A 57,671-nucleotide genomic window follows, 5' to 3' on the forward strand; every position below is an offset into this window, starting at 1 on the left:
GAAAGTGTCGAGGTCCGCATCGGGACAGTTCGACGCGCAATCCGGATCGTCGCCGTCGATCAAACTGTCACAGTCATCGTCTATGTTGTTGTCGCAGATTTCCGTCGCGCCGGGATGCACGTTGGCATTGGTGTCGTCGCAATCTCCCGCGCACTCCGACGTGCCGTCGCCGTCGTCGTCCGTCTCGTCCGCCGGAACCGTCGGCCAGTTCGGGTCGTCGCAGTCGTTGTTCACCCCGTCGCACACCTGGGCCGCACCGGGGTACACCGTGCCGTCACCGTCGTCGCAGTCTCCCGCGCACTCGGCCGTACCGTCGCCGTCGTCGTCCGTCTCGTCCGCCGGCACTGTCGGCCAGTTCGGGTCGTCGCAGTCATTGTTCACCCCGTCGCACACCTGGGCCGCACCGGGGTACACCGTGCCGTCACCGTCGTCGCAGTCTCCCGCGCACTCGGCCGGACCGTCGCCGTCGTCGTCCGTCTCGTCCGCCGGAACCGCCGGCCAGTTCGGGTCGTCGCAGTCGTTGTTCTTCCCATCGCAGAGCTGGAACGCGCCGGGATAGATGTCGGCGTCGGCATCGTCGCAATCCTGGCAGGCGCTGACCCCGTCGTTGTCGCCGTCCTGGTCGCTACCCGGCAGATAGCCACTTCCCGATGAGAGGCTGCTCGCCCCTAGTCCGCCCCAGACGATCATCTTGCGACCGGTCCAGCAAGCTCCATGAAGATGTCGGGCCGCAGGCGCCCCCACCAGGGTCGTCGCCGCCCAGGAATCGCTGACCGGATCGTAGCGACCGCCGCTGCGGTAGCTACCATTGCCGATGCCGCCCCAGACGATCATCTCCGTGCCCGTCCACACCGCCGTATGAGAGTAGCGGGCAGCAGGCGCCCCGACCGCGGCCAGGGGCGTCCATCCGTCGGCGGCCGGATCGTAGCGACCGCCATCCCCCTTCTGCCCCGAGCCATACCCGCCCCAGACGATCATCTCCGTACCCGTCCACACCGCCGTGTGGTAGTAGCGGGCGGAGGGCGCGGCGCCGGAGGCCATCGAGCGCCAGCTGTCGGTCTGCGGATCGTAGCGCCGGCCGTCCTTGAGGGGGTCGGCGGTGTGACCGCCCCAGACGATCATTTCCGTACCCGTCCACACCGCCGTGTGATCGAGCCTGAAAACGGGGGCCCCGCTGACATCCGTAGGCTGCCACGTGTCGGCCACGGGATCGTAGCGGGCGCCGGTGTTGGTGCCGATCCCGGTATCCTGCCCGCCCCAGACGATCATCTCCGTACCCGTCCACACCGCTGTATGCCCCCAGCGCGCCGTGGGCGCTCCCAGGCCGGCAACCGGTTTCCAGGAATCGCTACCCGGGTCGTAACGTGCCCCATCCCCGATGTGATCGTTGTCGTTGAGACGACCGCCCCAGACGATCATCTCCGTGCCCGTCCACACCGCCGTGTGATCCTTGCGCGGGCTCGGCTGCCCCAGGCCGCTCAAACTCCGCCAGGAGTCGGTGGCCGGTTCATAGGCCTTGCCATCGCCCAGTTCCACATCGTCGATCCCCCCCCAGACGATGGTCTCCGCACCGGTCCACACCGTGGTATGCCGGTACCGCCGACCGGGCAGATCTCCCCGGGAGATCGGCTGCCATTGATCGGCGCCGGGATCATAGCGCCCCCCCGTATCTTCGTAACGAGTGCCGCTCTTGCCGCCCCAAACCAACAGCTCGGACCCCGACCAAACCGCGGCGTGACGCCGTCGGGGCGAAGGCGCATCGACCAGGCTCATCGGTGTCCACGCGTCGCCGACAGGATCGTAGGAAGCTCCCTCGTCGGTGCCAGCACCATTGGAGTTGATCTCGCCGCCCCAGATCAGCATCCGCGAACCGGTCCATACTGCGGTGTGATACCTCCTGGCCGTGGGGGCCCCGGAACCGACTCCCGCAGTGGGCTGCCAGGCATCGAGGAGGGGATCGTAGCGGCCGCCGGTGGCCAGGTAGCTGGCGCCGGAATGCCCTCCCCAGACCACCATTTCGCTGCCGGTCCACACCGCGCTGTGCCCGTTGCGGCCACTGGGCGCGCTGATTCCCGACAGGGGCCGCCAGGCACCCGCCTGGGGATCGTAGGCCGCTCCCGTATTCAGGTAGCTCCCCAGGTGGTAACCACCCCAGACGATCATCTCCGTGCCCGTCCACACCGCCGTATGGTCTTTCCGGGCCGAAGGCGCTCCGCCCAGCGCCACGGGAGACCAGGCATCGGCGACCGGGTCATAGCGTCCCCCGCTGCGCACGTCCTCGAAGCTGTCGTCCTCGCCACCCCAGACGATCATCTCCGTACCCGTCCATACCGCCGTATGGCGGAAGCGGGCCGTCGGTGCGTTGAGCCCGGAGATCGGCGACCACGTGTCCGCGGTAGGGTCGTAGGCCGCTCCATCTCCCAGGGGTTCGCCGGCGCTGCCGCCCCAGATCAGCATCCTGGTCCCGGTCCACACGGCCGCGTGCCAGGAACGGGGACTCGGCGCTCCGGAGGTCGCCAGGGCGCTCCACCCGTCGACCACCGGATCGTAGCGACCCCCGTCGCCGAAGGGGCCGCCGGCGCTGCCGCCCCAGACGATCATCTCGCTGCCGGTCCACACCGCGGTCGCCCCTTCCCGGGGGTCGGGCAGGTCATCCAGGCTGTCGGGTTCCCAGCTCTCGGTGCAGGGCGCATCGTTGCCCGCCGCTGCGGGAGAGGCCGGGCCGCCAAAGGTCGCCGAGGTGGCCAGCAAGTCGGCCGGGGCCGGCTGATAGCCGCCCTCCACCCGGGCCCACCAGTGCGCGAAACTCTCCCGGGCAACGGCGAAATGGGCGACGCGCATCTCCCCGCAGCCACCTTCCTGAAGGGGAATCTCGACGACGAAGGCGCTGCGTCCGGTGCTCAGTCGCGGCGCGGCGGCCCAGCGTCGCCTGAGCGCCCGCCACTCGGCCTCGCTTTCCACCGCGATGGAGAACGGCGCCGTCACCGGGTCCGGCGAGCAGGTCGGCGGAAAGTAGACCCGCTCCGAACGCAGGGGATGTTCCGCGGCGGGGTCGAGGGTCCCGGCCCGCAGGGCGGCAGCCAGGGCCTCGGCCCGGGCCCGCTCGGGCCCCTCCATCCGCGAGGCCTGGTCCCAGTAGCCGCGCAGCCGGCGTTCGACGACCAGGGGCCGCGCCAGGGCCTCGGCAATTGCCACCGGGTCGTTCCCCAGAACCTCCCGCAGGGCGGCAAGACGCCGGGGGGCCCGGGTGTGAGCCTCGATGCGGCGCATTTCCGCCGCGAGATCCGAGGCCCGCAGGGGGCGACCGCCGAGTTCCGCCAGCGCGCCTTCCATCCTGCGCAGGCGATCGAGACGCCGCGACAGATCCGCCGCCGAAGGGGGCGGCGCGCCGCGCCAGGCCGCACGCAGAGCCTCGACCTGCCCCATCCACTGGGCCCGAAGCGCAGCGGGATCGGCGGCCTGCCCCCAGGCCGCCGCCAGGCAGAACAAAACCAGCCCGCCGGCGAACAGGCGCCGCAAGCTAAGCCCCCCCCCATCGCCCCCAGTGAGGATGCGGTTCATAGGTGAAGAAACTCCCGGCCCAGGGCGACCCAAGGCAATCCCGATTCGCAGCGGAGGTAATATACGGTCTAAGCCGCTTCGGGCATTAAAGTTTCCCACCCTCTCCCGAGGCCCGGGCGAACGGCTTTCGTACTTGCCCGCAGGGGTCCGCCCCCTGCCCGGCCTCACCCTGCCCCCCCGGGGGCCACCCCTTGCGTGGGCGCCGATCCCTCGCAAGACTGTGAGCCCTCATCCCCTCGAAAGGAAGAGCCCATGATGGATTTCAAGCCCCCCAAGCGCCTGGCGACCCTGGCCGCCCTAGGCTTGCTCCTCGTGATGGAGGTCTGGACGATGCCCCCCACCCTCGCTGAAACCGAGACCGACCGCTGGAACCTCACCGACCTCTATCCCGACCAGGAAGCCTGGCAGCAGGCGCGAGAGGCCCTGGAAGGCAAGGTCGCGTCCCTTGCGCCGCTGCAGGGCACGCTCGGAGAGGACGCCTCGCAGCTCAAGCAGGCCCTCGACATCCTGTTCGACATCAACAAGGAAGGCGGGCGCCTGTGGTCCTACGCCAGCATGCTCAGCGACCAGGACACCCGGGAAAGCGGCCCCCAGGGCATGAAGCAGCAGCTTCAGACCCAGTTCGCGACCATCGCCGCCAAGACGGCGTGGATCGACCCGGAGATCCTCGAGATCCCGCGGGACAAGATCGCGGCGTTCCTCGCGGCAGAACCCGGACTGGGGATCTATCGCCGCTATCTCGAACGCCTCGAAAAGCGCCGGGCCCACACCCTGGACAAGAAGTCCGAGGAGCTGCTGGGGATGGCGTCGATGCTCACCGGAGACGGCAACACCATCGGCAGCATCCTGCGCAACGCTGAAATCCCCTGGAAAACGATCACCCTGGCCGATGGCAGCGAACTGAAGGTCGACGTCGCGGGCTACAGCCGGGGACGCGCTTCGACCAACCGGCTCGACCGCATCAAGACCTTCGATGCCTTCTTCTCCCAGCTCAAGGCCTTCGAACAGACGCTGGCCACGACCCTCGCCGCGACGGTCAAGGCCCACGTCTTCAACGCCCGGGTCAGGCACTATGACAGCACCCTCGACGCCGCCCTGCTGAGTGACGAGATCGACCCGGCGGTCTACGGCATGCTCGTCGAGGAGATCAACAACTCCCTGCCGGCCCTGCACCGCTACCTGCGCTTGCGCGCGCGCATGCTCGGCGTTTCGGACCTGGGTTACCACGACCTCTACCCCTCCCTGGTGGGAGAGCTGGACAAGGACTACTCCTGGGAAACGACCCAAAAGGCGGTTTTCGAAGCCTTCAAGCCCCTGGGCCGGGAATATCTCGAGGGCTTGCAGCGGGCGATCGACGGCCGATGGATCGATGTCTACCCCCGTACGGGCAAGCGCTCGGGGGCCTACGTCAACGGCTCGGCCTACGACGTGCACCCCTACATGCTGCTCAACCACCAGGACGATTACGAGAGCGCGTCGACCTTTGCCCACGAATCGGGCCACCTGATGCACTCGATGTTCTCCAATGCCGCCCAACCTTTCCCCGACGCGGATTACGAAACCTTCGTCGCGGAGGTCGCCTCGACGACCAACGAGTGGCTCTTCTTCCGCTACAACCTGGCCAATGCCAAGGATGACCACGAACGACTGGCGATCCTCGGCAAGTTCCTCGAGTCGATCCGCACGACGGTCTTCCGCCAGACCATGTTCGCCGAGTTCGAGCTGGAGATGCACCGCATGGGTGAGCAGGGCGAGCCGATCACCGCCGCCAGCCTCGACGAACTCTACCTCCGCCTCCTGCGCAAGTACCATGGCGATGCGGAAGGGGTCTGCCACATCGACCCGATCTACGCCGTCGAGTGGGCCTTCATCCCCCACTTCCACTACGACTACTACGTCTACACCTACGCCACCAGCTTCATCGCGGGGACGGCCTTCGTGGACCAGATCCTCAGCGGTGAGGAGGGGGCCAACCGCTACATGGACAAGCTGCTGCGGGCCGGCTCCTCCAAGCCGCCGGTGGAGATCCTCAAGGACGCCGGGGTCGACATGACGACACCCGCGCCGATCCGCACCACGATCCGCCGCATGAACGAGGTGATGGACCAGATGGAAGAAATCCTCGACCGGATGAACGACTAGTCCGCGTGATTCCAGGGCGGCGGGCTCCCTCGAAAGCGCTCGGACGGCCCTCCGGCTGCTTCTGAGCGGGGGCTCGCATGCCCATCTCCCCGTTTTGACCTGCCGGAAACCTCGAGAGGTGCTACGGTTCCTTTCAAAAATCTTACCGGAGAGACCATGAACCAGGGCAGCCCCCCTACTCACCAGGCGCAGGAAAAACTGACACTCGGGGAGGTCGTCCAGAGAGCCTTCCGGGAATTGGGGGAGACCTTCGTCGCCTTCGCCAAGGCACCCAAGGCGCTGTGGGGCGTCAATGTTCCCTACGTCCTCGAGGGCCTGGTCTACTTCGGTATCCTGACCATCCTGGGCAAGTACTGCTCGGAGAACGTCCAGCTCTCCGACATCCATGCCGGCTGGGTCTACACCGGGTTGACCGGCGGCATCACCCTGGCCATGCTCTTCCTCGGGGGGATGAGCGACAGGATCGGTGTCCGTCGCGCCCTGATCCTCGCCTTCATCGCTTTCACCGTGGGCCGCGGACTGCTGGCGATCTCGGGCACCTTCGATCTCGGGCACGGCGTATTCTCGCCGATGTTTTTCGTCATGAGCGCCGGCTTGCTCATCACGCTCCTGGCCTATGGCCTCTATCAGCCCGCGGCCTATGCCGGGGTCAAGCGCTACACGACGCCGAAGACCGCCGCGATGGGCTATTCGGTGATCTACGGCCTGATGAACCTCGGCGCCTTTTTCTCGGGCTTCGTTTCTCCGAAAGTGCGGCACCACTTCGAGGACGTCTTTCCCCCCAACGGCCTGACAGCCGTCTTGTGGACCTACACCCTGCTCTGCGCCGCGGCCCTGTTGATCACGCTGCTGATCCTGACCAGGAAGACCGACCGCCTGGCCGTCGAACGCCTGGCCCAGGAAGCCGCGGAAGCCGAAGCCGAAAAGGAGGGAGGCGAGACGCCTCCCCCGGTGGAGGATTCACCCCAGCCGCCCCCGATCAACCACTGGCCCCTGGTCGGCTGGCTCTCCCTCACCGGGGTCTTCGTGCTGCTCGCGCTGCTGACCCACGGCGGAGTGGTCGACGCCTGGCTCAGCCTGCCCCTCGGCTCCTGGACCATTCGCCTCCCCTGGCCGTGGCTGGCAAGTGTCGTTTTCGGGGTGGCGGCCGTGATCGAATTCCTCCGCGTGCGGCCGGACCACCCTTTCCGCGACGCCCGCTTCACGTTCTTCATCTTCATCCTGATCCCCGTCCAGACCCTCTTCGCCCACAACTGGCTGACCCTGCCCTACTACCTGGACCGGGCTTTCCGCGGCTCGATGGTCAGCGACTACTTCGAGTTCTTCTCGAACATCAACCCGATCTTGATCTTCGTCCTCGCCCCCATCGTCGCCGGACTGACCAGCCGCGCCAACGTCTACACCATGATGATCGCCGGTACCCTGGTGATGGCCGCCCCGACCTTCCTGCTGGCGCTGGGGCCGATGGTGTTCCCCTTTCTGCTCTATGTCCTGCTGATGTCCATCGGTGAGGCCATGTGGCAACCCCGCTTCCTGCAGTGGATCGCCGAGATCGCCCCCCCGGACAAAACCGGGCTCTACATGGGTATCGGTCAGTTCCCCTGGTTCCTCACCAAGTTCGGCACGGGGCTCTACTCGGGTTACTTCGTGGAAAAGTTCATTCCGCGCCCGGAAACCGGACTCCCGATGAACACGGGCCTGATGTGGTTGATCTACGCCGGCATCGCCATGATCAGCCCGGTGGCCCTGATCCTGGCCCGCAACTGGATGGCCAAGGGCATGCGGGAAAAGCACGGGGCCTGATGAGGCCCCGGAGTCCGGCTTTGCTCACGAATTTGGGGTGGGCGATGGGATTTGAACCCACGACATCCTGATCCACAGTCAGGGACTCTACCGCTGAGCTACGCCCACCATGTCGCACTACCCCGGGGAAACCGGCGGCCAGTGGCGCGCCTGAAGGGATTCGAACCCCTGACCCGCTGCTTAGAAGGCAGCTGCTCTATCCGACTGAGCTACAGGCGCGCAGCCAAAAGCTGCCCGAATCCCTTTCCGGCCGCAGCGCCGCGGCCGGGCCGGCAATCCCCTCGGCCCGCGTACCCTAGCCCGGAGCCCCGAACGGCGCAAGCTCCAAAGGCCCAAGTGGCGCGGCTGGCAGGAATCGAACCTGCGACACCCAGTTCCGGAGACTGGTGCTCTATCCCCTGAGCTACAGCCGCGCGAGCCGATGGGCAACAACCGGGCGATGATACCCACCCCCGATGATTAGGCAAGCAGGTCCTACCAGTGGCGCCTGCGGCCCCTTCCGGCCAACAGGCCGATGAGCACCCCCGCCAGGGCCACCCCGCCACCCCACAGCAGCCAGCGCAGGGCCGCCCCACGCCGCAGAATCAGCACCTCGCCGTGGAGCGCGTCGAGTTCCGTCTCGAGCGCCTCGGCATGCTGCTCGGCACCGGCGCCCTCGCTCTTCAAAGTTGCCAGCTCGTGGGCGAGTCGCTGGTTCTCCGCTTCGAGTTCGGCCACCCGGGACTCGAGGGCCGGCAGCCGCTCCCGGGCGGCGGGTTCCCGCATCAGGTAGCGGGAGAGCATCCAGCCTTCCTCGCCCCCCGCGGTGCGCACCCTGGTGTAGCCGGTCTCCGGGTCCCGCTCGAGAATCTGCACGGCGGCGCCGGAACCGAGCACCTTGACGATGGCGTACTGGGCTCCCTTGCCGGTACGCAGGGTGACCGAGAGCTGGTCGGTCACCCAGCCGGTGGCGGCGGCCCGAGCCGGCGGCGCCGTCAACAGGGCGGAAGCCAGCAGGAAGACTCCCAGGAGCAGGACGGAAGTTCCTTTCACGCTGCCTCCCGCCCCCCCAAACCGGAAACGTCCGGAGGGAAATTGTGGTCGGGGCGGCCCGATTTGAACGGGCGACCACCTGCTCCCAAAGCAGGCGCGCTACCAGGCTGCGCTACGCCCCGACGAGCGGGCGGAAACCCGGCAAGGCCCCGCCTCCAGAATTCCGGAATGCTAGCAGGGCCCCCACACCGCTGCCAGATCAGTGGTCGCGACGATTCCAGTCGAAGGGAATCTCGTTCACCTCCGGATCCCAGCGCTCTTCGTCGGGATCCCTGGGATCGAAGGCCTGGTCCGAGTAGACCACCACCAGGGCCTCCATCCCGCCGACGGCCTTGAGCCCGAACCAGACGCCGGGAGGCACGCGCACCCGCAGGGGCCCGTGGAGGCCCAGGAAGAACTCGTTGAGTTCACCGTTGGTGGGAGAGTCCTCGCGATCATCGCAAAGCCCCAGCCGCACCATGCCCGCCACGCAGGTGATCACGTCGGTGCTGCGCCGGTGCCGATGCCAGGCCTTGACCACCCCCGGGTAGAGCGTGGTCAGGTGCACTTGCCCGAAAGCCGGCAGTCCCTCGTCCCGCCGGAAGAGGGGCACCACACGCCCTCTCTCGTCAGGCTTGACTTCCAGGCGGTCGACTACCACACCCTCGATCATCGGGCCTCCCTCGCCGACCCACGCCCGGGCCGGGGGCTCACCCTAACCTCTCCTCCCACCGGCGATCAACACGCACGGGCGACGGGGTGTACACTCCGCGGGCCTTTTTCGCGCGCGGCAGGTAGTGGCCGCGCCGCGCCGGCCATCGGAGACGGGAAGAACATGGATATCGGTTTGTGTGGCCTGCCGCGCAGCGGCAAGACGACGCTCTGGAAGATTCTCACCGGCCAGGAGGTCCCCCCCGGCGCCCGCCCGGAGACCCGGCGCGGAGTGACCCGGGTCCCCGACCCGCGCCTCGATCGCCTCGCGGCTCTCTTCAAGCCCCGCAAGACCACTCCGGCCACGGTGACCTACGTCGACCTGGCGCCCATGGAAAAGGGCTCCGGCCGGGCCGACAACCCGATCCTGGGAGAGTTGAGAAAGTCCGAGGCCCTGCTGGTCGTCCTCCGGGCCTGGGACGATCCGGCAGACCCTCATCCGGAAGGGAGTATCGACCCCTCCCGCGATCTCGACTCCCTCGAGACCGAGTTCCTGCTCGCCGACATGGACGTGGCCCAGCGCCGTCTCGAGCGCCTGGAAGGCATCATCGCCAAGGCCAACCGCGAGGAGGACCGGAGGGAAAAAGAGCTGCTGAGCCGGGTGCTGGCGATCCTGGAAGAGGAGCGCCCCCTGCGGGAAACCGCCTTCAGCCCCGAAGAACTCAAGACCCTGCGAGGTTACGCCTTTCTCAGCGCCCGCCCGCTGCTGGTGGCGGTCAACCTCCCCGAGGACCGCACCAGCGAGCTGGGTGCCGGTCCGGAGGCCTTCGGCCTCGAGCGCCTCGCCGGCCGTCCAGGATGTGACTTCGTCGCCCTGTCGGCCCGCATCGAGGAGGAAATCGCCGCCCTCGACGAAGAGGACGCCCGCGCCTTCCGGGAGGATCTCGGCATCACCGAGCCGGCCCTCGACCGGCTGATCCGCGCCAGTTACCGGCTGCTCGGCCTGATCTCCTTCTTCACCGTGGGCGAGGACGAATGCCGAGCCTGGACCATCCGCCAGGGCACCCTGGCCCGGTCGGCGGCCGGGGCGATCCACACCGACCTCGAGAAGGGCTTCATCCGCGCTGAGACGCTCAACTGGGAGGAGTTGCTCGAAGCCGGCTCTCTGGCGGCGGCCCGGGAGCGGGGGGTGCTGCGGCTGGAAGGCAAGGACTACCAGGTCCAGGACGGCGATGTCATGCACATCCGCCACTCTTCGTAGCGGCGACGAGAGCATCGACCACGATCCCCGCTTCCCCGTCGAGGAGGGTCCGGGGATCGATCACCACCCGGCCATCCTCGATCCGGGCCACCACCGGCGGATCGTGCCGCCGCAGGCCGGCGAGCAGTCGCGTCTCGCTCACACCCCCGACGCCCACCCCGACCAGCCAGGTGGGCAGGCCGGCTCCTGGCGCCGAACCGCCACCGACGCACGAAGTGCCCCGGACCACCTGGATCTCCGCCGCCGGCAGCCGCCGTCGCAGGCGACGGGCCAGGGCGTCCGCCCGGCGGCGGAGGGCCCCGGCGTCGACACTGAGCATGCGGGCCGTGGGAATCGCCGTCTCGGGCAGGCCGGACATCCACTCCCGGAGGGTGGCGGTCAACGCCGCAAGGGTCATCTTGTCGGGCCGCAGGGCCCGGGCCAGCGGATTGCGGGCGCAGGCCGCCACGATCTCGCGACGACCGACCAGAATCCCCGCCTGGGGCCCCCCGAGCATCTTGTCGCCGGAAAAGCAGACCAGGTCCACGCCCTGCTCGAGGAGTCGCTCCACCGAGGGGTCGCCCGCGGGAGCCGCGCAGCGCTCCAGGAGGCGGCCGCAACCCTGGTCCGCCACCACCGGCACACCGGCTTCCCCGGCCAGCGCCACCAGCTCGGGAACATGGACCTCCCGGGTGAAGCCGACGACCTCGTAGTTGCTCGGCCAGACCTTGAGAATCATCGCGGTCTGCGGGCCCAGCACCCGGCGGTAGTCCTCCGGGTGAGTGCGGTTGGTGGTACCAACCTCCACCAACGTCGCCCCCGACCGCTCGAGGATTTCGGGGATGCGGAACGATCCGCCGATTTCGATCAGCTCACCCCGGGAAATGGGCACTTCCCGTCCCAGGGCCAGGGTGTTGAGAGCCAGCAACACCGCGGCGGCGTTGTTGTTGACCACCAGCGCATCGAAACCCGGAAAGAGCCTCTCCAGCCAGCGGGCCGGATGACTGCCTCGCCGCCCCCTCCGCCCCTTTTCGAGGTCGTACTCGAGATCGCAGTAGTGGGCGGCGACCCGGGCGACGGCGCGAACCGCGGAAGCCGACAGGGGAGCGCGCCCCAGGTTGGTGTGCAGCACCACGCCGGTGGCATTGACCACGGCTCTCGGCCGGTCGACCTCCAGTTCGGCCAGGCGTTCGAGGACCCCCGCCACGATCGCGTCGGACGACGCGGAATCGCTCCGGCCCGTTGCGATCCGCTCCCGGCAGGCTCGCACCTGTTCGCGGAGCAGCGAGACCACCAGGCCGCGCTGCCAGCGCTTGAGCGCGGGCGCCAGGGCCTCGGCGGCCAGCAGCCGATCGATGGCGGGGACTTTTTGCCGTGGGTCCATGCTCGAGCGATCTCCTGGAGACGGGGCGCCCGCAACGGTCGGGCGGCGGCTCCATTGTCGTGGCCCCCGTCTTCCCTCACAAGGGCACCGCTGGCCTGCGAGTCCCCGGAGCACCATCTTGGAGGTAAGGCGCCCACCCCGAGCGCGCCGGGGAACTCGATGGCCGATACCCTCTTCACGCCCACGGAAGTGACCGCCGACCTGACGGCGCTCGAAAAACTGCTCCGGCGCGTTGCCATCGAGTGGGAGATGTTCATCAACCAGTCGGTCCCATGGCCGCCCCATCAGCGGCAGGCGGAGATCGAGGCGATCATCCGCCACTACCTCAAGACCCCGCCACGACGCACGGCCGACCGTTTCCGCTTCAACACCCTGGTCCACCGCTACCGCACGAGTTGCGAACTCTGGGCGCGACGAGTCCGCCGCAGGGAGGCTTCCGGCCAGGGCCCGCGACAGCGCGGCAGAAGGGGCCGGGGCGCGGAACAGGAACCGACCCGGGCCCGGGTGCTCCACCAGGTGCGGACACGCGAAGGCAAGACCAGCGGGGACCAGATGCGGGACCTCTACCGCGCTTTCCGGGATGCCCGGCGGGCCCGGGGTCAGGCGGTTTCCCGCCTGGCCTACCGGGACTTCGTCCGGCGCATCGACAAGAATCTTCAGCAGGCTCGACGCCGGGTCGGGGGGCGCGACCTGGAGTTGCGGGTCGACGAGGTCGGTGGCAAGGTGAGAATCACGGTACGCCCGGCCCGCGACGAGTCCTGACGCCCCGATCGCCCGGCGTGGCCCGAGGGAGGTTCGATGCGCCGCTTCTCGATGACGGTTCTGGTCCTATGCACGGCGGTGATGCTCGTCGCGCCCCTGGCGGAAGCCAGCCGCAGCGGCAAGAAGAAAAAGAAGTCCCGGCGCGCCAGGGCCGAACAGACCATGACCTTCGAGAGCGAGTTGCTGGCCCAGGTGCCCGCGGTGGCCGCAGCACTGGCCTACCTCGAGGACAACCCGGACGCGCCCGCCGCCTGGCAGGCCCTCGGCGAGGCCCTGACCGAATTCGGAGCCTATCCGGACGCCGCGACCGCGTTCGAGCGCGGCCTGGAACTCGATCCCCGGAACGCAGCGCTGTGGGTCGACCTGGGCGCGGCCCAGATCCGCGCCGAGAATCACCGCAAGGGGCTCAAGGCCCTCTCCCGCGCCCTGAAAATCGAGCCCTTCCTGGCCCTGGCCCACTACAACTCGGGCGTTGCCTACAGGGCGCTGGGACGCTGGGAAGAGGCGATGGACGCCTTCGAAAAGGCCCTGCTGCTCAATCCGGACCTGGGCGATCCCACCAAGAACCCGGGAGCGATCAACACCCCGGAGATGGGCCTGGTCAAGCTGCGGGTGTTCATGAAGACCTCGGGCGCGGCGCCCGCCCTTTTGACCGGCCAGGACCCGAAACGCTCGAAGAAGTAGCCCCGGCCCCGGGGCCTCACTCTTCCCGGCGGGCCAGGCCGAACTCCAGCAGATCCAGCAGGGCCTCGAGTTGAGGGCTGCCTTCCCGCTGGTAGGCCTCCTGCATCTCCACGTGTCGCACCAGTGCCTGGATCGCCGTGCTGGCGACCCTGGGGTCGGGCAGAACCCGCACACAGCCCTGTTCGACGCCCTTGGCGAGAACCTGCTCGAAAAGAGTCAACTCCTGGCCGTGAAACGGTCGCACTTCCGACGAGACGATCATCTTGATCTCTTCGAGCACGTCCTCGGAAACGCCCATCTCCTGCCGGCGGCGCCGGAGGACGGCGATCTTGGCCCGGATCGCGGCCCGAAGAGCCCTGCAGGCATCCGCTTCGCCATGGGCCGCCGCCGTCATCTGCTCGATGATGAAGGCCTCTTCCTGGGAGACGACGGCATCGAACATCTCCTTCTTGCCGCCGGGAACATGGTAGTACAGCGCCCCCTTGACGACTCCCAGTTCCTCGGCGATAGCAGCAAGGGAGGTCTGACGATAACCGGCGCGCGCGAAGTGCTTGCGCGCGGTCTCCAGGATCTGCTCTCTCGTCACTTTCATCGCTGGCATCCCCTGTCGAAGGGCCCTCTCGCCTGTGCTCCGGAATTCAGCCTATTCTACCCAAGCCGGACCCCCGGCGGGCAGGGCCCCGTCCATCAGGCTCGGGAAAGATCGTCGAGGACTGCAGCGAGCAGCCTCCAGAATTTCTGCACCGAGGAGATCTGCACGCGCTCGCCGGGGGCGTGCGCACCTTTGATCTCGGGTCCGAAAGAGATCATGTCCATCCCCGGAACCCGTTCACCGATCAGCCCGCACTCGAGGCCGGCATGAATCGCCGTGACCTCCGGCGTAGAGCCGAAGAGCCGGGCGGAGGCCTCGCGGGTGACCTTCAGCACGGGGGAGTCCAGGTTCGGCTTCCAGCCCGGGTAACCGCCGTGCTCATGGACCTCGGCACCGGCCAGGGCGCCGACGGCCCGCAAGCCGGCCAGCACCTCGGCGAGCGCCGGAGCGTTCGAAGAGCGCGAACAGGAAACCGTCCGGACCGTCTCGCCGTCGGTGGTCACGACGCCGAGATTCGTCGACGTCTCCACCAGGCCCGGGATGTCCTGGCTCATGGCCACCACACCGCTGGGCGTGGCCAGCAGCAGGTCGATCAGGCGCCGGCTGAAGTCGGCGGAGAATGCCGGCGCAGCGGAGGCCGGTGTCAGGTCGACGGTCAAACCATCGTCCAGGCCCCGGTACTGTTCGCGCAGGTCGGCGCCCACCTCGTCCACCGCCTTCCGGACGACGCCCTCCGCCGCGGCATCCACGAGCACCACGGCCTCGGACTCCCGGGGGATCGCGTTGCGCTTGCTCCCGCCGCCGATCGCCACCACCCGCAGGGTGGTCTCGGCGGAGGCGCGGCCGAGCACGCGGGCCAGGGCGCGGATCGAGTTGAGCCGGTTGCGGTTGATGTCCAGGCCGGAGTGCCCGCCCTTGAGCCCCGCCACGCGGATCTGCCAGGCCGTCGCCGCGCCCGGATCCTCCCGGCTGCCGCTGAGAGCCATTTTCGTGTCGCAGCCCCCCGCGCAACCGGCGAAGAGAACGCCGTCTTCCTCGGAGTCCAGGTTGAGCATGATCCGGGCCCGCAGGATGGAAGGATCGAGCCCGATCGCCCCGGTCATGCCCGTCTCTTCATCGATGGTCATCAGCAGGTCGAGGGGCCCGTGAAGCACTTCCGGATCTTCGGCGGCGGCCATGCCCGCGGCCACACCGATGCCGTTGTCGGCCCCGAGCGTGGTGCCCACCGCGCGGATCCAGTCGCCGTCACGCTCCACCTGGAGCCGGCCGACCTCCGCGTCGTTGGGGCTGTCCGAGTCCCGCTCGCAGACCATGTCGAGATGGCCCTGGATGGCGACGGCGGGGGCGGACTCGCGGCCGGGAGAAGCCGGCACGTGGACACAGAGATTGCCCGTGGCATCGCGCTTGACTTCGAAGCCATGCTCGGCCGCCCAGGCCTCCACGTAGGCCGCCATCTTCTCTTCTTTGCCGGAGGGACGCGCGATGCGGGTCATCGCGGCGAAGTGCTTCCATACTCGCGCAGGCTCGAGTCCCGCGAACGGATCGGCGCTCATCTTCCACTCTCCATGAAGTACACGTCTCGTTCACCACGCAGCCGGCGGGCTCGAGCGTGAACCGAGATTCTACCCTGCTCCCGCCCCCGGCGCCGTCCCCGCCGATGGCACGCGGGGCGCCGGCAAGAGATGCGGAGGCGGGGCGTAAGGGGGCGTAAGATAACGCGGAGCTGGACGTACGCGTTCACCCGGGCGGAGCGCCCGGCCGAGGAGATCCCGATGTCACGTACTCTCTTGGTGGTCCTGGTCGTCCTGGCCCTGTTCCTGCTCCTGGGCCTGGGCCTGGCCGGCTTTGCAGCCTCCGGTTACAACCGCTTCGTCGCCCTCGACGAGCAGGTCAGCGCAGCCTGGAGCCAGGTGGAAACCAGCTACCAGCGGCGAATGGACCTGATTCCCAACCTGGTTCAGACGGTCAAGGGCGTCGCCGGCTTCGAAAAGGAGGCCTATACGGCGGTGGCCGAGGCCCGCGCCCGGGCCGGCCAGGTCACCCTCTCACCCCAGTTGCTCTCCGATCCCGGAGCCTTCGCCAAGTTCCAGCAGGCCCAGGGCGAGCTGAGTTCGGCCCTCTCCCGGCTGCTGGTCACCGTCGAGCGCTACCCGCAGTTGAAGGCCAACGAGAACTTCCGCGACCTGCAGACCCAGCTCGAAGGCACGGAGAACCGCATCGCCGTGGCCCGCAAGCGCTACAACGACACCGTCAAGGCCTACAACACCGCCGTCCGCCGTTTCCCCGGCAGGCTGCTCGCCGCCCTCTTCGGCTTCCAGAGCCGGCCCTATTTCGAAGCCGACCAGGGAGCCGAAAACGCCCCGAAAGTAGAGTTCTGATGCGTCTTTCCCCGGCTGCCGGCAGGCTCGCGCTCGCCCTGGTCGCGTGGGGCCTGGCCGCCGCTCCGGGCTGGGCCTTGACGATCCCCCAGGCCCCACCCCGCTTCGTCCACGACGGGGCGGGCCTGCTGGCGTCCTCGGCCCGGCAGGCCCTCGAAGAGCGGCTGATGACGCTGCACCGGGAAAAGGGGCTCCAGATCGGCGTGGCCATCCTGCCCTCCCTCGAAGGCGAATCCCTCGAAGAAGCCACCCTGGCCATCGCCGAAGCCTGGCAGCCGGGGTTTCGCGGAAGGGACGACGGCCTGCTGATCGCCATCTTTCTCGACGACCGGAAGGTGAGAATCGAGGTGGGCTACGGCCTCGAGGGTGCGGTGACGGACCTGCTGGCCGGCAGGATCATCCGGGAACGCATCGCCCCCGCCTTCCGGGAGAAGGACTACGGCGGAGGCCTGCTCCAGGCAGTCGATGCACTGGCGGCGGCCGCAGCCGGCGAGACCATCCCGCCGCCGCGCCGACCGCGCAGCCGTGGTAGTGGGCGCACATCGATCGTGCAGCTCGTCGCCCTGCTGATCATCGCCCTGGCGACCCTCCTCTCGCGCTTTTCCCGGCGGCGACGGGGCCTGGGCGCCCGGGGCAGCGACCTGCCCTTCTGGCTCTGGCTGCTTCTCTGGGGAGGACGAGGCGGCGGGGGAGGCTTCGGCGGTGGGGGCGGCGGCTTCTCCGGCGGCGGGGGAGCGTCTTTCGGCGGCGGCTCTTTCGGGGGCGGCGGCGCCTCGGGAGGTTGGTAGACCATGAAAACCGGTTTTGCGGACTCCCGGCGCCGGACCTTCCTCGGCCGCCTCCTGCTGGCGCTCTCCCTGCTTCTCGTCGTCTCGAGCGCCTGGCGCCTGCTGCGTGCCACCTGGCTCGCCCCGACCGACGGCTGGATCGCGGGAGGGGCGGCCGACGCCCTGTTGCTGGGTAGCGCCGGCCTGACCCTGGGCCTGCTGGGCCTGTGGCTGCTCCGTTCGGCCCTCACCGCCGGCCGCTCCACCCCGGCCACCTTCCTCACACCCGAGGAAGAAAGGCGGGTGCTCGAAGCCATCGCGAGCTTCGAGTCCCGGACTTCGGGCGAGATCCGCGTGCACCTCGAAGACCGTGTCACCGGCGACCTGCTCGAGCAGGCCCGACGCACCTTCGAGGAGATCGGCATGACCCGCACCGCCGAACGCAACGGGGTGCTGATCTTCGTCGCCGTCGCTTCCCGCCGGTTCGCGATACTCGGAGACGAGGGCATCGACGACCGGGTGGAGGAAGGCTTCTGGGACAGCTGCGTCGAGCGGATTCGGCGGCGCTTTGCGGAAGGCCGCTTCGCCGACGGCCTGGTGGAGGGCATCGAGCTCGCCGGCGCGGCCCTCGCCGAACATTTCCCGGTCCGGGAAGACGATGTCAACGAGCTTCCCGACGGGATTTCCCGCAGAACCGGGCATGCGTGAGCAGGGGGCCCCGGCCGGAGTTACAATCGCTGCTTCCGATTCGGCTTGCGCAGGAGGTTCCATGGCCCTGAAGGTCCCGCCCCCGGGCGTCGGTCCCGAGGCATACGCCCGCCGTCGCCGGCACGTGATGGACGCCATCGGCGACGGCGTGATGATTCTCGCCGCGGGCAAGGCTCCCACCTACTCCAACGACACCCACTACCGTTTCCGCCCCGACAGCAACTTCTTCTTCCTCACGGGCTTTCCCGAGGAAGAAGCCGTGGCCGTCCTGCGCCCCGGGGCGCCCTCGCCCTACACGCTCTTCGTCAGGCCTCGTAACGAGGAAGCCGAAATCTGGACCGGGCGCCGCTACGGGCCCGATGGCGCCGTCCGGGAATTCGGCGCCGACGCCGCATTCGAGGTGGGGGCTTTGGCCGAAAAGCTCCCCGACCTGCTCGACGGCGCCACCACCCTGTACTACCAGCCCTGGGCCCAGCGCTCCCTCGACCGGGTCGTGCGGCGCAGCCTCGAGGCCCTGCGCGGCAAGGAGCGCTTCGGCAGGATCGCCGCCGACACCCTGGTCCGGCCGGGCGCTCTGCTCGACGAGATGCGGCTGATCAAGGAACCGGCCGAGATCGAAGTCCTGGCCCAGGCCTGCCGGATCTCCGCCACCGGGCACCTGGCGGGCATGGCCGCCTGCCGGCCGGGCTGCATGGAGTTCGAGATCCAGGCGGCGATCGAGCACGCCTTCGTTCGCGAAGGAGCCAGCGGAGCCGGCTACCCGAGCATCGTGGGCGCCGGTGACAGCGGCTGCATCCTGCACTACATCGAGAACAACCGACAGGTGGCCGAAGCCGACCTCGTCCTGGTCGACGCGGGCGCCGAATTCGGCGGCTACACCGGTGACATCACGCGAACCTATCCCGCCTCCGGGCATTTCACCACCGCCCAGCGGCAGCTCTACGAGATCGTCCTCGACACGCTCGAACGGGGCATCGCCATGGCTCGCCCCGGAGAGACCATCGACGGTATCCACGAGGCCTCCCTCAGGCGGCTGAGCGAGGGGCTGCTGGATCTCGGCCTGCTGAGCGGAAGCCTCGACGAGGTGCTCGAAAAGGAAAGCTACAAACGCTACTACATGCACCGCACGTCCCACTGGCTCGGCATGGACGTCCATGACGTGGGCCGTTACAGGAAAGACGGTGCCTGCCGGCCTCTGACCCCGGGCATGGTCTTCACCATCGAACCGGGACTCTACATTCAACCGGCGGATCCGCAGGCCCCGGAAGAATTCCGGGGCCTGGCGGTGCGCATCGAAGACGACGTGCTGATCACCGACGATGGATGCCGGAACCTCACCCGCCAGGTGCCGGTGGACCCGGATGCGGTCGCGGCCCTGGTGGGCCAGCCCCGCCCTTGACCGGCTCTCCCCGCCTCCCGGATCTTCCCGCCAGGCCCTTCGATCCGCCGTGGGGCATGGCCGGCACGCTGCTGGGCCTGGGAGCCACCTTCTGCCTGGCCATCACGGTGGCCGTCACCCTGGAAGCCGCCCGAACCCTCGCCGGCGTCGATCCCGAAGCGCTCCCCAGCCTGCCCTGGCGCTACGCCCAGGTGCTGGGCTTCCAGCTCACCCTGGTGGCCGTCCCGCTCCTCTTCGTCCGCTTCACCGGCGCGACCCTGCAGACGCTGGGTCTCGGCCCCCTGCGCAGGCGCCACGCCGCCGAAGCCATCCCGGTCGGCTGCGGGCTGAGCCTGCTCACCATCGCCTATGGTTCGGCCCTGGCCCGCTGGGCTCCCGCCGCCTTCGCCGAAATGATCGAAGAGCAGCGGCTCCAGCTCGAATTTCTCGAGGCCCCATGGTTCGTGCTGCTCCCGGTCGCCCTGCTCTGCGCGCCCCTGGCCGAGGAGATCTTCTTCCGCGGCTTTCTTTTCGGAGGCCTGCGCAATCCCCTCGGATTCGCCCTCGCCTCGGGTCTGACCGCGGCGCTGTTCACGCTGGTGCACTGGATGAAATGGTCGACGCCGATCCTCTTCTTCATCGGCTTGTGCAGCGCGGCGCTGGCCCAGCGCCACCGCAGCCTCTGGCCGGCGATCTTCATGCACGTGGCCTTCAACGCCAGCGAGCTGCTGCTCGACACCCTGGGGGTCGGCTAGCCGCCCTCTGAAAAAGCCCCTTTCGCGCGAGGGGCCCGTTCGACGGGGTGCCGGCCGACCTGGAGCACGCCCCGCCCCCTGTTCCGGGCGTCAGCCCCCGGGGCCCGACTCGCCGTCTTCGAGCAGGGGATCGAGGCGACCGTTCCTGTCGAGAGCCACCAGGTCGTCACAGCCCCCCACGTGGCGCTCGCCGATGAAGATCTGGGGCACCGTCGCGGCTCCCGCGGAACGCTCGAGCATCTCGGCCAGGGCGCCTTCCGTGCGCTCCACGTCGATCACCTCGGCCTCCACCCCCTTGGACTCGAGCAAGGCCAGGGCGCGATGACAGTAGGGGCACCAGCTGCGCGTGTAGATCGTGACTTTGGGCATGGTTTCGCCATGCACGATAGACTCCGCTTCCCGGTGGAGCAAGTGCGATTGACTACTCCCGAGTCCCGACCGAGCGTCTCCCGATCCGCCCTTCCCCAGCCCGCTTCCCCCCGCGGCGGATGGCTGACGTCACCGGGGCGTGTCGCGGGCCCCGGGGCGAGGCGACGGGCCGTGGGGGTCGGAGCCTTGACCCTGGCCCTGACCTTCCTCCCCCTCGTCACGGGCTACGCGCTGCTGCAGCGGTGGAACTGGCAGCAGATCGTCGCCACCGGGATCTACCCGGCCAGCGTTTTCTACGGGGGTTTTCCGCTGCAGATCCCCCGCCTGCTGGTCCTTTCCCTGTTCGCGCTCGACCTGGCTTTCTGGCTGAGCCTGTGGGCCGTCTCCCCCCTCGGCGAAGGCCCGCGTTCGGTCTTCGTCGCCGCCCGCCACCGTCTGCGGCGACGCCGCCTGCTGGCCCATGCTCCGCTGGTCCCCGTCGGTGCCCTGATCGTCGGCGCCCGCCTCTACGCCGAGGCCCTCTCCCTGTCGGGCGCCGGGGCCACGTGGTTCGAACCGGCCCGGCTGGCCGGGGGCGACACATCCCCGGCCGCCTCCTGGGTCTACGGCGAATCCCTGCTGCTGACTTCGCTGGCAGCCTGTTTCGGGGTCCACCTCTCACTGCTGGCCGGCCTTGCGCGTCCGGGCTGCCGGCTGCGCAACATGCTCCTGCTCCTGGCCGCCGCGGCAGGACTGACGGCGGTCGCCCGCACGCTGGTCCAACCCCTGGCCGACGGGGGACTGACCCGGGCGATGAACGCCTCCCTCGATCGGGCCGAGGCGACCTGCCCGACGGCCGCCTCCGCCGAGCCCATCGAAGCCGCGGCGAGGCTCTACGCCATCTTCATCAGAACGACGGCCGACACGCCCGGGCTGCGGCGCCTGCCCGCGGCCTGGCTGCCGCCAACGACCACGGCCTTGCCGCCGCTGCCCGTGATCTCCGACTCCGGCCTGGCCGTGGTCCTCCGCGGCGACGCGCTGCCTTCCGGCGGAGAACGAGGCGGTTTCGAATACCGGCTGACGGGAGACGGCACCGCCATCCGCTGGCCCGGCAACGTTCTTCCCTGTCCCGAAGCGCGGATCTTCAAGGGCGACCGGGGCCTGGGCTGGCCCCGGGTCCTCGAGGCGTTCGGGGAGATCGGTGAGGGGCCGCTGACCCTGGCCTTCCGGCCCGCGCCCCTGGGCCGCCCCCTCTCCCTGCCCGGGGGACCACCGCTGGTCCTGCGCCTGGCACGACAAGCGGCCGCCGGAAGTGCGAACGCCCCCCCGCCCCGACTACCGCTGCCCTTCCGCCGGCCGCTGGCTTCCGCCTCCGCCCCCTCGGGCGCCGAAAAAATCCGGCGTTTACGGCCCGGCAGGATCCATCCCTACCGCAGGGAGAAGCCCTTCGACCCCCTGTGGCACGACGCTCTTCCCCTGGTGCGGCCTCCGGCCGTCGACGGGCGGGGGCGCTGCCGCCTGCGGGTCGATGACCGGGTGTGCTGGGGCGACGTGCTCCGCGCCGTGGTCAGCGCACGTCTCGCCGGAGCCCGGGAAGTGACACTCCTGACCCCTCCGCGGTAGCCGAACCCGGGAAGCTGTCCGCCACGCCCCATCACGCTCAAGCCTCCCACCGGGGCGCCGGGAGCAACCGTGCAGCCGGGATCAGGACCGGCGCCCGAGCCGCTCGAGATTCCGGACGTAACCTTCCCGGTCGAAGGGGCCGGCAGCCTGGGCCACGTTCTGAATCGCCAGCAGCAACACCCGCAGCACCTCGTGCTCCGCTTCGTGGCGATCGCGTCCCTGGGCGACGAGCCGCTCGAGAGCCCGGGCGACCTCCGGCGGATCGCCCTGCCGGGCCTGGGTCTCGAGAACCTGGTGCAGCTGCACGTGGAGGAAGGGGTTGAGATGCTCGTCGGGCTCGCGCCCCTCCCAGTATTCGCGGAACTCCTCGTGACGCTCGAGTTGCTCGGCCACTTCCCGCTCACCGGGACTCATGTGTTCCTTCTCGTGGCGCCGAGCCCAGACCTCGCGCACGGCCCGGCGCCCGGCCCGGGCCAGGCTGCGCATGGTTTCGGCATTCTCAAAGGGGGTCATCGGGTAGCTCCTGCTTCGCCCCGCGGATCGGCCGGCGACTGTGTCAGCGAAACCCGCAGGGCGTCGGATGGCCATGGATGCTCCCCCTCCAGCAGGATCCGGCCATCGGGAGAGAAGACCCAGCCCGCGTCGGGTCGGCGGCGAACCGCCTCGAGGGCCCGGTCGAGTTGCATGGGTTCGAGGGCGTCGACCACCAGCGCCAGCCCTTCCCCCGGCTCCCCGTGGGCCAGGGCGGCCGCCACGAAGGCCCCTGCCGCAGCGCTCGATCGTCCGTCCACCCCCAGCCGCCGCGGCGCGGTCAGCAGCGTGCGCTGCGGCGCCGGCTGCCCGGCGACCCTGTTCCAGAAACGCTCGGTGGCCCGTCCGAGCACGGCGACGCGGGCGGCCGCCTCCCAGTGGCGAGGTTGGACCTCCCCCTCCGCGAGAATCGTCGCCGCCGGAAAGAAAGTGCCCGCCAGCAGGCGCGCCCGCCCCTCGGTCCGCCGCCCCCTGCCCGCGCCGATGACGACCAGCTCGACCCCCCCCAGGGCCCGTCCCAGCACCGGGGGCCGGTCGTCCGGCTCCACAGCCCGCAACAGGTCCCAGCGGGGATCCACCTCCACCTCGACCGGGGGAAACTCCGTCCGCAGGGGCACGGTGACCGACGCGCCCGCGAGCCTGCCCAGGCCGCTGATCTGCTGCCCCGCGTCGCCCCGGACCGTGACCGGGATCGGCAGATGGCAGGGCGGGTCGGCGGCCACCGTCACATCCAGGCTGTGGCGCTTGCCCTGCCGCCGTTGGCGAACCGGTCCGACCCGCAACCGCGGCGGTCGCTCCATCGCCTCCCAGGCCTCGATCCACGGGCGGCGGGACGCCCCGGCCGCCTGGCGCAGCAAGGCCGCGAAAGCCTCCCGCCCCACACGCCGGCCCCTGTGGCGGGAGAGCAACTCCCGCAGGGCCCCGAGCACCCGCTGCCGGCCCACCAGAATCTCGAGCATGTGCATTTTCATGGCGGGAGCCAGCGCGGCATCCGGGGGGCGCCAGGACTCCCCCGCCAGGCGCAGGAGCCGGCGACGATCGGCCAGAGCGCGCTCAGGCGGGAGGAAGAGACTCTCCGCCCAGCGCGCCAGCCCCTCGATCACGCCCTCGTCTCCGGCCCGGGGATGGATTCCCGCTCCGAACCACTGCCGGAGCCACTGCCGGCGCCACCAGTCGAGTCGCGGCTCGGCCAGGGCCCGGTCGAACTCGGCATCCGGGACGAGGAGCCCGCCGGCGATCGCCCGGCCTGCATCCGGGGGCCCCGTCGTCACGACTACCCGGGACCAGGGCGGCGCGCCCAACAGGCTCGCCAGTTCCGCCGCCAGGTCCCGCAACCGCGCGGCGAGCCGGCGAGCCGCGACGGGATCGACGGCGTCGGACGTCCAGACCTCCACGGCGGTCCCCTGGCCGGGCGCCCGGTAGACCCGCCGCTCGGCCACCAGCAGGTCGATGCCGTCCACCGGCTTCTTCGACTCCAGCACGAGCCCGCCCCCCGGCTCCTCCCCGGGCAAGGGAGCCCCCGAAGCGAGGACCCGGGCGGCACCCACACCTTCCAGGCGCAGCCGGTAGGGGCGCGGCGGCCCCTCGAAACGCGGATACCACGCCGCCGTCCCGGGCAGCCAGGCACCCCCGGCACCGATGCCGACGCCGCCGCCCCCCGGCGGCAGGGTCCCCCCCCAGGTCACCACGACTTCTCCTGCGCCGTCCGGAGCCGTGGAGGGCGCCACCAGGGTCCAGCGGCGCACCGGGGGGCCGGATCCGGCCGGACCGGGCGCGCGCCAGGTCAGCGGCAGGCTCCTGCCGGCCGTTGACCGCCAGGTGGCCTCCCGGGGCTCGAGGGTCGCGGCCAACCGGAAGTCGGGCGGCTGACCGATCCGACGCATCGGCAGGTGCAACGCCCCTTCGATGCGGCCCGAGGCCCTGTCGAAACGCACGTCGATGGTGAGTGCCGCCGCTGACGCGTCCGCTCCGCCACCCCGGGCCGCCGGGGCTGAAAGCACCCAGGCAGCGGCGCCCAGGAAGCACCACTGGCCGACTTGCCGGATCCGACTCATGGTGGGGATGCTAGACCAAGTTGCGGCATCCGACACGGGAGCCTCCGCGCAGAAGGGGAAGGACGGGGACCGCAGCCGCGGTGATGCGAAAGGCCACCCCCGGAGAGACGAATCCCGGGAACCGGCCGCCACCTGGAGAAAAGCCTCTCGCCAAGGCCGATGCATGGGGCGGGGGCAGTGGCTATGATGTGCGGCTCATCGAGACAGGGAGGAGACCGCCATGACCTACACCGCGACGCTGATCCCCGGGGACGGCATCGGCCGGGAAGTGACCCATGCCGCCCGGCGGGTTCTCGACGCCAGCGGCGTCGCCTTCGAGTGGGAGACCGCCGACGCCGGAGGCGAACACATCAGCCGCTACGGCACGCCCCTGCCCCAGGAGACCATCGACTCGGTGATGCGCAACCGGGTCGCCCTGAAAGGACCGATCGGCACCCCGATCGGCGCGGGCTTCCGCTCGGTGAACGTGGAACTGCGCAAGACCCTCGATCTCTTCGCCAACTTCCGGCCGGCGCGCAGCCTCGAGGGGGTCCCCACCCGCTACGCGGGAGTCAACCTGATGGTGGTCCGGGAGAACTCGGAAGGCCTGTACAGCGGCCTCGAGCACATCGTCGTGCCGGGAGTCGTCGAAAGTCAGCGGATCATCACCGAGGCCGCCAGTGAACGCATCGTGCGCTACGCCTTCGAGACCGCCCGCCGCCATGGACGGCGCAAGGTCACGGCGGTGCACAAGGCGAACATCCTCAAACTCAGCGATGGGCTCTTCCTCGAGGTCGCCCGCCGCATCGCCCGGGAGTTCCCCGGCATCGAGTACGAAGAGAGCATCGTCGACGCCACGGCGATGCGCCTGGTGCTCGACCCCTCCCTGTTCGATGTGCTGGTCATGGAGAATCTCTTCGGCGACATCATCTCCGACCTGACCTCCGGCCTGATCGGCGGGCTGGGCCTCGCCCCGAGCGCCAACATCGGCGACAAGTACGCCGTCTTCGAAGCCGTCCACGGCTCGGCGCCCGATATCGCCGGCCGGGGCATCGCCAACCCCACGGCCCTGATCCTCTCGGGCGCGCTGATGCTCGATCACCTCGGTGAACACCCGGCGGCCCGCCGGGTGGAGAAAGCCGTCTGCCGGGTGATCCGCGAGGGTGCCATCGTCACCCGCGACCTGGGAGGCAACGCGAGCACCGAGGAGTACACGGAGGCCGTCATCGCCGCCATGGAACGCGAAGGGGACGACTGATCCGCGCGGAAGAGGCTTTCGGCGCAGGCCGCTAGGAAAGCATCAGCAGGCCCAAATACCAGCGGATCAGCGGGTTGCCCCAGAATGCGGTGATCGCGGCGGCGGGGGCCAGGAAACAGCCGAAGGGAAGCTGGCGGGTCATGCCCCAGCGCCCCGACAGGAGATAGGGCAGGCTGAGCAGCGTGCCCACGATGGATGCCAGGAAGACCGTCACCACCACACCGCCGATTCCCAGGAAGGCCCCCACCCCGAGCATCATCTTCAGGTCGCCTCCTCCCATGGCGTCACGGGCGAAGAGCATCTGCCAAACCATGGCCAGGGTGAAGAACAGGCCGTAACCCAGGACCGCTCCTGCCGCCCCGGAAGCGAGCCGCGAGACCATGGACCCCTGCCCGAGAAAACCGGGAGCCAGGTCGAGCAGAGTGTTCCACGGCGCGAGAGCGATGCCGATGGCGGCCGTCGGCAGGGTCACCTTGTCGGGAAGAAGCTGGTGGTCGTAGTCCGTGAAGAAAAGCACCACCAGCGCCGAGAGCAGCGGCAGCAGGACGAAGCTGCGGGCCCCGCAGCCGAAGTGCAGGCCGGCGGCCAGCCACAACCCCGCGTTGAGGGCCTCGACCAGCGGATAGCGGGGAGAGATCGGCTCTTTGCAGTAGGCGCAGCGCCCCCCGAGCAGCAGCCAGGAGAGGATGGGCACGTTGTGCCAGGGGCGCAGGCGCCGCCGGCAGCGGGGGCAGGCCGACGGCGGCGTCACCACGCTCCGGCCCAGGGGCAGCCGATAGATGCAAACGTTGAGGAACGAACCCACCACCGCGCCGACCACCGCCAGCGCCACCAGGACTTCCACTTGCAGCAGTCGGGCCGGGCTCACCGCCCCCCCCCCTCCACGACGCCGCCTTTCGGAGAGTCCACGGTGCAGGCATCGGGATCGAAGCTCAAGGGCCGGCCCGACGCTGCGCGCGGCAGCGCGGACAGCAGACCGCTGTGCAACAACTCCTCGAGTCTCCGCGGGCAACGCCCATGGCGTTGCCGGAAGGCAGTCAGCGCCCGACGCGTATCCCGCACCGCGATCCGAGTCCGGGTCTGTTCGAGCCACATGGCGACCACCTGGGCCGTCTTCTCGTCGGGGGGATCCTCCAGGATGCGCTGATACTCGGCCAGCGCGTCTTCCAGGCTGCCCGCCTTCTCGAGCATTCTCGCAGCGAGGCGGGTCAGCTGCGGGGGAGCCCCCGGAGCGCCGGACGCTCTTCTCCAGTAGTCCCGGGCCCGGAGGTAACGCCGGTCGTTGTAGGCCTCCCAGCCGGCCCAGTAGGCGAGCTCCCAATTGTCCGGCATCCGCTCGAGTCCCAGGTCGAGCAGCTCGAGAGCCATATCCGTGTTGCGGGCCTCGAGGGACATGATCATCGCTCCCACCAGGTAGACCTCGACGTAGCGAGGATCGAGTTCGGTGATGGCTCCCGCAAAGATCTCCCGCAGATACTCGAAGCGGGAGTCGTCGTCGTAGTTCGAGTAGTACTGGATCGACCAGATGTAGAGCAGGTCGGCCAGGGTCTCCTCGTGCCCCAGGGACAGCGCGCGCAGATAGGGCCCCTGGGGCAGGTAGAGCAGCGAGGCCTGGGGGGAGGCCTGCCGGTGGCCTTCGAGCCACGCGCGTCCCTGCGCCATGCCCGCCGCCAGCATCGCCGCCAGCACCAGCCACGGCAACCAACGCCGCATCAGACCAGGTCCCGTCGGCGGAAGGCCAGCGCGGCGACCAGCAGGAGCATGCCGGCCCAGGCCAGTTCGTAGATCGTGGCCCACGCGATGCGATCGAAACCCACCGGCACACCATGGACGACAAATGCCCGGATGTCGCCGAATTCCAGGTCCGGCAGCACCAGGTAGAGCCCGTGCACCAGCTTGCGGGCCCAGGTGCCCGCCGGCAGTTTCTGCTCGAGCAGGGTCAGCGCCCAGCACAGATGGCCGACGACGTAGATCGCCGAGGTGAACAGGGCCGAGAAGATCGGCGTCGAAAAGGACGAGAAGAACACCGCCGCCGCGGTGATGAACATCAACTCGACCCAGAGCATGAAGATCGCCGCCAGCAGCGAGTGAGTGTAGGCCCCACGCCACAAGGTCATGCCCACCAGCAGCCATCCGAGGGCCGCGGTGTTGATGGAGATCGTCGCCGCCAGGCCGAGATACTTGCCGAAGATGTACTCCCAGCGGGCCACGGGCGCCGAGAGCGTGACCTGTACGGTACGTCGTTCCATCTCCCGGAAGAGGATACCCACGCCCACGAAGAGGGCGACCAGCAGGCCCAGCACGCTGATCGCCGACAGACCCAGATCTTTGATGATCTTCGCGTCGTCCCCCACGGTCATCATCGACAGCACTCGGGAGAAAAGCATCAGGGCCGCGGCAAAGACCAGCAGCAGGTAGAGCACGCGGTGCCGGATGGCTTCGGCCAGGGTCGAGTGGGCGATGGCCAGAATCCTGCTCACGATGCATCCCCCGCTTCCGCGCCCTGCAGGGTGCGCAAGAAGAGATCTTCGAGAGTCTCCCGCTGGGGAGTCAATGACAGCAGCGTTCCACCACCGGCCTGGACGGCGGCGACGATCTCGGGGGCCCGGGCCTCCGCCGGCAGGCGCCAGAGGCGCTCGTCGCCCCGTTGGGCGATCAGCTCACCCCCGGCGAGTGCGCCGCCGCCGAGCACCTCCACTTCCCAGCGCAACACGCGACGCTCGCGCTCGAGGCGGCCGAGATCCCGCACGGCGAGCAGTTTCCCGCCCTTGAGAATCGCCACACGATCACAGAGCATCTCGGCGTCGGCGAGCACGTGGGATGCGAAGAGCACCGTCACGCCCTCTTCCCGCAGGCCGAGGATCAGATCCCGGAACTCCCTGCGGCCGATGGGGTCCAACCCGCTCATCGGCTCATCGAGAATCACGAAGCGGGGGTTGCCGATCAGCGCCCGGGCCATCCCGGCACGCTGCACCATGCCCTTGGAATACTTGCGCAGAGGTCGGTCCATCGCCGCCGCCAGGCCTACCCGCTCGAGCCACTCGCCTGCGCGACGACGCCGATCCGTCCTCTCGATACCGTGCAGGCGACCGGCGAATTCCACCAGCTCCCGCCCGGTCAGGTCGTCGGGAAAGTAGGGACTCTCGGGAAGGAAGCCGACTTCCTTCCGCGCGGCGGGCTCGCTGGCCCTGCGACCCATCAGCCGCACCTCGCCCCGATCCGGGAAGATCAGCCCCAGCGCCAGCTTGATGGTCGTCGTCTTCCCCGCCCCGTTGGGACCGAGCAGACCGAGGATCTCCCCTGGCCGTACCGCCAGGTCGAGCCCGTCGAGGGAGAGCAGAGGGCGCTGCCAGAAGTGCGTGCGATAAGACTTGGAGACGCCCTCGTAGACGAGGGGCGCCCCGGCTTGTGTCGGGCTGCAAGTGGCCATAGGAGGTGACTGTTAATGCCCGGACTTGTTCATGTCAAGCCGTCGCCGGCCGACGGGCTCGACTTCAGGCTGGAACCAGCCAGCGAGAGAGCACGGCTTCGACCTGGCCCTGGTTGATCGGTTTGGCCAGATAGTCGTCCATACCCGCCGCCAGGCACTTCTCCCGGTCACCCTCCATGGCGTTGGCGGTCAGGGCGATCACCGGAATCCGCCCCCTCTCCCCGGGAAGTTGCCGGATCTTCTCGGTGGCTGCGAAACCGTCCATGCCGGGCATCTGGCAGTCCATGAAGACCAGCGCGAAGTCTTCCCGCCTGATGATCTCCAGCGATTCCTCTCCCCCCGAGGCGCACACCACCCGGCAACCGAGGCGGGTGAGCAGCTTCTCGGCGACGCGGAGGTTGATCTTGTTGTCATCGACCACCAGCACCTTGGCGGCCTGCCAGTCCGCCGGACGGGCCACCGGGGTCTTCGGTGCCGGCACTCTCCTCTCTTCGTGCGGCTTGATGCCGGTCAGCAGCTTGCGCAGCAGGCGTGCCGGGTGGACCGGCTTGGAGATCCGTTCGCAGGTTCCCGCCCGCTCGCAGACCATGCGCGCTGGATCCGCACCCAGGGGAAGCAGGAAGAGAACCCGAACCTCCCGCAGGGATGGATGGGCGTGCACGGCAGCCGAGAAATGCAGCAGATCGTTCTGCGTCTCGCCCACGTCGACCAGCAACCAGTCGCAACTCCCCTGGAAAGCGCTGATCTCCTCGGCGCCGGCGGCCTCGATCACCTGCGCTCCGAAGAGTTCGAGCTGTTCCCGCAGCAGCGCGCGCAGGCTGGCGTTCTTCCCGACCAGGAGGATCCGCCGGCTTTTGAGCGGCGGCTCACGGCCGACGGCCAGGTTGCCGCCGAGTTCCACGTGGAACCAGAAGCAGCTTCCCTCACCCTGACGGCTGGCGACACCGATGGCGCCTCCCATCTGCTCGACGAGATGGCGACAGATGGTCAGTCCCAGGCCCGTCCCTCCATAGCGACGGGCGAAGGAACTGTCCTCCTGGGAAAAGGGTTCGAAGATCTTTTCCCGGGCCGCGCTCTCGATACCGATTCCCGAATCCTCGACTTCGAATCGAACCCGGATCCGCCCGGGCTGCCCGGCGTCGCCGGCCGAGACACGAATCGTCACCTGTCCCCGCTCGGTGAACTTGATCGCGTTGCCCACCAGGTTGGTCAGCACCTGGCGCACGCGGTGGGGATCTCCAACGACCGATTCGGGCACATCGCTGGTCACCAGGTAACCCAGCTCCAGGCCCTTTTTCGCGGCACGAGCCGCCATCAACGCCGCCACGGAGGCGACCATCTCGGACAGGTCGAACTCGATCTCTTCGAGGCCGATCCGGCCGGCCTCGATCTTCGACAGGTCGAGCACATCGTTGATGATCGCCAGCAGTGCCTTGCCGGAGCTGTGGATGATCTCGGCATACTCGGCCTGCTCGCTGCTGAGTTCGGTCCTCAGCAGCAGCTCTGTCATACCCAGTACACCATTCATCGGCGTGCGGATCTCGTGGCTCATGGTAGCCAGGAAGGCGGACTTCGCCTCCGCCGCCTGCCGGGCGGCGGCCAGGGCCTCCTGCAGCGCCTGGTTGGCCCGGTTGAGTTCCCGCTGGTGGGCTTCGAGATCGCGGGTCCGCTCCCGCACCTTCTCTTCCAGATCCCGGTTCTGGCGCTCGATACTGCGGATCTGGTAGCGGAAGGCGCCGTACACCATCGCGCCCACCAGGAACGCGGCCATCGTGTAAAACCACCAGGTTCGCCAGTAAGGCGTCCTGATACGGAAGCCGATCCGGGCGGGCACGGGGGAAGTCACCCCATCCGCGTTGGTCGCCTGGACCAGGAAGGTGTATTCACCGTAGGGCAGGTTGGAGTAGGTGGCGCTGGTGCGGGAGGTCGGAGCCATCCAATCCTTGTCGAAGCCCTCGAGCTTGTATCGATAGCGCACCTTGGTCGGCGCCGTGGTGGAGATGCCGATGAAGTCGAAAGTCAGGTGGTTCTGGTTGTACCGCAGCTCGAGGCCATCGGTGAAGTCGATCGGCTCGAGGAAGATCTGGACTCCCGTGATATGCACCTTGGGCGGAACCATGTTGCGCCGGTCGGCACGGCGGTTGTAGCGCACGGCGCCGTCGATCGTACCCAGCCAGATATAGCCCCGATCATCCTTGTAGACGGCGTGGACGTTGGTCTCCAGGCCCGCGAACCCCTCGTCCTTTCCGAAATGAGTGAAGGCCCCGGGCACGCCGTCCCACTTGTACAGACCGTTGTTGGTGCCCACCAGCACGCGGTCGTCGTCCGTACAGGCCACGAGGTAGACATTCTCCCGGCTGACACGACTCCCCTCGGAGACGTTGACGAAGCGGCCGCCGCTGAAGTAGTAGACGCCCCCGTCGTCCGTTCCGATCCACAACCGCCCCCGCGAATCCTCGTCGATGGAGTTGAGGGACAGGTGCCCGAGCCCGCGCTCCCGGCCGTAGAAGACGAAGCGTCCCATGCGGCCGCCGGTTGCAGGCAGGTAGCGGGCGAGCCCCATATCCGAAGTCGTCAACCAGATCCGATTCTCCCGGTCGACGAAGACGTCGTAGACGGAAGTGTCGGTCTTGCCCTCCCGCAGGCGGAAGAGATCCAGCTTCCCCTGCGCGAGATCCGCCCCGGGCGCTTTCGGCATCCGGTAGCGGGCCACGCCGTGCCCCAGCATGCCGAACCACAAGCTCCCGTCAGGCCCCGCCGTCAACCCGAGCAGACGATGGGTCGGCAACCCGTCATCGACGCCCAGGTAGTCCACCTCGCCGCTGGCCGGATCGTAGCGGGCCAGGCCCCCTCGATCGATGGTGAACCAGACCTGGCCGGCATCGTCCACGTGAACGCCCCGTACGCTCAGTGCCGGCAGGCCGGCACTCGCCGCCAGTACGAGATCGGGAGGACCCACATGGTCGGGATCGGGATAGGGCACGTGGATCAGGCCGCCCTGGGTACCAAACCAGAGGTCCCCCTGCCGGTCCTGGGTCGCCTCCCAGATCACGGACTGGAGCGGATCCTCCCCCTGGAGGAGGACCGTGAAAGGACTCGGGCGGTAGAGGGAGGCACCCCGCCCGTCCGTTCCGAGCCAGACATTCCCTTCGCGATCCAGCATCAGCGCGCGGAAGCGCGTGAAACTGAGGCCATCATCGATGCCATAGCTCTGCAGGACCCGGATCCGGTGCCCCGTCGGGTCGGGCGCAACGCGCAGGACTCCCCCCCCGAAACTGGCCAGCCACAGGACTTCACCCGTGACACCGGCAACCGGCAGGATCTGCTCGATGGCATACATCGGCAGAGGTTGATCGGGCTCGAGAGGCGAGTCCAGGGAAGCACAGTCCCTGTCCGTGGCCGGACAGGCGTAAAGGTCGCCGTTCTCCGCACCGAACCAGAGATTGCCGGCTCTGTCGATCGCTGCCGTGCGAAAGGCGACTTCGGCGGCACCCCCGATCTTGCGGAAAGGCCCCTCCACGGATACGGCCCCGCGGGCATCGGCTCGCGCCCTGTAGAGTCCGCGGTCGGTGGCCAGCCACAGGTAGCCCCGGCCAAAGACCACGCCGAAGACCTTGTCCGGCGGGAGGTGCAGCGGATCGACCCGCCGCAGCCAGCCCTCACCGTCGAAGCGCTGGAGCCCGTTGCCTTCGGTAGCCAGCCAAAGGTTGCCGGCGGCGTCCTCGGCCAGGGCGTGCACCTCGCCGGGGCTTCCCTTCTCGGGCGGGGGGAAGACGGAAAAACCGTTCCCGTCCCAACGGCTGAGTCCGCCGGCGGCGTGAGCCAACCAGACTCGGCCCCCGCGATCGACGAACGCCGCAGTGATACGGTTGTCGAGCAGGCCATCCCGGGTCGTGAACGTTCTGAAGTGCAGGCCGTCGAAGCGCGACAGACCGTACTGCGTGCCCAGCCAGATGTAGCCGTCCCGGTCCTGGACCATGGCCTCGACCTGGGACTGGCTCAGGCCATCTTCCACCGTGAAATGGCGAAAAACGGCCTCCTCCGCCACGGATGCGAGGCCGGGCAGAGACAGGAAAACGACGAGAGCCCCCAAGGGGCCCAGTGGCCGGAGGCGTTTCAAGCTCGGCTCCGCATGCTCCTTCCGCCCGGACCCGCCGCGTCCATCGGACCCGGGCGATGGTGGCAGCCTCGCCGGGGAGGCCGGCGGTGGGAATACAACGGCCCTCGCGCCGGAGTCTCCGGAGGCTGCCTGCTCACATCGTCTAAACTGGATTCCCGGGGGGGCCGGGGCAAGCCGTCCCCATCGGCCCCGGCAGAAACCGACTCGCAGTCACACTCGTCGGACAGTCGGCGCTGGACAGTCAGCGCTCCGGTTCACCCGCCGGAATCCCCGCCTGGCGGGCCAGGGTGAGATAGAGGCTTTCCTGGCGGCGAACCATGGTATCGATATCCCACGCCTCGACCCGCCGGCGGGCCCGACGGCCCATGGCCCGCGCCCGCCGGGGATCCGCCAGCAGGGCGGTCACCCCCCGGGCCAACCGCTCCACGTCACCGGCCTCCGCCAGAAAGCCCGTCTCGCCCTCTTCGACGGCCTCGGGGCTGCCGTCCACCGCCGTCACCACCACGGGCCGTCCCGCCGCCATCGCCTCCGGGATCACCCTCGGCAGCCCTTCGTGCCGGGAGGTGAGCACCAGCACGTCGATGGCCGCGAGAACCTGCTCGGGATCCCGGCGCCAGCCCAGCAGGTGGAAACGCCCCTCAAGGCCCCGCGAGCCGACCTCGGCCTCCACCGCGGCCCGCAACTCGCCATCGCCGGCCAGCAGGAAGTGGGCCCCGGGTACCTCCCGCCTGACCCGCTCGGCGACCAGCACGTAGTCCAGCGGCGCCTTCTGGGGTTTGAGACAGGCGATCATGCCGGCCAGTGGAGCCTCGGCGGGCAGGCCCAGAGCCTGGCGCGCCCGGCGCCGGATCGTCTCATCCTCGGCGACCGTCTCGAAGCGATCGATCTCGATTCCGGAGTAGATCACCTCGAAGGCCTCGGCGGCGGCGATCTTGCGACGCTGCCCTTCGAGAGCGTTGGCCCGGGACACCGCCACGAGCTGGGTGCTCAGTTGTGCGGCGAATCTCTCGAGGGAAACGAAAATCCTCTGGCCCAGGATCGACTGGAGGGGCGTAAAACCCCACCCGTGCACGGTGTGCACGATGATGGGAACCCCGGCCAGAACCGCCGCCAGGCGCCCGAGAATCCCCGCCTTGGACGAATGGGTGTGGACGATCTGCGGTGCCAGCCGCTGCAGGCGACGGCGCAAGTCGGCCAGGGCCAGCAGGTCGCGCCCCGGTGCCACGGGGCGGGCCAGATGCGGGCAGGTCTCGAAGTGCAGCCCTTCGACGGCACGAGCCTGCGCTTCGAGCAGACCGCCGGAGCCCGCCACCAGGATCGGCTCGAAGCGATCGCGGTCCAGGTGTGCGACGGTATAGAGAGTGTTCTGCTGGGCCCCACCCAGTTCGAGCTGGGTGATCAGGTGGGCCACCTTCAGCCGGCGCATGGCTTGCCGACGAGTTTGCGGGCCGTCTCTCGCCCGTCGAGCAGCGCCCGTTCCATGTAGCTGTAGCACCAACCCCCGAAACGTCCGATCGAAACGATCCCCTGCTCGGCCAGCCAGCGCCGGGCCCGGCGGACCCGCTCGGTCCGCGAGTCGTCATAGAGGACGTAGGCCGGATCGATCAGGGCGGCATGGGCATGGACGACCTCGTCGGAGGCCTCCAGCAGACCGGCTCGTTCGAGCCCCTCCCGCGCCGGAGCGAGCCACTCGCCGGGACCGTCCACCACCGTCCCCGGCTTGCAGGAAAACTCTACGGACAGCGAGACATGCCCCTCGGGCGCCATCGCGGGACAGACGTTGGAAGGAAAGCCCACCCTGTAGAAGGGATATTCGGGCTCGGGGAAGTACAGCCAGTGGGCGCCCTCGGCGATGGCCGGGCGGCGCACGCCCAGTTGCAGGTCGACCACGGCACTGGCGCGCAGCCCCCTGCCGGAAGGAGCGCCGGAGCCGGACAGGCACCCGAGCAGGGCGGGCAGCGGCAGCGTGGACACCAGCTTGTCGTAGGCCAGGCGTTCACCATCGGCGAGGATCACTTCCCGGGCCTCGACATCGACGCCGACGCACTCGCGGCGATAGCGGATCGTCTCTTCGACCCGGGCCGCCAGGGCCCGCCAGAGGCGATCGATCCCGCCGGAGCGGGGGTAGAGAAAACGGGGGTTGTAGCCCATCCCCGGGTTGCCCAGGCCCAATGCGCCGCGCACCACCTGCTCGAGACTCGGCCGCGGCACGGCCCAGGCCACCCACTCGGCGGTGATCTCGGCCGGGTCCACGCCGAAGAGCTTGGCGTTGTAGGGCAACATGAAGGCTTCGGCCAGGGCATCGCCGAAGACCTCCCGAGCCCAGCGATCGAAAGGCAGGCGCCCGTCGGTGGGAGCTTCGCCCCGGCGTTCGGCCGCGATGAAGTCGAGCAGGCAGCGCGCCGCCATCTCCGCCGGCAAGGCGTGAAGATGGGCCTGGAAAGGGAAGGCCACCCGCCGCCCGCGGAAGTGGATGCCGGCCTTTCTTTCGACCTCCATCAGCTCGTCGCCCAGCAGGGAGAAGACCAGCTCCTTCATGTCCGGATCGCGCAGATGGAGATAGTGCCCGGTCCAGTCGAAGGTGAATCCGTCGCTGCGCCGGGAGGCACACAGGCCTCCGGAATGGGGCTCCCGCTCGAGGACGACGACTTCCGTCCCCGGGTCGAGAAGGCGCAGATGGTAGGCCGTGGACAGACCCGCTGGACCGGCTCCGAGAATGACGATCATCGCCTCAGGCACCTCTTCCTCGCCGCGCCGAGTCGAAGGCCGGCGGGGCTTCCCGGGAGAATATGGGGGCTCTCGGGGAAAAACGAAAGCGGCGTTCGCACCGCCGCACTCGACCGGGATCCGCTTCAGAGGCCCATGTCGATCGTCTTCAGCCAGGCGGTGACGGCCAGCGCGGCAACCAGCAGAAGCCCCAGCAGGGCCGCGGCCCAGGCCACGGGCAGGAGCATCACGGCCACACCACTGATCCCGAGGAAGATCGAAACGCCCACATTGGCCCGCACCGTCGCCCGGGTGGACAGGCGCCAGCGGCGCAAACGCAGGGCTACGTGATCCGGAGAGCCGAGCATCACGCTCATGCCCCGGCGCCAGCGGATGTACATCACGAAGAGCATGTCGAAGAGGGGCACACCCAGGATCAACAGCGGAGCGAGGGCCCCGAGGCGATGCACACCGGTGTATTGATTGACGAAGGCCAGGGCGCCGAGCAGGAATCCCGCGAAGAGGCTGCCCGTGTCGCCCAGGTAGATCCGGGCCGGCTCCACGTTGAAACGCCGGAAGCCGAGCAGGGCCCCCGCCAGGGAAGCGGCGACGCAGGCCGGGGCCACCTGTCCGCCGTAGAGGGCGATCGCCGCCAGGAAGAGCGCGGCCACGGCCCCCACACCGCTGGACAGGCCGTCCATGATGTCGATCAGGTTGAAGGCATTGGTGGCGGCCAGCATCCAGAGAACCGTCAGCGGGACACTGGCCCACCAGGGCAGGAAGACGAGCTGCAGGCTGACTCCGGCGCGAATCAGGACAGCCACCGCCAGGAGCTGGCCGGCCAGCTTGGCCCCGGGGGAGATCGAACCCAGGTCGTCGATCAGGCCCAGGACCAGGACGATCGACCCGCCCAGCAGCAGGGCCAGGGCCTGCTGATCGAAACGATAGGTCACTCCGAGGGCCACGAGCACCCCCAGCGCCACCGCCACACCGCCGAGATAGGGCACCGGCCGGCGCTGGGTCTTGAGCCGACCGTCGGGCCGGTCGACGATACCCAGCCGGGTGGCGGCTTCGATCAGCCGTGGGGTCATCAGCCGGGCGACCACCGCCGCCACGACGAAGGAAGCCGGCGCCGCCACCAGCGGCCAGGCCGCCCCCATCACAGGACCTCCCGGCCCGGCTTCCACAGCCCCCGGGGAGGCACCCGGCGGGTCCATGCGCCCCATCTCCCGCGACGATCGCGATCGTCCCGGCGCCGACGCCAGGCGCGGGCGAGCAGCGAGCGGTACCTCCACAACTCGGCGAGCACCTGGGGCCGCAGCAGCAGGCAGGCCCCGAGTTGCGCCACTTCCCGGGGCAGCCACCACGGCAGGTCCGCCAGCAGGCTCCCCGGGCGATCGTGACGTAACAGGGAGAGGTAACGATTCTTGATGATGTGCGCGGTCAGTTCCGGAGAGCGCGTGAAGGCCAGCCCCAACTTCCCGCGGCCCGCCCCACCGGAACGCAGATGGACGGCCACCGCCTCGGGACGGCAAACGGCCTTCCAGCCCGCCCGCCAGGCCCGCCAACCCACCTCGAGATCCTCCCGAAAGGCGAAGTAGCTCTCGTCGAAGAACTCCTGCCCGTCGGCGATGTCCTCGATCATCTCCCGCCTGTAGAACGGCGCCGCCCCGCAGGCGGAGAGGACCGGACCCGCCTGATCCCGGGCCGGGTCGAAGGGGACGGAGAATCCCCGGTCGACGGTCTTCCGGGAACGGGCGAGAAAAAGCCCCGAACTGTCGACGGTGCGCCGATCCGGGCGCAGCAGCAGGCCGGCGACAATGCCCACGCGGGGATCCTCGAATCCCCGGAGGGCCTGTTCGATGAAGTCGGGATCGAGTCGCACGTCGGGGTTGAGCAGGAGGAGAAAGTCGCCCCCGGCCAGCCGCAACCCCCGGTTGAAGCCACCGGAGTAGCCGTGATTGCGGGTCATCACCACCAGTCGCGCCCGGCCCCCGGCGATGGCCTCGACCTGTTCGGGGGTGCCGTCGGAAGAGGCGTTGTCCACGACGATCACCTCGTCCGGCTCTCGTGTCTGGGCCCAGACGGACGCCAGCGCCTCTCCCACCAGTCGGCGGGAGTTCCAGGTCAAGAGCAGAACGCTGACAGTGGGCTTCGTCATGGCTTCGACCAGGGCACGCTATGCAACCCTCGGCCACAGGTCAACCCTCTCCGAGTTGACGGCGGCTGTCCGAGGACTGAACTTCGACTCGTGGAAGCCACGCCGGGCACACGGGATCCGCCGCGAAAGAGATCTCCCCAGGACCCCACCCGCACGAGAGGTGCTGCTGATGGCGATTCCCGATAGCATTCTCGATGGCATCGAGCGTCTCGATCCCCTGCCTGTCAGCGTGCAGCGCCTGATCGAGGCTCTCGACGACGAAAATCTCCACCTGGCGGACGTGGCCGACATCATCGAGGAGGATGCGGCGCTGACCGCCAACGTGCTGCGACTCGTCAATTCCTCGCTCTACGCCGGGCGCTTCGAGATCACTCGACTGCGCGACGCCGTCACCCGCCTGGGCACCGCGGAACTGCTGCACCTGACGCTGGGGTCCTACATCACCACGCTGACCCTGCCCGCGCCGCTCTATGGCCCTGAGTGAAGAGGAAATCTGGCTCCACGCCGCCGTGACGGCCCAGGCTGTCCGAGAGATCATCGCGGCCCGGCCCGATGCCGGCATTCCCCCCATGGCTCCCGTGGCCGGACTCCTCCACGATATCGGCAAGCTGCTGGTCGTGCGCTACCTGGACGCCGACCTGGAAACCATCGTCGACCTTTGCCGCAGTGAAGGCTGTTCGTTCGTCGAAGCCGAACGACAACTCTTCGGCTGCGACCCTACCGAGGTAGGGGCGCAGATCGCCGGAAAATGGGGCTTCCCCGAAGCGGTCCAGCAGGGTATCGCCCATCATCACGACTCGCCACTGCCGGTGGAAGCCCCCTTGCTCGACGCCGTCGTGGTGGCCAACCTGGTGGCCAAGACCGTCGGCGTGGGACTCGGCGCCGAAGGCATGGGGTTCGAGGTCGACACTGCCTCGTCGCAACGGCTGGGCCCCGACTACACCGGCTTCTGCCGGATTTGCAGCCGGACCGCCCAGGCGGCACAGGCTTTGCGCGAGACCCTCGCCGAATCCCGCGAAGGCGCCGCCACCGGGGCTTGACGGGGCGAAAGGCGCCTTGCCCGGTCCTGCGGCAACACCCGACACGGCGGTGATACCGGTTTTCGCACGAGACCCTCAGCCGCCATCGCCGTCCCTTCCTCCCGCTCCCCGCACCGCGAAAACTGCGTCCGCGGACTGCTAGTAACCCAGGGAGAGGCCGTCCTTTCGCGACTCGGTGGCTCCGCTGAGCACCCCGGTCCGGGGATCGATGCAGACCGCCTGATAGCCACCGTAGAGGCCCACGGCGGGCTGAATACGATGTCCACGGCGCACCAGTTCGCGAACGATCTCGGGGTCGACGCCCGTCTCGAGGTGCAGCAACCCGCCTGTACTCATCAGCGTGCCCGTGGGCTGGGAAGATCCCGTGTGGACGAAGCGTGGCGCGTCACCCGCTTCCTGCAGGTTCATGCCGAAGTCGACCAGGTTGACGACGATCTGAGCGTGGGCCTGGGGCTGGGTCGCCCCTCCCATCACGCCGAACGCGCACCAGGGAACACCCTGGCGCGTGAGAAACGCCGGAATGATGGTGTGAAACGGTCGCTTGCCCGGCACGAGGAAGTTCGGGTGCCCCTTTTCCAGGTTGAACAGGGCGCCCCGGTTCTGGATGCCGAAACCCAGCTCCGGCACTACATAGCCCGATCCGAAGCCGGTGTAGTTGCTCTGGATCAGGGAAACGAGGTTCCCCTCCGAGTCGCCGACGGCAAGGTAGGTCGTATCTCCCCGCTCCAGTCCGGGATGACCCGGATCGACGCTCTTCGCCGCCCTGTCCATGCGAATCCGGGCACGCCGGCGCCGAGCGTAGTCCTTCGTGAGCAAACCCTCGACCGGCACCTCGACCATGGCCGGATCGGCATAGAAGCGGGCCCGGTCGGCAAAAGCCAACTTCTTGGCCTCGACCATCAGGTGCCAGAAATCCGCCGAGTCACGGCCGAGAGAGGCGATGTCGAACAGCTCGAGGATGTTGAGCATCTCCAACGCCGCCAGGCCTTGCCCGTTGGGCGGCAACTCCCACAACTCCACACCCCGGTAGGAGGTGGAGATCGGCTCCACCCACTCCGAGTGGTGACCGGCGAAGTCCTCGAGAGAGAAGAACCCGCCCTGGACCTGGGAGAACGCCACGATCGCACGGGCGATGGGGCCCTTGTAGAAGGCGTCCCGCCCCCCGTCGGCCAGGATCTCGAAAGTGCGGGCCAGGGCGGGGTTGGCGAACACCTCCCCTTCCCGCGGCGCCCGGCCGCCGGGCAAGAACACTTCGGCGAAGCCCGGCTTCGAACCGAAAACCCGCGCTGAACGGGCCCAGGCTCCGGCGATCACCTGGGGCACCGGCGCTCCCTCGCGGGCCAGCCGAATCGCCGGAGCGAGAACCTCGGCCATGGGAAGCACGCCGTAGCGGTCATGCAGTTCGAACCAGCCGTCCACGGCCCCCGGAACGGTCCAGGCGTAGGGGCTGTAGAGCGGAATCGTGCCATCCTCTTCCGCCGGAATCTTCGCGGCGCTCAGCGCCCCGGGAGCCCGCCCTGAAGCGTTGAGCCCCACCAGCTCGCCCTTCTGCGCATCCCAGACCATGGCGAACAGGTCGCCGCCAGGCCCACACGCCACCGGTTCGAGAAAAGCCAGGGCCGCGTTGACAGCGATCGCGGCATCGACGGCGTTACCCCCCCGGCGCAGAATCTCCACCCCCACCTGCGCCGCCAGGGGATGGGCCGCCGAGACCATCCCGTGTCTCGCATAGGTCACCGAGCGAGTGGCCAGCAAGCGCCCTTCGGGACGGTCGGCGGCGCGCATGACCGGCAGTACCGGCACCACGGCCAGGCAAACGATCAGCAAGGCAAGGACGGTTCTGCGCTTCATGTCAGCCTCCTTCCGCGGGGCGATCCCCGGTATCTCCGGTGACCGGCGAAAGCGCTTCACACCGCTGTCGCACCCCGGCGACCTCCCGGGCGGACAAGCGCAGCAAGGCGCTGCCCCTCCGGGAATCGGGGCGGACGCCCGACAGCCGGCGGGCCAGGGACTCCAACGCGCTCCACTGCTCGCAGGCCGGACCGGCACGTCCCTGTTCGATCAGCACACGGGCCAGATCGAGGCGGGCGGCGAGAAAGTTGGGCTCGGTGTGGAGAGCGATCCGCAGATCGTCCTCCGCCGCGTGGAGTCGCCCCAGGTGAGCGCGCAACCGGGCCCGGTGTCGGCGGGCGAAGACGTCCTCCGGACGGCGAGCCAGGGCCGCGGACCAGCCCGCGAGAGCCCGCGCGCAGGCGCCCTGCTCCGGTAGCAGATCACGGCAGAGCCGTTCCTCCAGCTCCGCCCAGCGTACCCAGGCCAGGGGGTCGTACGGCCGCATCCGGCGAGCCAGAAGAGCTCTTTCCCGGCTGCTGTCGACGTGGGCGAGCCTTCCCACCGGTCTTTCCAGCATGGCCAGCGCGTAGCGTCCCGAGCGCGGCTCGAGCCGCAAGGCCCACTCCGGCCGCCCCGCCCGGAACGCCCGATCGGCGGCCCACGGCAGCACCTCGCCGGCCACCACGGCGAGGATCACCGCCAGTGCCACGGCCCGCCGCCGGGCGCACCCTTCGAAAACCCACCCGGAGCGGTCCCGGGCGACACCCGCCAGGCAAACCCCGGCCAGCAGACTCGCCACGACCCAGGTCGCCGGGCGTTCCGAGAAGAGGTCGTCCACCAGGCCATGAGCCAGCAGCGCGGAAACGGCGGCGAGGGCCGCGACCGGAGCGAGGCTCCCGGCGCGGCGGGCAGCGGCCCAGGCGCGGCACCAGCCCAGGCCCCCCAGAGCCAGCGCGATCAGGCCGGCGGGAAGCCCCAGCGCCAGCAGCAGCGCCAGCGGATCACTGTGAGGACCGCTGAAGGTGCGCGACCACCGGGCCACCGACCCAGGATCTTCGAAGCTCCACCGCGGAGCCAGGGGGCCGAAGCCCCCCGGGCCGAAACCCAGCCAGGGGCGATCGAACAGGGCTTCGAGGGCCGCGCGCCAGATGCGCGTTCGCGTCCACGCGTAGGGGTCGCCATAGCCCAGTCGCCAGACGACCACCGCAGCGCCGAAAACCAGGGCCACCACCACGACGGCGGTCACCGCGCGCCTCAGGCGGCGGCTCGAGGCGCAGGAGGCGAAGACTCCGCCGGCGGCGACCAGGGCCAGCAGACTGGCCCGCGAGCCGCCGGAGAGACCCGCGAAGACCAGCAGCAGGGCCAGGAGCGCCCGGCCACGGGAGACTCGTATGCCGGCACCGAGCAGGGCGGCGGCCCCAACGACCAGGAACGTGCCCAGGTGCCCGGGGTGGAGAAAGTCACCGGCCGGCCGCAGGGGGTTGGGTGTCCCGAGAGGCGGCGCCCGGGACGCCACCGCCACTCCCGCCGCCAGCAGGCCCTTCTGCACCAGCCAGAGGCCCGCTTCGAGACCCGCCGCGGCGGCGACGACGGTCAGGCAGATCCGTATCCAGTGGGGATTCTCCCGGGCCAGGAAAAACGAAAGGCCCAGAATCGCCCCCGCCGTGAGCAGGGAGAGCCAGCCGTCCCGCGCGGCCAGCGGAGCCGGTGCGCAGGCCGCGGCCAGGGCTGCCCACGCGCCCAGAACCAGCGCAGCGCCCCCCCCCCATGCCGGCCACCGGCCCCGCCCCTCCGGGGAACGGGCCAGCAACCAGGCCAGGACCGCGAAGGCCACCACCACGGCCCGCACCAGGCGCACCCCGGGCAGCGCGCCTCCCTCGCCGAAAGCCGAGATCAGGCAGACCAGGCTCAGGGCCACGGCGAGGGCCCCTACCAGGCCCGACCGGCGCAGACTCACGGCCACGACCAGCAGGATCAGGCCACCGACCAGGACAAGGGTGTCGTCCCACGGCTGCCAGGCCGGAGCCGACGCCGGGACGGAACCTTCACCGGGCGCCGGCACGCTCTCCGCCCCGATCAGCCCCTTCTCGTCGAAAGCCCGTTCGATGGCTTCGATCTGCCGCCGGATCGCCGAGGCCGCCGGATGCCGGATCGCCGCCAGTCGATAGGCCTCCCAGGCGGCGGAGACCTCTCCCCGCGCCAGGCGCCAGCGGGCCAGCAGGTGCCAGGGGGCCGGCGAGGCACTGTCGAGGCGCAGCGGCACCTGCAGCAGCCCTCCCAGGACAGCCAGGGAACGCCGGTCACCGGCGGCCAACAGCAGGTTACCCGCCGTTACGGTCCGGGAGGTGCTCCAGGGAGCGATTCGCGCGGCCCGCGCCGCGACCTCCGCGGCGGACACGGGGCGCTCCGCGGCCTCCAGCATCGCCCGATCCATCAGTCCGCGACTGGCGGTTTCCATCGACCACCATCCCCCCGCAGCCAGGAGCAGCACCAGGGCGATCGCGCGCGCCACGAAAGGGGCGGCCCCGGTCGGGGGACGGTCGCTCGCGCCAGGGCGGGCGAAGACCATGCCCGCCAGTATCGCCGCCGGCACCGCCACACCCGGCAGGTAAGCGGTGAAGTCCACCAGGTTGTGAACCACGAAGGCGAGCAGCGCGGCGAGCAGCCACAGGCCGTCGCCGGCCCCCGAGACCCCGCGCCAGCGGCGGAAGAAAAACACCGCTGCGGCGCAGAGCAGTGCCAGGGCGGGCCAGCCGCCCTCCGCGGCGATCTGCAGCCAGGAGTTGTGGGCGTACAGGGTCTCCGAATCGCCGGCCCGGCGGTAGCGTGGATAGAGCGCCCCGAAGGAACCCAGGCCGGTTCCCGTCACCGGCTGCGCCGTCGCCATCAGCACGGCACCTCGCCAGTTGCCCAGGCGCAATCGCAGGGGATTGTCCGGCCGGGAGAGATCCGCCACGTCGACCGGTCGCAGGGCGACCAGCGCCAGGGCCAGCACGACCGCCGCCGCACCGCCCAGCACCCGCCAGCGCGGGGCGACGCGCCGGCGAGTGACGACCAGGACGGCGGCCAGGCCCACGACCAGTCCCAGCCAGGCACCCAGCGAGGCGGTCAGCACCAGCCCGAGGAGGATCAGCGGCAGGCAGGCGATGACCAGCGGCCGGGAGGACCCGCGGTCCGCCAGGACAGCGACGGCGGCCAGTCCCGCCAGCACCAGCGCCCCGGCCAGGGCGGCGGGCACCACGTGGGTGCCGAACACCCGCCCGTGTTCGAGGCGCAGGATCATCTCGGCGGGCAGGCCGAGTCGCCGGGCCGCGGCCGCATCGAGGGCCATCAGTCCCAGACGCTGGGCCAGGGCCAGCAGCCCGAGACCCGCGCCGATCAGCGCCAGCACGAGCGGTACCTTCGCCCGGGCCGCCGCGCCGGCACCCCGGGCGGCCCAGAAAGCGGCGAGGGCCAGCACCCAACCGGCGACCACGCCGAGGCTGCGACCCGGAGCGAGGGAGACCGCGAAGTGAAAACCACCCAGCCCCACCACGCACAGGGCGGTGACGATCCCCGGGGCGGGGACAGCCACCCACAGCGCGGGAGCGAGAATCAGCGCCAGCAGAACGCCGGACAGGGGGTGAACCTCCGGCGGCAGTCCCAAGGCGATCCCGCCGGCCACGGCCACGAGAGCCGCCGGCCAGGTTCGGCGATCGACGCCCCTGGACGAGGTGTCGACAGGGCCATGACCTTCGGCCGTCATGGAGCGCCCTGCGCGTCGGGCCCCGTCCGATGGACCCGGTAGACAGTGAAGTACATCGGATCGGGCCCCCGGACGAACATCCCGTCAAAGCGGAACAGGCCGATCCGCTCGAGCGCCAGGCCGGGGATCTCCCGCCGCAGCGGCTCGGGCGCGATCTCCACCAGCACCTCCGGGGGATGGAGGGCGAGGTAACGATCGATCGCACCCTCCCTTTTGAAGGGTACGATTTCGGGAGTCGCCAACCCATTGAGATCGAGGATCCTGCGTCCCGAGAGCAGTCCCAGGGCCCCGATGTTCGGTGTGGCGATCACCGCGTCGAGGGGCGTTTCGGCGGCCAGACGCCGGGCCAGGGGGAAGACCACGGTCTGCATCGAGCGGCCGTAGGCCCGGGTCCGGGGCACCACGACGGTGGTGGCCAGCACCAGGTTGCCCGCCAGCGTCGCAGCCACCACGCCGCCCCACAGCCAGTTTCCCCGCACGCCATCCAGCCTCCGCGCCGCCGCCACCATCCCGGCCATGCCCACGGCCACCACCAGCGCGGTCAGGGGCAGCAGGTAGCGCGTGTAGACCCGGACGTGGCGTAGGGCATAGACCAGCAACAGCAGCACGGCGAACAGGAGCACGACGCGCACCAGGTCGCCGCGCCCCGGGGCGCGCTCCGAGCGCGCCTCGCCCTCCCCCGCCCAGAGCCACGCGGCGACCGGCAGGAACAGCAGGGCCGGCAGCTGGGTCGACGCGACAACCACCAGGACTCGAGCGGCGGCTTCGGAAGCCCCGATGTTCATCGCGCCCAGGCTGCCCTTGGCCGCCATGGTCGAGGGCAGCACGGTGCCCCAGGTCCGCAACGCGAAGACGCTCCAGGCCACGGCCACCAGTCCTCCCGCGAGCAGGTCCCCGGCCAGTCGGGACTCCCTGCCGCGGAAAGCCCGCCAGGCCTCCATGAGCACCACCGCGAAAGTGAACAGGGCCAGCTCGGGTCGCACCAACGGAGCGACGGCCAGCAGGAGGCTGCCCAGGCGATCGACGAGGCTGCCCCGCCCGGCCCGCACCCGGATCAGCGCCGCCCCGCACACCACGGCCACCGCCAGACCGGTCTCCATGCCGCTCCACAGCCAGCGCGCGGTCCAGGCATCGGCCGCCAGCGCGAGGCTGGTGGCCCACGCCGCCCGTACATCGCCGGCCAGGCATCCGGCGAGCCGGGATGCGCAGATGATGCCCACCACCCAGAAAAAAGCGGAGAGGAACTGGGCGACCCGCACTCCCCCGAAACCCACCTTGCCCAGCGACACCAGGGTCAGCAGCCAGGCTCCGGAAGAGGCGACGTCGACGTTCTGATGAGGGTTGAATCCCCAACCGCGGCCGGAGAGCACGTTGTCGACCACGCGCAGATAGATGAACAGGTCGTCCGGCTGAAAGTCGAGACAGGGCAAGGCGGCGACCACTGCCGCCAGGGCGGGGAGCATCGCCGCCCATCGGTGCGTGTGCTGCCCGCTGTCGATCACAAAGGTGAAGGCTCCCGCCGTGGACTGGATCTCCGCACGCTCATCCCGGAGACATCATACTCGCAGCGCGCCTTTTGGGAACCCGCCCTGCCGCCCAACACTGCGGATGCGACCCTGACACGGGGCGCCCCATGATCCTCCACCCGGAGCCGAGGATCAGTCGGGAGCGTTGAGAAAGCCCCCGTCGGCGAAAACGATGTCGTAATCGAACTCTCGAGCCGTCGCGCGGGATATGTTCTGAGGGCCGTCGACCCCGTCCCGGCCGTAGCTCTCGATCGTGTAATGGCTGCTGCCCGAGCTGTAGGCCAGGTCGTTTCCCCAGGCGTCGGTCGTCTCGACCCGCTTGTAGACCTGATCCGACAAGGCCGCCGACAACTCGGCTGCGGTAATGCCGTTGCGCGGGAATGCGCTGTGGTCGTTCGAGTAGGCCTCGACGGCCGTGCCGACGTTGCGGATGGTGGTCATGGTCTTGCGCTGGCGGCTCTTGTCGAGAGCAGACTGGAGATTGACTACCGCGATGGCGGCGATGATACCGATCACGGCGACGGTGACCAGCAGTTCGACGAGAGTGAACCCCAGCGCCTGCCCGTACCGCGCGCGGGGACCGAGAGAATCCCTGTCCTTCTCCATCTCCCTCCTCCTCCACGATCCTCCCCCGGCGAAAAGAAACCGGGGGCAGGCAGCGAGGCCCGCCCCCGGCCATCTCGCCCAAGGGCTACTGCTGCTGGCCTTCAGGCCACTGGACGAAGGCACCATCCTGGAAAATGATGTCATCGTCGAAGCTGGTGGTCTTACCGCCGGTGGCGGTGGTCTTGGTGCCGTCCTTTCCGTAGGACCGGACCGTGTAGTTGGCCCCTCCGGTGGCGGACTGGTACTTCAGGGCGTTGCTCCAGCCATCGTCATCCGGGCACTTCTTGATGTAGACCGGCTCGAGGTGGGTGTCGAGATTCCCGTTGACATCCGACTCGGTGGTGATGGTGGGGTAACGGTTGTTGTCCACCGAGTAGGCCTCGACAGCCGTGCCGACACTGCGCATATCGGCCATGGTCCGCTTCTGACGACCACGGTCGATGGCGTTGAGCAGGTTCGGGATGGCGATCGCGGCGATAATGCCGATGATGGCCACCACGATCAGCAACTCGATGAGGGTGAATCCACGTTCGTTCCGACGCATGCTTTTGTTTCCTCCCTTAAAGCCTTAAGGTTTTCCGGACACTGTCTCCAAGCAATCTCGGTGCCAGAAAGGCCACTGTCCAGCATTTCGTTTAACTCCAATAGATACTTAAAGTTACATGGCCGCCCGCGGCCACCTCGCCCCTTCCCTCGCCCGGACTGACATTCTGTGGCAAGTGGGGGTGACAATCCATGTCATTTCTTCCCCGCCGGGCCCGCTCCCACCAGGCCGGCCTCTTCGCGGGTGGATGAGCCCGCCGGACGCGCCGTCAGGCCGAACTTCTTCGCGAAGTAGCGGAACGAGCGAAACGTCATGCCCAGCCGCCGGGCCGCCTTCGTCTGGACGCCACCGGCCTGTTCGAGAGCCTGCTGCATGAAAACCCTGCGCTGCTCGTCGAGATAGCTTTCGAGGTCGAAGTCTTCGGGCATCGTTCCCGCTCCGGCCACCGGCAGTCCCGAACCGCCCCTGATTTCCACGGGAAGCAGATCCTCGCGCAGTTCACCCCCACTCGACAGGGCGACCATGCGCTCGAGAACATTCTCGAGTTCCCGAACATTGCCCGGCCACGAGTAGCGGGAGAAAGCCGCGATCACCGCCGGTTCGACGGCCAGGTCTCTTCGCCCCAGCCGCTCGCCCTGCCGCAGCAGGAAGGCGGCGACCAGCTCGGGGATGTCTTCCGCCCGCTCCCGCAACGGCGGGACCTCGACCCGAATCACGTTGATCCTGTAGTAGAGGTCCTCCCGGAAGCGCCCCTCCCGGACCAGTGTGTCGAGATCCCGGTGAGTCGCAGCCAGGATACGGACGTCGATGGGAATCTCCTCGGAGCCGCCGACCCGCCGGATCCGGCGATCTTGCAGCACGCGCAGCAGCTTGACCTGCATCTGGGCCGGCATGTCGCCGATCTCGTCGAGGAAGAGAGTCCCGCCCTCGGCGGCCTCCACCAGGCCGCGCCGAGCCCGGTCCGCCCCCGTAAACGCCCCCTTGACGTGCCCGAAGAGTTCGGACTCCAGCAGGCTCGCGGGAATCGCCCCGCAATTGATGCCGATGAAGGGATGCTCCCGGCGGGGCGAGGCCTGATGGATCGCCCGGGCGACGACCTCCTTGCCGCTTCCGGACTCACCGGTGATCAGAACCGTACTCTCGGTCGCGGCGATCCGGCCCACCACATCCCGCAGTTCCTGGGTCCGTCCGCAACTCCCGATCAGGCGCCCCTCGAGTTGCAGCCGGCTGCGCAGGCGACGGTTTTCCGCGCTCAGTCGGGCATGCCCCAGGGCCCGCCGCACGTGGAGTTGCATCTCCTCCACGTTGAAGGGCTTTTCGAGGTAGTTCACAGCCCCGTGCCGCATCGCCTCGATCGCCGTCTCCTTCGAGCCATAGGCCGTGATCACCATCGAAGGCGTCTCGGGCCGGGCCTCGCGAATCCGCCTCAGCAGCGCCAGGCCATCCATACCCGGCATGGAAAGGTCGGTGATGACCAGGTCGATATCTTCGGTCTCGAAGACCTCCAGGGCCTTCTCGGCGGAGGAAGCGCAAAGCACCCTGTGCCCGTCGGAGCGCAGGGCGGCGCGCAGCACCTCACGGATTCCTGCCTCGTCATCGACGACCAGAATCAGCGACATCAGCGTTCCCCCCCCGGGGCCTCTGCCGCGGCGGCTGCGGCCACCGGAACCTGGGCAGCGGGCAGAATCAGGCGTATCTCGGTCCCGCGGCCCGGCTGGGAGACCACCTGCACCCGGCCTCCCTGCTCCTCGATGATGCGATAGACGATCGCCGCACCCAGCCCCGCTCCCGTCTCGAAGCGCCCCTGGAAGGGCTGGAAGATGGCCTTCAAGGTGGCGTCATCCATGCCGTGCCCCTCGTCGCGGAAAGAGACCTGCACCTCGTCGCCGCCGTGGCCCTCGACCCGGATCCACAGGGTGCCCCCGTCGGGCATCGCCTTCAGGGCGTTGGAGGCCAGGTTCCAGAAGACCTGGCGCATGCTGTCGGGGTCGACGAGCGCCCGTGCGCAGCCGGGCCCGGCGATCACCTCGACCCGGTGGCCGGGGTGCAACTCCGGGCTCTTGCGCAGCAGCCTGCCGAGCTGTTCCATCATCTCGACCAGGTCGCAGGGCCGGGGGTCGTGCCCCCCCGGGCGGGCGAACTTGAGAAAGTCTCGAATGATGCGATCGAGGCGGTCCGACTCGCGCAGCACGACCTCCCGCAACCTCCCGGCTTCTTCTTCGTCGCTGTTCCCGCTGGAGAGAACCTGCACCGAACCGCAGATCGCGGCGAGGGGATTGCGCAGCTCGTGCGCCATGCCGGCAGCCATCTCGCCCAGGGCCGCCATCCTCTCACGGGTACGCACCTGCTGCTCGAGAGAGGCGATCTCGGTCAGGTCCTGGAACACGATCAACCAGCCCTGGTGCTCACCCTCCGGCCCCCGCAAGTAGGACACGCTGAAGCCGAGAAACAGGCGTTGTCCGTCCGCCGGACGCCGCCAGTCCCGCTCGAAACGAAAGCGACGCCCGGCGGCCAGGTGCTGGCCGGCACCCTGGGGGAACGACTCGGGCAGGTCGAAAACCTCGGCTGCCCGCCGCCGACGAAGCTGAACCGGGTCGGCCCGCAGAATTTCCAGCCCCGCCCGATTGATGAACGAGATCCGGCCATCGGGCTCGGTCGTCATCAGCCCGGTGCCGATGGAAGCGACGATGTCGGCGTGCAGAGCGCGCAACGCGATCAAGTCCTGGCGCTGCTCTTCGAGCTCTTCCCCCTGCCGCTCGAGGCGGTCGGCCAGCACCCCCCCCAGGGCTCCCAGGGCGGCAAAGGCGACGAGGTGAGAGACCGCCAGATAGAGCGCCCGCCCCGGCGGCAATTCCGTGGGCGGCAGATGCCAGGACGACCACGCCAGGAGCAGGGCGTAGAAGCCGCCCAGGATGCCCGCCGTGTAGACCCCGCCCCGCAGCCCCGCGAGAGCCGCGGCCATCATCACCGGAACCGCCAGCAGGAAAGACAGCGGCGAAAGTCCGCCCCCCGTGGCGACCAGGAAGCCGAAAACCAGCAGGGCGTCGCCGCAAACCTGAACCACCACCATCGGCGGACCGCCACCGAGGAAGCGATCGAGCAGGGCGTAGGTCAACACGGCGGCGTAGGCACAGCCGGACAGCAGGTAGAAGGGGGTCAGGGAGCGACCGGGGTTGAAAAGAACCTCGATCACCACCGAAGCCAGCAGGAGGCTCGTCACGGCCACCGCCCGTGCGACGTTCAGTCGTCTCAGGCTTCGCCGCCGGGGATCCACCTTACCCTACCTCCTGCCTGCCCTACGGGCCCCACCCAGCCGGCGTCTATCGCGCCACGGCAACCCCGAACGCGGTCAGCCGATCTTTCCGATGAGGCTGAACATCGGCATGTACATCGAAATCACGATGCCGCCGATGATGGTTCCGAGAAACACGATCATGATCGGCTCGAGCAGGGACAGCAGGTTCTGGGTCGCCTCGTCCACCTCGTCTTCGTAGAAGTCGGCGATCTTGCTCAACATCGTGTCCATCGCGCCTGTCTGCTCTCCGACAGCGATCATCTGCACGACCATGTCGGGAAAGACCCGGGTCTCCCGCAGCGGTTCGGAAACCGTCTTACCTTCCTCGACGCTCCTCCGCACCTCGTAGATCGCATCCTCCACGATAGCGTTTCCGGAGGTTCGCGCGCAGATATCGAGGCCGTCGAGAATCGGCACGCCGGAGGAGGTCAGAGTCGAGAGCGTGCGGCAGAAACGAGAGACCGCGATCTTTCGCAGCAACATGCCGATCACGGGAATCTTCAGCAGCATCATGTCGATGACATGCCGCCCCTTGTCGGTCTTGTAGTACTGCTTGATGCCGAATCCGAGTCCAACCATGCCGCCGATCATCAGCCACCACCAGCGGCGGAGGAAATGACTCAGCGCGATGGTCAGCCGCGTGGGCATCGGCAGTTCCGCGCCCAGCCCGGTGAAGAGATCGGCGAAAACCGGGATCACGAAGGTCAGGATGACCCAGACCACGACTCCCGCGATGGCCAGTACCGCCACCGGGTAGATCAGCGCGCCCCGCACCGCCGCCTTGAGCTTGACGATCTTTTCGATGTAGACCGAAAGGCGCTGGAGAATCGTGTCCAGAATACCGCCGGTCTCTCCCGCGGCGACCATGTTCGAGTAGAGGTCGTCGAAGACCCGCGGATGCTTGCGCATGGCATCGGCCAGCGTGGAGCCGGCTTCGACATCGGCCCGCACGGCGTTGAGCACGCCCTGAAAGACCTTGTTCGGCTGCTGTCCGGCCAGGATCTCGAGGCACTGCACGAGCGGCAGACCCGCGTCGATCATCACTGAAAACTGGCGCGTGAAAACCGACAGCTCCTTCTGCTTGACGCCGCCGCGCAGTCGCGGCAAGGCGATCTCACGACCTTTTTCGGTGACCGAGGAAACGATGACGCCCTGGCGCCGGAGAGCTGCTACGGCCTCGTCCCGGGTCTTTGCATCGACCGTGCCTTCCCGGGCCTCACCTGTGCGCGTGCGACCCTTGTAGACGAAAGTAGCCATTGTGAATCTCTCCTCCTATCTCCGGCCCCGTACGGGGGCTCCGCCGCCGAGTGCTCCAACGCCGCGGTTGATCATTTCCTGCAGTTCCTCCGGGTTGTGCGAAACATCGAGGGCGACCTGCATCGAGATCTGGCGACGGAAATAGAGCGTGGCGAGAGATTGGTTGAAGGTTTGCATGCCGTGCTGGGCCTGCCCGGTCTGCATCATGGAGTAGATCTGGTGGACCTTGTCTTCCCGGATCAAGTTCCTGATCGCGGAATTCGGCACGAGGATCTCCATCGCCAGCACCCGTGCGCGTCCGTTGACGTGCGGCAGCAGCGACTGACAGAGGATGCCTTCGAGCACGAGGGAAAGCTGGGACCGAACCTGCGGCTGCTGATTGGCGGGAAAGACGTCGATAATGCGATTGATCGTCTGCGAAGCCGAATTGGTGTGCAGGGTCGCGAAGGTCAGGTGTCCCGTCTCGGCGATGCGCAGCGCGCACTCGATCGTCTCCAGGTCACGCATCTCACCGATCAGAACCACGTCCGGATCTTGCCGCAGCACGGACCGCAACGCGTTGGGAAAGGACTTGGTATCCGCTCCCAGTTCGCGCTGGTTGACCAGGCAGCGCTTGTGGGAGTGCAGGTACTCGACAGGATCCTCGATGGTGACGATATGGGCCTGGCGCTCCCGGTTGATCTTGTCGATCATCGCCGCCAGGGTCGTACTCTTACCCGATCCGGTGGGTCCGGTGACGAGCACCAGCCCGCGGGGCCGGTCGGCAAGGGTCGCGATGACCTCCGGCAGGCCGAGTTCCTGGAAGGACTTGATCTCCCAGGGGATCGTGCGGAAGGCCGCCGCCACGGCGCCTCGCTGGAGGAAGACATTGGCCCGGAAACGAGCCAGGCCTTTCATCCCGAAGGAAAAGTCCAGTTCCAGGTTGTCCTCGAAACGGTGCTTCTGCTGGTCGGTCATCACCGAGTAGACGAGGGCCTTGGTCTCGGCGGCATTGAGGGCCGGCATCTGCAAGGGTACGAGCAGGCCGTGAATCCGGATCTGGGGCGGCGAATTGGTCGTGATGTGGAGATCGGTACCCCCCTGTTCGACCATCGTCTTGAGCAACTGCTGCAGCGATACAGCCACCTTCGTCTCCTCACTCCCCCGGGGCCCGGGGCACGCCGTACGCCATCAGAACACCGTCTCCCGGACGACCTCATCGATCGTGGTCATGCCTGCCGCGATTTTTCGCAGGCCCGAACGACGGAGGGTGATCATGCCTTCCTCAACCGCCTGGCGCTTGAGTTCCAGCGCGCTGCATCCGGTGAGGATCATTTCGCGAATCTCCTCCGAGACTTCCAGAACCTCGAAGAGTCCGACCCGTCCCTTGTAGCCCGTGTTGTTGCAGGTCGGGCAACCGCGTCCCTTCAGCGGCGTGCAGGTCTCGGCCTCCTCCGGGGTGAACCCGATGTCGATCAGCGCCTGGGGCGGGATCTGCTGCTCCTGTCGGCAGTCCTTGCAGACCCGCCGCACGAGGCGCTGAGCACAGATCAGGTTGACGCTCGTAGCCACGAGGAAGGGCTCGATGCCCATGTTCATCAGGCGATTGATCGTCGAGGGCGCATCGTTGGTATGCAGGGTCGAGAGCACGAGATGGCCGGTCAGGGCGGCCTTGACCGCGATTTCGGCGGTTTCGAAGTCACGGATCTCACCGATCAGGATGATGTCGGGGTCTTGCCGCAGAAAGGATCGCAGGGCCTCGGCGAAGGTCAGGCCGATCTGCTCCTTGGTCTGGACCTGGTTGATCCCGTGGAGATTGAACTCCACCGGATCTTCCGCCGTCATGATGTTGGTCTCGGGCTTGTTGATTCTGCTGATCGAGGAATAGAGAGTGTTCGTCTTACCGGACCCGGTGGGCCCGGTCACCAGGACCATGCCCCAGGGCTTGAGGATCGCCCGCTCGAAGGCCTCGAAAGACTCGTCCTCGAACCCCAGCTTGGTCAGGTCGAGACAGAGATTTTCCTTGTCCAGCAGACGAAGCACGACCTTTTCGCCGAAGAGCGTGGGGACGCAGGAGACACGGTAGTCCATCTCGCGCGTCCGGTCGTCGAGCTTCATCTTGATCTTGATTCGACCGTCCTGGGGCAGTCGACGCTCGGCGATATCGAGCTTGGACATGATCTTGATGCGGCTGATGATCGCGTCTTTCAGCTTGGCCGGGGGATGCATGTATTCGTGGAGCACGCCGTCGATGCGGAAACGGACGCGGAAGTCCTTCTCGTAACTCTCCACGTGGATGTCCGAAACCCCCTTGTGGATCGCATCGACCAGGATGCGGTTGACGATCTTGACCACCGGCGCGTCGGCGCTGAGGTTCTCGAGGCTCGAAGCGTCGATCTCGTCCTCGTCGGCCATCAGCTCGACGTCTTCTTCGTCGGGCCCGGTCAACTCGAACTCTTCGTCGGCCTCGTTGGTTTCGAAGAGGTCCAGGCGCTTTTCTTCGTAGGAATGCTCGATCGCCTCGCGCAGGGCGAACTCGCTGGCCAGTACAGGCTCCACCTCGCATCCCGTCCTGAAACGGATGTCATCGAGGGCCACCACGTTGGTCGGATCCGCCATGGCGAGGGTCAGGATGTTGCCCGTCTTGTGTACCGGGAAGACCAGGTAGCGCCCGGCGATGTCTTCCGGGATCAGGTCGAGCAGGTCACGGTCGACGTGGGGAAAGAGGCTCCGCAGGTCGATGGCCGGGATGCCGTACTGCTCAGAGAGGAGGTGGACGAGATCTTCCTCGCTCACCGCGCCGGTCTGAACCAGGTGGTAACCCAGCTTACCCCCCTCGGCCTTCTGGCGTTCAAGGGCTTCAGCCAGGGCCTCCCGGGTTAACAGCCCTTCGCTGAGCAGCAGATCTCCGATGCGATCCGACATCCGCAACCGGCTCCTTTGCGGCCGCGCGGCGCGCGCGCCCGGTCACCGGCGACACCCCTGCCGCCAGGCAACACCTTCGGGAAGCTCCGGAGTCAAACTTGTGTGCCGGTCGGGAAAGGGTCAAGGCGGGAATGGCGGGGATCTCGCGGAATCGGGAGACAGCGGGGCGGGGCGCTCGACTTTCGCCGACTATGCGCCCCGCGCTTTCCGGCGCGCGAGGAACTCCTCCATGAAACGGGTGGAGAAATCGCCGTCCCGGAACCCGGGTTCCGCCACCAGCTCCTTGAGCAGGGGCAGATTGGTCGTGATGCCTTCGATCACGAAGAAGTCCAGGGCCCGGCCAAGGCGGGAGAGCGCCTCGTCGCGATCCCGGCCGCGCACGATCAGCTTGGCGATCATCGAGTCGTAGTGCGGCGAGACCTGGTAGCCGGCGTAGGCCGCGGTATCGATGCGGACTCCAGGCCCCCCGGGAGGATGGAAGGTCGTAATCGGCCCGGGACAGGGGCGGAAGGTCCAGGGGTCCTCCGCCGTCACCCGGGCTTCGATGCTCCACCCGCGAGGCTCGAGATCGTCCTGGCCATAGCCCAGGGGCTCCCCGGCCGCGATACGGATCTGCTCCTTGAGAAGATCGAGACCGGCGACGTTCTCCGTCACGGGGTGTTCGACCTGGATCCGCGTGTTCATCTCCATGAAATAGAACGAACGGTCTTCGTCGAGCAGGAATTCCACGGTACCCGCGTTCTGGTATTCCACCGCCCGGGCGGCCTGCACCGCGGCACGCCCCATCTCGACCCGCAGGGCCTCGTCGAGCGCCGGAGAGGGGGCCTCCTCGATCACCTTCTGGTGGCGCCGCTGGAGCGAGCACTCCCGTTCGAAGAGGTGAACGATATTCCCGTGCAGGTCCCCGAGGATCTGGAACTCGATGTGGCGCGGCCGGACGATGAATTTCTCGAGATACAGCTCTCCCGAACCGAAGCCGGCCAGAGCCTCGGACCGACAGGTCTCGACGGCGCTTTCCAGGTCCTCCGGCCTTTCGACGACCCGCATCCCCCGACCGCCGCCCCCGGCCGCCGCCTTGACGATCACCGGATAGCCGATTGCCTTGGCCAGCTCCGCCGCCTCCTCGAAAGACTCGAGGGTTCCCCGGCTGCCGGGAATCACGGGCACACCGGCGCTGATCATCGCGGCCCGTGCCGCGGCCTTGTCGCCCATCTGCCGAATCGTCGCCGCCTGGGGTCCGATGAAGCTCAGGCCGCACTCGGCGCAAATCTCGGCGAAGTGCGGATTCTCGGCGAGAAAGCCATAGCCGGGGTGGATCGCATCGGCACCGGTGATCTCGGCAGCCGAGATGATGGCCCCGATGTTGAGGTAAGAGTCGGTCGACCGGGCAGGACCGATACACACGTCCTCGTCGGCGAAACGGACGTGGAGCGAATCCTGGTCGGCGTCGCTGTGCACCGCCACGGTGCGAATGCCCAGTTCCTTGCAGGCCCAAATGATCCGCAGCGCAATCTCGCCGCGGTTGGCGATGAGTATCTTCTCGAACATGGTCGTCGTTCAGTTCGGACGGATGCGGAAAAGAACCTCGCCATACTCCACCGGCTGGGCGTTTTCCGGCACGATCTCGACCACCGTCCCCGCTGTCTCGGCCTCGATCTCGTTCATCAGCTTCATCGCTTCGATGATGCACAGCGTCTGCCCCGGCGTGACACTGTCACCCACCTTGACATAGGGCTCGGCCTCCGGGCTCGGCGCCCGGTAGAAGGTGCCCACCATCGGCGCTTTCTGTTCGACCAGGCCGTCGTCGACACCGGTACCTTCCGCTTTCTCGGGCGAAACCGGCAGCGGCGGCGCAGGCGGAGCCGGAGGAGGCGCCGGTGCCGTCGGCTGGGCGGGGCTCACACCGGTGAGCACCGGCTGATCCTTGACCACCCGCAGGCGAAAGCCCTCCATTCGCAGCTCGAACTCGTGAAACCCGGCGTTGCGCACAAAACGAAGCAGGTCCTTGATCTCGCGCGGCTCCAACTCTTCCTCCGCTTTCTCCCTCCACCCGATTCCCGTCGGGTGGCAAGGCCAGGAAAAAGGCACCCGGTGTCAGGGTGCCGCGGGGATTGTGGCCGAGCGATTCGAGCGGGTCAACCCGGGCCTGAGGCTGCGGCGGGCCCGAGACGGTCGGCGAGGCGACCGGCGAGGACCCGGCCCGCCAGCCTCATACGTCCCAGATAGGGTTCCGGGCCCGCATCGAGAACCAGCACCAGCCCCACCGAGGGGACCCGGCGCAGCACGGCGATCCCGCCGCTACCGGTGACGATCACCTCCTCGCTGTCACCGATCCGGGCCGCGCGCAGAAGACCGGCCGCCGCCGCCATCCCTCCCAGGGCCTCGGCGCCCAGCTCTTCCAGGTCGCCGTCCAGGGCGGGATCGAAGCAGGCTCCGTCGACGAGTACGCCGTCCAGGTCGACCAGCACGGCACGGCGAACGCCCGGGCACAGGCGGGCGGCGTCAGCCAGCAGCGAAGCCAGCTCCCCCCCTGTCATCGTCGTCACCATGGGCCGGGCCCCGTCACGTCACTGGGTGCCGCAGCTCGTCGCCGTCTCCACCGGCACCTGCCCACGAGCCGTCATCGGTTCGCCGCTGGCATCCTCGCCGCGGAAGACCAGGTCGATCCTCCCGCGCTCACCGAGACTGAAGAACCCGGCCGCGATATCCGTGGCCAGCACCGTGGTCAGCTCCTGGCTCGCCGTGCCCCCGGCAGGGACGGTGATGGTCACCGATTCGCTGCGGTCGGGCGGCGCGCTCCCATCGAGGATGTAGTTGATGTCGACCGACGAAAAGATCACGTCGTTCCAGGCACCGCCGGCCTGCCCCCGCAGACGTGAGTCGAAGTTGATGGTC

The 57,671-nt window shown here is 68.6% G+C and carries 46 protein-coding genes and 4 tRNA genes (1 of these 50 running past the window's edge); 14 read left to right on the plus strand and 36 right to left on the minus strand.

The features are described 5' to 3' along the window. The coding region (locus Q9Q40_12750; GenBank protein ID MDQ7008093.1) for a MopE-related protein at nucleotides 1–3,561 on the minus strand (3,561 nt) is incomplete at its 3' end. 252 nt (nucleotides 3,562–3,813) lie between these two features. Here Q9Q40_12750 and pepF point away from each other — a divergent pair. Together pepF and Q9Q40_12760 are read left to right on the plus strand one after the other, a co-directional pair. Continuing rightward, nucleotides 3,814–5,703 carry an oligoendopeptidase F gene (gene pepF, locus Q9Q40_12755; GenBank protein ID MDQ7008094.1) on the plus strand — a complete coding sequence of 630 codons (1,890 nt, stop codon included), beginning with the start codon at nucleotides 3,814–3,816 and terminating at the stop codon, nucleotides 5,701–5,703. A gap of 156 nt (nucleotides 5,704–5,859) precedes the next feature. Further along, a complete protein-coding gene (locus tag Q9Q40_12760) occupies nucleotides 5,860–7,506 on the plus strand; it encodes an MFS transporter (protein ID MDQ7008095.1) in 1,647 nt (548 codons plus the stop codon). Between the two features lie 33 nt (nucleotides 7,507–7,539). Here Q9Q40_12760 and Q9Q40_12765 read toward each other — a convergent pair. The 6 genes from Q9Q40_12765 to Q9Q40_12790 all read right to left on the minus strand — a co-directional run bounded on the left by Q9Q40_12765 (nucleotide 7,540) and on the right by Q9Q40_12790 (nucleotide 9,190). Beyond that, nucleotides 7,540–7,614: transfer RNA gene (locus tag Q9Q40_12765), tRNA-His, on the minus strand. 34 nt (nucleotides 7,615–7,648) lie between these two features. Then, nucleotides 7,649–7,725: transfer RNA gene (locus Q9Q40_12770), tRNA-Arg, on the minus strand. A gap of 118 nt (nucleotides 7,726–7,843) precedes the next feature. Beyond that, nucleotides 7,844–7,919: transfer RNA gene (locus Q9Q40_12775), tRNA-Arg, on the minus strand. A gap of 61 nt (nucleotides 7,920–7,980) precedes the next feature. Beyond that, complete coding sequence (locus Q9Q40_12780; protein MDQ7008096.1) at nucleotides 7,981–8,538, minus strand: TIGR04211 family SH3 domain-containing protein; 558 nt, start codon at nucleotides 8,536–8,538, stop codon at nucleotides 7,981–7,983. Nucleotides 8,539–8,583: 45 nt separating this feature from the next. Next, nucleotides 8,584–8,660: transfer RNA gene (locus Q9Q40_12785), tRNA-Pro, on the minus strand. A 77-nt stretch (nucleotides 8,661–8,737) separates the two neighbouring features. Further along, complete coding sequence (locus Q9Q40_12790) at nucleotides 8,738–9,190, minus strand: dTDP-4-dehydrorhamnose 3,5-epimerase family protein (protein ID MDQ7008097.1); 453 nt, start codon at nucleotides 9,188–9,190, stop codon at nucleotides 8,738–8,740. A gap of 162 nt (nucleotides 9,191–9,352) precedes the next feature. Between Q9Q40_12790 and ychF the strand changes: the two genes are divergently transcribed. After that, nucleotides 9,353–10,429, plus strand: coding sequence for a redox-regulated ATPase YchF (gene ychF, locus Q9Q40_12795; protein MDQ7008098.1), 1,077 nt, complete (start codon nucleotides 9,353–9,355; stop codon nucleotides 10,427–10,429). On the opposite strand, the gene selA is transcribed toward ychF, so the two are convergent. Continuing rightward, complete coding sequence (gene selA / locus Q9Q40_12800; GenBank protein ID MDQ7008099.1) at nucleotides 10,404–11,792, minus strand: L-seryl-tRNA(Sec) selenium transferase; 1,389 nt, start codon at nucleotides 11,790–11,792, stop codon at nucleotides 10,404–10,406. The genes ychF and selA overlap by 26 nt on opposite strands. A gap of 159 nt (nucleotides 11,793–11,951) precedes the next feature. On the opposite strand from selA, the gene Q9Q40_12805 reads away from it, so the two are divergent. Together Q9Q40_12805 and Q9Q40_12810 are read left to right on the plus strand one after the other, a co-directional pair. Further along, nucleotides 11,952–12,554 carry an MXAN_5187 C-terminal domain-containing protein gene (locus tag Q9Q40_12805; GenBank protein MDQ7008100.1) on the plus strand — a complete coding sequence of 201 codons (603 nt, stop codon included), beginning with the start codon at nucleotides 11,952–11,954 and terminating at the stop codon, nucleotides 12,552–12,554. A gap of 36 nt (nucleotides 12,555–12,590) precedes the next feature. Next, complete coding sequence (locus Q9Q40_12810; protein ID MDQ7008101.1) at nucleotides 12,591–13,238, plus strand: tetratricopeptide repeat protein; 648 nt, start codon at nucleotides 12,591–12,593, stop codon at nucleotides 13,236–13,238. Nucleotides 13,239–13,254: 16 nt separating this feature from the next. On the opposite strand, the gene Q9Q40_12815 is transcribed toward Q9Q40_12810, so the two are convergent. Both Q9Q40_12815 and Q9Q40_12820 read right to left on the minus strand, forming a co-directional pair. Beyond that, a complete protein-coding gene (locus Q9Q40_12815) occupies nucleotides 13,255–13,830 on the minus strand; it encodes a TetR family transcriptional regulator (GenBank protein MDQ7008102.1) in 576 nt (191 codons plus the stop codon). Nucleotides 13,831–13,925: 95 nt separating this feature from the next. Then, nucleotides 13,926–15,383, minus strand: coding sequence for an aminoacyl-histidine dipeptidase (locus Q9Q40_12820; GenBank protein ID MDQ7008103.1), 1,458 nt, complete (start codon nucleotides 15,381–15,383; stop codon nucleotides 13,926–13,928). A 219-nt stretch (nucleotides 15,384–15,602) separates the two neighbouring features. Here Q9Q40_12820 and Q9Q40_12825 point away from each other — a divergent pair, with 219 nt between their 5' ends. The 5 genes from Q9Q40_12825 to Q9Q40_12845 all read left to right on the plus strand — a co-directional run bounded on the left by Q9Q40_12825 (nucleotide 15,603) and on the right by Q9Q40_12845 (nucleotide 19,816). Then, nucleotides 15,603–16,208 carry a LemA family protein gene (locus Q9Q40_12825; GenBank protein MDQ7008104.1) on the plus strand — a complete coding sequence of 202 codons (606 nt, stop codon included), beginning with the start codon at nucleotides 15,603–15,605 and terminating at the stop codon, nucleotides 16,206–16,208. Further along, on the plus strand, nucleotides 16,208–16,996 hold the full coding sequence (locus Q9Q40_12830) for a TPM domain-containing protein (protein ID MDQ7008105.1): 789 nt from the start codon (nucleotides 16,208–16,210) through the stop codon (nucleotides 16,994–16,996). Before Q9Q40_12825 ends, Q9Q40_12830 begins: the two co-directional genes overlap by 1 nt. Nucleotides 16,997–16,999: 3 nt before the next feature. Continuing rightward, nucleotides 17,000–17,683, plus strand: coding sequence for a TPM domain-containing protein (locus Q9Q40_12835; protein MDQ7008106.1), 684 nt, complete (start codon nucleotides 17,000–17,002; stop codon nucleotides 17,681–17,683). Nucleotides 17,684–17,744: 61 nt separating this feature from the next. Beyond that, nucleotides 17,745–19,082, plus strand: coding sequence for an aminopeptidase P N-terminal domain-containing protein (locus tag Q9Q40_12840; GenBank protein MDQ7008107.1), 1,338 nt, complete (start codon nucleotides 17,745–17,747; stop codon nucleotides 19,080–19,082). Next, a complete protein-coding gene (locus tag Q9Q40_12845) occupies nucleotides 19,079–19,816 on the plus strand; it encodes a type II CAAX endopeptidase family protein (protein MDQ7008108.1) in 738 nt (245 codons plus the stop codon). Before Q9Q40_12840 ends, Q9Q40_12845 begins: the two co-directional genes overlap by 4 nt. Nucleotides 19,817–19,906: 90 nt before the next feature. Here Q9Q40_12845 and grxC read toward each other — a convergent pair whose 3' ends face one another. Then, nucleotides 19,907–20,185, minus strand: coding sequence for a glutaredoxin 3 (gene grxC, locus Q9Q40_12850; protein ID MDQ7008109.1), 279 nt, complete (start codon nucleotides 20,183–20,185; stop codon nucleotides 19,907–19,909). Between the two features lie 171 nt (nucleotides 20,186–20,356). Here grxC and Q9Q40_12855 point away from each other — a divergent pair, with 171 nt between their 5' ends. Further along, nucleotides 20,357–21,787, plus strand: coding sequence for a hypothetical protein (locus Q9Q40_12855; GenBank protein ID MDQ7008110.1), 1,431 nt, complete (start codon nucleotides 20,357–20,359; stop codon nucleotides 21,785–21,787). Between the two features lie 81 nt (nucleotides 21,788–21,868). Here the strand turns inward: Q9Q40_12855 and Q9Q40_12860 are convergent, their stop codons facing one another. Both Q9Q40_12860 and Q9Q40_12865 read right to left on the minus strand, forming a co-directional pair. After that, nucleotides 21,869–22,300: a DUF1841 family protein gene (locus Q9Q40_12860; protein MDQ7008111.1), complete on the minus strand. Its 432-nt coding sequence runs from the start codon at nucleotides 22,298–22,300 to the stop codon at nucleotides 21,869–21,871. Next, a complete protein-coding gene (locus Q9Q40_12865; protein ID MDQ7008112.1) occupies nucleotides 22,297–24,372 on the minus strand; it encodes a hypothetical protein in 2,076 nt (691 codons plus the stop codon). Before Q9Q40_12865 ends, Q9Q40_12860 begins: the two co-directional genes overlap by 4 nt. A 220-nt stretch (nucleotides 24,373–24,592) precedes the next feature. Here Q9Q40_12865 and Q9Q40_12870 point away from each other — a divergent pair, with 220 nt between their 5' ends. Then, nucleotides 24,593–25,609 carry an isocitrate/isopropylmalate dehydrogenase family protein gene (locus Q9Q40_12870; protein ID MDQ7008113.1) on the plus strand — a complete coding sequence of 339 codons (1,017 nt, stop codon included), beginning with the start codon at nucleotides 24,593–24,595 and terminating at the stop codon, nucleotides 25,607–25,609. A 31-nt stretch (nucleotides 25,610–25,640) separates the two neighbouring features. Here Q9Q40_12870 and Q9Q40_12875 read toward each other — a convergent pair whose 3' ends face one another. The 9 genes from Q9Q40_12875 to Q9Q40_12915 form a co-directional block, all read right to left on the minus strand. Next, nucleotides 25,641–26,477 carry a prepilin peptidase gene (locus tag Q9Q40_12875; protein MDQ7008114.1) on the minus strand — a complete coding sequence of 279 codons (837 nt, stop codon included), beginning with the start codon at nucleotides 26,475–26,477 and terminating at the stop codon, nucleotides 25,641–25,643. Beyond that, the gene (locus tag Q9Q40_12880; protein ID MDQ7008115.1) at nucleotides 26,474–27,322 is read right to left on the minus strand and encodes a hypothetical protein; all 849 of its coding nucleotides are present in this window, start codon (nucleotides 27,320–27,322) and stop codon (nucleotides 26,474–26,476) included. The genes Q9Q40_12875 and Q9Q40_12880 overlap by 4 nt, the downstream gene beginning before the upstream one ends. After that, a complete protein-coding gene (locus Q9Q40_12885) occupies nucleotides 27,322–28,089 on the minus strand; it encodes an ABC transporter permease subunit (protein ID MDQ7008116.1) in 768 nt (255 codons plus the stop codon). Before Q9Q40_12885 ends, Q9Q40_12880 begins: the two co-directional genes overlap by 1 nt. After that, a complete protein-coding gene (locus Q9Q40_12890) occupies nucleotides 28,086–29,039 on the minus strand; it encodes an ABC transporter ATP-binding protein (GenBank protein MDQ7008117.1) in 954 nt (317 codons plus the stop codon). The genes Q9Q40_12885 and Q9Q40_12890 overlap by 4 nt, the downstream gene beginning before the upstream one ends. 64 nt (nucleotides 29,040–29,103) lie before the next feature. After that, nucleotides 29,104–33,159, minus strand: a complete 4,056-nt coding sequence (locus Q9Q40_12895; GenBank protein ID MDQ7008118.1) for a two-component regulator propeller domain-containing protein — start codon at nucleotides 33,157–33,159, stop codon at nucleotides 29,104–29,106. 241 nt (nucleotides 33,160–33,400) lie between these two features. Then, nucleotides 33,401–34,585 carry a glycosyltransferase family 4 protein gene (locus Q9Q40_12900; GenBank protein ID MDQ7008119.1) on the minus strand — a complete coding sequence of 395 codons (1,185 nt, stop codon included), beginning with the start codon at nucleotides 34,583–34,585 and terminating at the stop codon, nucleotides 33,401–33,403. Beyond that, nucleotides 34,573–35,898 (minus strand): FAD-dependent oxidoreductase, encoded by a 1,326-nt coding sequence (locus Q9Q40_12905; protein ID MDQ7008120.1) that lies wholly within the window; start codon nucleotides 35,896–35,898, stop codon nucleotides 34,573–34,575. The genes Q9Q40_12900 and Q9Q40_12905 overlap by 13 nt, the downstream gene beginning before the upstream one ends. 113 nt (nucleotides 35,899–36,011) lie before the next feature. Then, entirely contained in the window at nucleotides 36,012–37,025 is a 1,014-nt protein-coding gene (locus Q9Q40_12910) for an MraY family glycosyltransferase (GenBank protein MDQ7008121.1), read from the minus strand. Beyond that, the gene (locus tag Q9Q40_12915) at nucleotides 37,025–38,026 is read right to left on the minus strand and encodes a glycosyltransferase family 2 protein (protein ID MDQ7008122.1); all 1,002 of its coding nucleotides are present in this window, start codon (nucleotides 38,024–38,026) and stop codon (nucleotides 37,025–37,027) included. Before Q9Q40_12915 ends, Q9Q40_12910 begins: the two co-directional genes overlap by 1 nt. Nucleotides 38,027–38,195: 169 nt before the next feature. On the opposite strand from Q9Q40_12915, the gene Q9Q40_12920 reads away from it, so the two are divergent. After that, the gene (locus Q9Q40_12920) at nucleotides 38,196–38,510 is read left to right on the plus strand and encodes an HDOD domain-containing protein (protein ID MDQ7008123.1); all 315 of its coding nucleotides are present in this window, start codon (nucleotides 38,196–38,198) and stop codon (nucleotides 38,508–38,510) included. Beyond that, nucleotides 38,497–39,066, plus strand: coding sequence for an HDOD domain-containing protein (locus Q9Q40_12925; GenBank protein ID MDQ7008124.1), 570 nt, complete (start codon nucleotides 38,497–38,499; stop codon nucleotides 39,064–39,066). Before Q9Q40_12920 ends, Q9Q40_12925 begins: the two co-directional genes overlap by 14 nt. A gap of 138 nt (nucleotides 39,067–39,204) precedes the next feature. Here Q9Q40_12925 and ggt read toward each other — a convergent pair whose 3' ends face one another. From ggt to Q9Q40_12995, 14 genes are all read right to left on the minus strand, one after another. Further along, a complete protein-coding gene (gene ggt, locus Q9Q40_12930; protein MDQ7008125.1) occupies nucleotides 39,205–40,917 on the minus strand; it encodes a gamma-glutamyltransferase in 1,713 nt (570 codons plus the stop codon). Nucleotide 40,918: 1 nt separating this feature from the next. Next, on the minus strand, nucleotides 40,919–44,644 hold the full coding sequence (locus Q9Q40_12935; protein MDQ7008126.1) for an O-antigen ligase family protein: 3,726 nt from the start codon (nucleotides 44,642–44,644) through the stop codon (nucleotides 40,919–40,921). Further along, nucleotides 44,641–46,146, minus strand: coding sequence for a hypothetical protein (locus tag Q9Q40_12940; protein ID MDQ7008127.1), 1,506 nt, complete (start codon nucleotides 46,144–46,146; stop codon nucleotides 44,641–44,643). Before Q9Q40_12940 ends, Q9Q40_12935 begins: the two co-directional genes overlap by 4 nt. Nucleotides 46,147–46,302: 156 nt before the next feature. Further along, nucleotides 46,303–46,776: a type II secretion system protein GspG gene (locus Q9Q40_12945; protein ID MDQ7008128.1), complete on the minus strand. Its 474-nt coding sequence runs from the start codon at nucleotides 46,774–46,776 to the stop codon at nucleotides 46,303–46,305. A gap of 85 nt (nucleotides 46,777–46,861) precedes the next feature. After that, nucleotides 46,862–47,320 carry a type II secretion system protein GspG gene (locus Q9Q40_12950; protein ID MDQ7008129.1) on the minus strand — a complete coding sequence of 153 codons (459 nt, stop codon included), beginning with the start codon at nucleotides 47,318–47,320 and terminating at the stop codon, nucleotides 46,862–46,864. A 194-nt stretch (nucleotides 47,321–47,514) separates the two neighbouring features. Continuing rightward, on the minus strand, nucleotides 47,515–48,939 hold the full coding sequence (locus tag Q9Q40_12955) for a sigma-54 dependent transcriptional regulator (protein MDQ7008130.1): 1,425 nt from the start codon (nucleotides 48,937–48,939) through the stop codon (nucleotides 47,515–47,517). Next, nucleotides 48,939–50,594: an ATP-binding protein gene (locus tag Q9Q40_12960; GenBank protein MDQ7008131.1), complete on the minus strand. Its 1,656-nt coding sequence runs from the start codon at nucleotides 50,592–50,594 to the stop codon at nucleotides 48,939–48,941. The genes Q9Q40_12955 and Q9Q40_12960 overlap by 1 nt, the downstream gene beginning before the upstream one ends. Nucleotides 50,595–50,669: 75 nt before the next feature. Continuing rightward, nucleotides 50,670–51,872, minus strand: coding sequence for a type II secretion system F family protein (locus tag Q9Q40_12965; protein MDQ7008132.1), 1,203 nt, complete (start codon nucleotides 51,870–51,872; stop codon nucleotides 50,670–50,672). A gap of 15 nt (nucleotides 51,873–51,887) precedes the next feature. After that, a complete protein-coding gene (locus Q9Q40_12970; protein MDQ7008133.1) occupies nucleotides 51,888–52,997 on the minus strand; it encodes a type IV pilus twitching motility protein PilT in 1,110 nt (369 codons plus the stop codon). 45 nt (nucleotides 52,998–53,042) lie between these two features. Next, nucleotides 53,043–54,776, minus strand: a complete 1,734-nt coding sequence (pilB, locus tag Q9Q40_12975; GenBank protein MDQ7008134.1) for a type IV-A pilus assembly ATPase PilB — start codon at nucleotides 54,774–54,776, stop codon at nucleotides 53,043–53,045. 189 nt (nucleotides 54,777–54,965) lie between these two features. Further along, nucleotides 54,966–56,324: an acetyl-CoA carboxylase biotin carboxylase subunit gene (gene accC / locus Q9Q40_12980; protein MDQ7008135.1), complete on the minus strand. Its 1,359-nt coding sequence runs from the start codon at nucleotides 56,322–56,324 to the stop codon at nucleotides 54,966–54,968. Between the two features lie 9 nt (nucleotides 56,325–56,333). After that, nucleotides 56,334–56,801 (minus strand): acetyl-CoA carboxylase biotin carboxyl carrier protein, encoded by a 468-nt coding sequence (gene accB / locus Q9Q40_12985; protein ID MDQ7008136.1) that lies wholly within the window; start codon nucleotides 56,799–56,801, stop codon nucleotides 56,334–56,336. Nucleotides 56,802–56,911: 110 nt separating this feature from the next. Beyond that, complete coding sequence (locus tag Q9Q40_12990; GenBank protein MDQ7008137.1) at nucleotides 56,912–57,313, minus strand: hypothetical protein; 402 nt, start codon at nucleotides 57,311–57,313, stop codon at nucleotides 56,912–56,914. A 30-nt stretch (nucleotides 57,314–57,343) separates the two neighbouring features. Next, nucleotides 57,344–57,671: the 3' portion of a hypothetical protein gene (locus tag Q9Q40_12995; protein ID MDQ7008138.1), read on the minus strand. It continues 227 nt past the right edge of the window; only the last 328 of its 555 coding nucleotides appear in the window; the start codon falls outside the window, past its right edge; it ends in the stop codon at nucleotides 57,344–57,346.

The sequence above is a fragment of the Acidobacteriota bacterium genome (assembly GCA_030949985.1).
Taxonomy (GTDB): domain Bacteria; phylum Acidobacteriota; class Polarisedimenticolia; order J045; family J045; genus JALTMS01.

Excerpts from the sequence above, each read along its gene's own strand:
- ychF (MDQ7008098.1), top strand. The coding sequence starts at position 9,353 with ATGGATATCGGTTTGTGTGGCCTGCCGCGCAGCGGCAAGACGACGCTC.
- Q9Q40_12925 (MDQ7008124.1), top strand. The coding sequence starts at position 38,497 with ATGGCCCTGAGTGAAGAGGAAATCTGGCTCCACGCCGCCGTGACGGCC.
- Q9Q40_12840 (MDQ7008107.1), top strand. The coding sequence starts at position 17,745 with ATGGCCCTGAAGGTCCCGCCCCCGGGCGTCGGTCCCGAGGCATACGCC.
- grxC (MDQ7008109.1), bottom strand. The coding sequence starts at position 20,185 with ATGCCCAAAGTCACGATCTACACGCGCAGCTGGTGCCCCTACTGTCAT.
- Q9Q40_12945 (MDQ7008128.1), bottom strand. The coding sequence starts at position 46,776 with ATGGAGAAGGACAGGGATTCTCTCGGTCCCCGCGCGCGGTACGGGCAG.
- Q9Q40_12935 (MDQ7008126.1), bottom strand. The coding sequence starts at position 44,644 with ATGACGGCCGAAGGTCATGGCCCTGTCGACACCTCGTCCAGGGGCGTC.
- pepF (MDQ7008094.1), top strand. The coding sequence starts at position 3,814 with ATGATGGATTTCAAGCCCCCCAAGCGCCTGGCGACCCTGGCCGCCCTA.
- Q9Q40_12910 (MDQ7008121.1), bottom strand. The coding sequence starts at position 37,025 with ATGGGGGCGGCCTGGCCGCTGGTGGCGGCGCCGGCTTCCTTCGTCGTG.
- Q9Q40_12815 (MDQ7008102.1), bottom strand. The coding sequence starts at position 13,830 with ATGAAAGTGACGAGAGAGCAGATCCTGGAGACCGCGCGCAAGCACTTC.
- Q9Q40_12990 (MDQ7008137.1), bottom strand. The coding sequence starts at position 57,313 with ATGACAGGGGGGGAGCTGGCTTCGCTGCTGGCTGACGCCGCCCGCCTG.
- Q9Q40_12920 (MDQ7008123.1), top strand. The coding sequence starts at position 38,196 with ATGGCGATTCCCGATAGCATTCTCGATGGCATCGAGCGTCTCGATCCC.
- Q9Q40_12820 (MDQ7008103.1), bottom strand. The coding sequence starts at position 15,383 with ATGAGCGCCGATCCGTTCGCGGGACTCGAGCCTGCGCGAGTATGGAAG.
- Q9Q40_12880 (MDQ7008115.1), bottom strand. The coding sequence starts at position 27,322 with ATGCGGCGTTGGTTGCCGTGGCTGGTGCTGGCGGCGATGCTGGCGGCG.
- Q9Q40_12890 (MDQ7008117.1), bottom strand. The coding sequence starts at position 29,039 with ATGGCCACTTGCAGCCCGACACAAGCCGGGGCGCCCCTCGTCTACGAG.
- accC (MDQ7008135.1), bottom strand. The coding sequence starts at position 56,324 with ATGTTCGAGAAGATACTCATCGCCAACCGCGGCGAGATTGCGCTGCGG.
- ggt (MDQ7008125.1), bottom strand. The coding sequence starts at position 40,917 with ATGAAGCGCAGAACCGTCCTTGCCTTGCTGATCGTTTGCCTGGCCGTG.
- Q9Q40_12790 (MDQ7008097.1), bottom strand. The coding sequence starts at position 9,190 with ATGATCGAGGGTGTGGTAGTCGACCGCCTGGAAGTCAAGCCTGACGAG.
- Q9Q40_12805 (MDQ7008100.1), top strand. The coding sequence starts at position 11,952 with ATGGCCGATACCCTCTTCACGCCCACGGAAGTGACCGCCGACCTGACG.
- Q9Q40_12830 (MDQ7008105.1), top strand. The coding sequence starts at position 16,208 with ATGCGTCTTTCCCCGGCTGCCGGCAGGCTCGCGCTCGCCCTGGTCGCG.
- pilB (MDQ7008134.1), bottom strand. The coding sequence starts at position 54,776 with ATGTCGGATCGCATCGGAGATCTGCTGCTCAGCGAAGGGCTGTTAACC.
- Q9Q40_12870 (MDQ7008113.1), top strand. The coding sequence starts at position 24,593 with ATGACCTACACCGCGACGCTGATCCCCGGGGACGGCATCGGCCGGGAA.
- Q9Q40_12860 (MDQ7008111.1), bottom strand. The coding sequence starts at position 22,300 with ATGACCCCCTTTGAGAATGCCGAAACCATGCGCAGCCTGGCCCGGGCC.
- Q9Q40_12950 (MDQ7008129.1), bottom strand. The coding sequence starts at position 47,320 with ATGCGTCGGAACGAACGTGGATTCACCCTCATCGAGTTGCTGATCGTG.
- Q9Q40_12760 (MDQ7008095.1), top strand. The coding sequence starts at position 5,860 with ATGAACCAGGGCAGCCCCCCTACTCACCAGGCGCAGGAAAAACTGACA.
- Q9Q40_12965 (MDQ7008132.1), bottom strand. The coding sequence starts at position 51,872 with ATGGCTACTTTCGTCTACAAGGGTCGCACGCGCACAGGTGAGGCCCGG.
- Q9Q40_12955 (MDQ7008130.1), bottom strand. The coding sequence starts at position 48,939 with ATGTCGCTGATTCTGGTCGTCGATGACGAGGCAGGAATCCGTGAGGTG.
- Q9Q40_12900 (MDQ7008119.1), bottom strand. The coding sequence starts at position 34,585 with ATGCGCCGGCTGAAGGTGGCCCACCTGATCACCCAGCTCGAACTGGGT.
- Q9Q40_12825 (MDQ7008104.1), top strand. The coding sequence starts at position 15,603 with ATGTCACGTACTCTCTTGGTGGTCCTGGTCGTCCTGGCCCTGTTCCTG.
- selA (MDQ7008099.1), bottom strand. The coding sequence starts at position 11,792 with ATGGACCCACGGCAAAAAGTCCCCGCCATCGATCGGCTGCTGGCCGCC.
- Q9Q40_12835 (MDQ7008106.1), top strand. The coding sequence starts at position 17,000 with ATGAAAACCGGTTTTGCGGACTCCCGGCGCCGGACCTTCCTCGGCCGC.
- Q9Q40_12865 (MDQ7008112.1), bottom strand. The coding sequence starts at position 24,372 with ATGAGTCGGATCCGGCAAGTCGGCCAGTGGTGCTTCCTGGGCGCCGCT.
- Q9Q40_12915 (MDQ7008122.1), bottom strand. The coding sequence starts at position 38,026 with ATGACGAAGCCCACTGTCAGCGTTCTGCTCTTGACCTGGAACTCCCGC.
- Q9Q40_12810 (MDQ7008101.1), top strand. The coding sequence starts at position 12,591 with ATGCGCCGCTTCTCGATGACGGTTCTGGTCCTATGCACGGCGGTGATG.